The 57,671-nt window shown below is 40.8% G+C and carries 51 protein-coding genes, 4 tRNA genes and 1 pseudogene; 34 read left to right on the top strand and 22 right to left on the bottom strand.

Translation table 11 applies throughout. The annotated features are described in order from the left end of the window. Positions 1–151 precede the first annotated feature (151 nt). The 17 genes and pseudogenes from CWC16_RS20410 to fusA form a co-directional block, all read left to right on the top strand. Positions 152–286 (top strand): annotated as a pseudogene (locus CWC16_RS20410) (single-stranded DNA-binding protein); the annotation flags it as partial. Positions 287–385: 99 nt separating this feature from the next. Then, complete coding sequence (locus tag CWC16_RS10175) at positions 386–2,134, top strand: DUF4433 domain-containing protein (protein ID WP_138541466.1); 1,749 nt, start codon at positions 386–388, stop codon at positions 2,132–2,134. 34 nt (positions 2,135–2,168) lie between these two features. Then, entirely contained in the window at positions 2,169–2,861 is a 693-nt protein-coding gene (locus CWC16_RS10170) for a macro domain-containing protein (protein WP_138541465.1), read from the top strand. Between the two features lie 400 nt (positions 2,862–3,261). Beyond that, a complete protein-coding gene (locus CWC16_RS10165; protein ID WP_138541464.1) occupies positions 3,262–3,774 on the top strand; it encodes a hypothetical protein in 513 nt (170 codons plus the stop codon). A 44-nt stretch (positions 3,775–3,818) separates the two neighbouring features. After that, positions 3,819–4,211, top strand: coding sequence for a hypothetical protein (locus CWC16_RS10160; protein WP_138541463.1), 393 nt, complete (start codon positions 3,819–3,821; stop codon positions 4,209–4,211). Further along, positions 4,204–4,869, top strand: coding sequence for a hypothetical protein (locus CWC16_RS10155; protein WP_171037643.1), 666 nt, complete (start codon positions 4,204–4,206; stop codon positions 4,867–4,869). Before CWC16_RS10160 ends, CWC16_RS10155 begins: the two co-directional genes overlap by 8 nt. Positions 4,870–4,942: 73 nt before the next feature. Next, positions 4,943–5,872: a viperin family antiviral radical SAM protein gene (locus CWC16_RS10150; protein WP_171037642.1), complete on the top strand. Its 930-nt coding sequence runs from the start codon at positions 4,943–4,945 to the stop codon at positions 5,870–5,872. Continuing rightward, entirely contained in the window at positions 5,872–6,072 is a 201-nt protein-coding gene (locus CWC16_RS10145) for a hypothetical protein (protein WP_138541460.1), read from the top strand. Before CWC16_RS10150 ends, CWC16_RS10145 begins: the two co-directional genes overlap by 1 nt. Before the next feature lie 287 nt (positions 6,073–6,359). Then, a complete protein-coding gene (locus CWC16_RS10135; protein ID WP_138541458.1) occupies positions 6,360–6,938 on the top strand; it encodes a hypothetical protein in 579 nt (192 codons plus the stop codon). Between the two features lie 262 nt (positions 6,939–7,200). After that, positions 7,201–8,154 (top strand): ribosome biogenesis GTPase YlqF, encoded by a 954-nt coding sequence (ylqF, locus tag CWC16_RS10130; RefSeq protein ID WP_138541457.1) that lies wholly within the window; start codon positions 7,201–7,203, stop codon positions 8,152–8,154. 562 nt (positions 8,155–8,716) lie between these two features. Then, positions 8,717–9,958 carry an OprO/OprP family phosphate-selective porin gene (locus CWC16_RS10125; protein WP_138541456.1) on the top strand — a complete coding sequence of 414 codons (1,242 nt, stop codon included), beginning with the start codon at positions 8,717–8,719 and terminating at the stop codon, positions 9,956–9,958. Between the two features lie 11 nt (positions 9,959–9,969). Then, the gene (locus CWC16_RS10120) at positions 9,970–10,941 is read left to right on the top strand and encodes a Bug family tripartite tricarboxylate transporter substrate binding protein (RefSeq protein ID WP_138541455.1); all 972 of its coding nucleotides are present in this window, start codon (positions 9,970–9,972) and stop codon (positions 10,939–10,941) included. 11 nt (positions 10,942–10,952) lie between these two features. Beyond that, positions 10,953–11,420 carry a tripartite tricarboxylate transporter TctB family protein gene (locus CWC16_RS10115; RefSeq protein WP_089348972.1) on the top strand — a complete coding sequence of 156 codons (468 nt, stop codon included), beginning with the start codon at positions 10,953–10,955 and terminating at the stop codon, positions 11,418–11,420. 3 nt (positions 11,421–11,423) lie between these two features. Next, on the top strand, positions 11,424–12,968 hold the full coding sequence (locus tag CWC16_RS10110) for a tripartite tricarboxylate transporter permease (RefSeq protein ID WP_138541454.1): 1,545 nt from the start codon (positions 11,424–11,426) through the stop codon (positions 12,966–12,968). Between the two features lie 8 nt (positions 12,969–12,976). Beyond that, on the top strand, positions 12,977–14,599 hold the full coding sequence (locus CWC16_RS10105; RefSeq protein ID WP_138541453.1) for an ATP-binding protein: 1,623 nt from the start codon (positions 12,977–12,979) through the stop codon (positions 14,597–14,599). A 15-nt stretch (positions 14,600–14,614) separates the two neighbouring features. After that, a complete protein-coding gene (locus tag CWC16_RS10100; protein WP_138541452.1) occupies positions 14,615–15,340 on the top strand; it encodes a response regulator in 726 nt (241 codons plus the stop codon). Between the two features lie 205 nt (positions 15,341–15,545). Beyond that, positions 15,546–17,630, top strand: a complete 2,085-nt coding sequence (gene fusA, locus CWC16_RS10095; protein ID WP_138541451.1) for an elongation factor G — start codon at positions 15,546–15,548, stop codon at positions 17,628–17,630. Between the two features lie 662 nt (positions 17,631–18,292). Here fusA and mdoH read toward each other — a convergent pair. The 14 genes from mdoH to CWC16_RS10020 form a co-directional block, all read right to left on the bottom strand. After that, complete coding sequence (mdoH, locus tag CWC16_RS10085) at positions 18,293–20,254, bottom strand: glucans biosynthesis glucosyltransferase MdoH (protein ID WP_138541449.1); 1,962 nt, start codon at positions 20,252–20,254, stop codon at positions 18,293–18,295. Then, entirely contained in the window at positions 20,226–21,845 is a 1,620-nt protein-coding gene (locus CWC16_RS10080; protein ID WP_138541448.1) for a glucan biosynthesis protein G, read from the bottom strand. The genes mdoH and CWC16_RS10080 overlap by 29 nt, the downstream gene beginning before the upstream one ends. 326 nt (positions 21,846–22,171) lie before the next feature. Further along, on the bottom strand, positions 22,172–24,901 hold the full coding sequence (locus tag CWC16_RS10075) for an ExeM/NucH family extracellular endonuclease (protein WP_138541447.1): 2,730 nt from the start codon (positions 24,899–24,901) through the stop codon (positions 22,172–22,174). Positions 24,902–25,031: 130 nt separating this feature from the next. Then, on the bottom strand, positions 25,032–26,042 hold the full coding sequence (hemB, locus tag CWC16_RS10070; RefSeq protein WP_138541446.1) for a porphobilinogen synthase: 1,011 nt from the start codon (positions 26,040–26,042) through the stop codon (positions 25,032–25,034). A 12-nt stretch (positions 26,043–26,054) separates the two neighbouring features. After that, positions 26,055–27,902 carry a sensor domain-containing diguanylate cyclase gene (locus tag CWC16_RS10065; protein WP_138541445.1) on the bottom strand — a complete coding sequence of 616 codons (1,848 nt, stop codon included), beginning with the start codon at positions 27,900–27,902 and terminating at the stop codon, positions 26,055–26,057. After that, on the bottom strand, positions 27,902–28,687 hold the full coding sequence (locus CWC16_RS10060) for a TatD family hydrolase (RefSeq protein ID WP_138541444.1): 786 nt from the start codon (positions 28,685–28,687) through the stop codon (positions 27,902–27,904). The genes CWC16_RS10065 and CWC16_RS10060 overlap by 1 nt, the downstream gene beginning before the upstream one ends. Further along, complete coding sequence (locus CWC16_RS10055; RefSeq protein WP_138541443.1) at positions 28,687–29,217, bottom strand: hypothetical protein; 531 nt, start codon at positions 29,215–29,217, stop codon at positions 28,687–28,689. Before CWC16_RS10055 ends, CWC16_RS10060 begins: the two co-directional genes overlap by 1 nt. Position 29,218: 1 nt before the next feature. Continuing rightward, positions 29,219–29,959 carry a twin-arginine translocase subunit TatC gene (gene tatC, locus CWC16_RS10050; RefSeq protein WP_138541442.1) on the bottom strand — a complete coding sequence of 247 codons (741 nt, stop codon included), beginning with the start codon at positions 29,957–29,959 and terminating at the stop codon, positions 29,219–29,221. Between the two features lie 48 nt (positions 29,960–30,007). Then, on the bottom strand, positions 30,008–30,337 hold the full coding sequence (gene tatB / locus CWC16_RS10045; RefSeq protein ID WP_138541441.1) for a Sec-independent protein translocase protein TatB: 330 nt from the start codon (positions 30,335–30,337) through the stop codon (positions 30,008–30,010). Between the two features lie 5 nt (positions 30,338–30,342). Beyond that, positions 30,343–30,597 (bottom strand): Sec-independent protein translocase subunit TatA, encoded by a 255-nt coding sequence (tatA, locus tag CWC16_RS10040; RefSeq protein ID WP_055015555.1) that lies wholly within the window; start codon positions 30,595–30,597, stop codon positions 30,343–30,345. 79 nt (positions 30,598–30,676) lie between these two features. Further along, a complete protein-coding gene (gene ubiB / locus CWC16_RS10035) occupies positions 30,677–32,281 on the bottom strand; it encodes a ubiquinone biosynthesis regulatory protein kinase UbiB (RefSeq protein WP_138541440.1) in 1,605 nt (534 codons plus the stop codon). Between the two features lie 9 nt (positions 32,282–32,290). Continuing rightward, positions 32,291–32,974: a ubiquinone biosynthesis accessory factor UbiJ gene (locus CWC16_RS10030; protein ID WP_138541439.1), complete on the bottom strand. Its 684-nt coding sequence runs from the start codon at positions 32,972–32,974 to the stop codon at positions 32,291–32,293. Positions 32,975–32,985: 11 nt separating this feature from the next. Next, the gene (ubiE, locus tag CWC16_RS10025) at positions 32,986–33,741 is read right to left on the bottom strand and encodes a bifunctional demethylmenaquinone methyltransferase/2-methoxy-6-polyprenyl-1,4-benzoquinol methylase UbiE (protein ID WP_138541438.1); all 756 of its coding nucleotides are present in this window, start codon (positions 33,739–33,741) and stop codon (positions 32,986–32,988) included. A 95-nt stretch (positions 33,742–33,836) separates the two neighbouring features. Beyond that, positions 33,837–34,823: a GGDEF domain-containing protein gene (locus tag CWC16_RS10020; protein WP_055015558.1), complete on the bottom strand. Its 987-nt coding sequence runs from the start codon at positions 34,821–34,823 to the stop codon at positions 33,837–33,839. A 356-nt stretch (positions 34,824–35,179) separates the two neighbouring features. On the opposite strand from CWC16_RS10020, the gene CWC16_RS10015 reads away from it, so the two are divergent. Continuing rightward, positions 35,180–36,958 (top strand): DUF885 domain-containing protein, encoded by a 1,779-nt coding sequence (locus tag CWC16_RS10015; RefSeq protein ID WP_138541437.1) that lies wholly within the window; start codon positions 35,180–35,182, stop codon positions 36,956–36,958. 95 nt (positions 36,959–37,053) lie between these two features. Next, positions 37,054–38,535, top strand: coding sequence for an FMN-binding glutamate synthase family protein (locus CWC16_RS10010; RefSeq protein WP_055015560.1), 1,482 nt, complete (start codon positions 37,054–37,056; stop codon positions 38,533–38,535). Between the two features lie 33 nt (positions 38,536–38,568). Here the strand turns inward: CWC16_RS10010 and mtnK are convergent, their stop codons facing one another. After that, positions 38,569–39,786: an S-methyl-5-thioribose kinase gene (mtnK, locus tag CWC16_RS10005; RefSeq protein ID WP_138541436.1), complete on the bottom strand. Its 1,218-nt coding sequence runs from the start codon at positions 39,784–39,786 to the stop codon at positions 38,569–38,571. A gap of 128 nt (positions 39,787–39,914) precedes the next feature. Here mtnK and mtnA point away from each other — a divergent pair, with 128 nt between their 5' ends. Beyond that, the gene (gene mtnA, locus CWC16_RS10000; RefSeq protein ID WP_138541435.1) at positions 39,915–40,940 is read left to right on the top strand and encodes an S-methyl-5-thioribose-1-phosphate isomerase; all 1,026 of its coding nucleotides are present in this window, start codon (positions 39,915–39,917) and stop codon (positions 40,938–40,940) included. 54 nt (positions 40,941–40,994) lie between these two features. Here the strand turns inward: mtnA and CWC16_RS09995 are convergent, their stop codons facing one another. From CWC16_RS09995 to CWC16_RS09985, 3 genes are read right to left on the bottom strand one after another with little or no spacing between them, the layout of a single operon-like run. Beyond that, positions 40,995–41,537, bottom strand: coding sequence for a 1,2-dihydroxy-3-keto-5-methylthiopentene dioxygenase (locus CWC16_RS09995; protein WP_138541434.1), 543 nt, complete (start codon positions 41,535–41,537; stop codon positions 40,995–40,997). Further along, positions 41,534–42,217: an acireductone synthase gene (mtnC, locus tag CWC16_RS09990; RefSeq protein WP_138541433.1), complete on the bottom strand. Its 684-nt coding sequence runs from the start codon at positions 42,215–42,217 to the stop codon at positions 41,534–41,536. Before mtnC ends, CWC16_RS09995 begins: the two co-directional genes overlap by 4 nt. Next, on the bottom strand, positions 42,217–42,840 hold the full coding sequence (locus CWC16_RS09985) for a methylthioribulose 1-phosphate dehydratase (protein ID WP_138541432.1): 624 nt from the start codon (positions 42,838–42,840) through the stop codon (positions 42,217–42,219). The genes mtnC and CWC16_RS09985 overlap by 1 nt, the downstream gene beginning before the upstream one ends. Positions 42,841–43,052: 212 nt before the next feature. On the opposite strand from CWC16_RS09985, the gene CWC16_RS09980 reads away from it, so the two are divergent. From CWC16_RS09980 to CWC16_RS09960, 5 genes are all read left to right on the top strand, one after another. After that, entirely contained in the window at positions 43,053–44,195 is a 1,143-nt protein-coding gene (locus tag CWC16_RS09980) for a methionine aminotransferase (protein ID WP_138541431.1), read from the top strand. Continuing rightward, positions 44,183–44,956 (top strand): amidohydrolase, encoded by a 774-nt coding sequence (locus tag CWC16_RS09975; RefSeq protein ID WP_138541430.1) that lies wholly within the window; start codon positions 44,183–44,185, stop codon positions 44,954–44,956. Before CWC16_RS09980 ends, CWC16_RS09975 begins: the two co-directional genes overlap by 13 nt. 68 nt (positions 44,957–45,024) lie before the next feature. Further along, positions 45,025–46,449: a mannose-1-phosphate guanylyltransferase/mannose-6-phosphate isomerase gene (locus CWC16_RS09970; RefSeq protein ID WP_138541429.1), complete on the top strand. Its 1,425-nt coding sequence runs from the start codon at positions 45,025–45,027 to the stop codon at positions 46,447–46,449. 103 nt (positions 46,450–46,552) lie between these two features. After that, positions 46,553–47,218 (top strand): AHH domain-containing protein, encoded by a 666-nt coding sequence (locus tag CWC16_RS09965; protein ID WP_096740310.1) that lies wholly within the window; start codon positions 46,553–46,555, stop codon positions 47,216–47,218. Next, positions 47,218–47,793 carry a hypothetical protein gene (locus CWC16_RS09960; RefSeq protein WP_096740309.1) on the top strand — a complete coding sequence of 192 codons (576 nt, stop codon included), beginning with the start codon at positions 47,218–47,220 and terminating at the stop codon, positions 47,791–47,793. The genes CWC16_RS09965 and CWC16_RS09960 overlap by 1 nt, the downstream gene beginning before the upstream one ends. A 36-nt stretch (positions 47,794–47,829) precedes the next feature. Here the strand turns inward: CWC16_RS09960 and CWC16_RS09955 are convergent, their stop codons facing one another. The 3 genes from CWC16_RS09955 to CWC16_RS09945 form a co-directional block, all read right to left on the bottom strand. Continuing rightward, entirely contained in the window at positions 47,830–49,986 is a 2,157-nt protein-coding gene (locus tag CWC16_RS09955) for an ATP-binding protein (RefSeq protein WP_138541428.1), read from the bottom strand. 116 nt (positions 49,987–50,102) lie between these two features. Further along, on the bottom strand, positions 50,103–50,759 hold the full coding sequence (locus CWC16_RS09950; RefSeq protein ID WP_055015568.1) for a helix-turn-helix transcriptional regulator: 657 nt from the start codon (positions 50,757–50,759) through the stop codon (positions 50,103–50,105). A gap of 225 nt (positions 50,760–50,984) precedes the next feature. After that, complete coding sequence (locus CWC16_RS09945; RefSeq protein WP_055015582.1) at positions 50,985–51,350, bottom strand: histidine triad nucleotide-binding protein; 366 nt, start codon at positions 51,348–51,350, stop codon at positions 50,985–50,987. 88 nt (positions 51,351–51,438) lie between these two features. Between CWC16_RS09945 and CWC16_RS09940 the strand changes: the two genes are divergently transcribed. After that, positions 51,439–52,050 carry a DUF2057 domain-containing protein gene (locus tag CWC16_RS09940; protein ID WP_138541427.1) on the top strand — a complete coding sequence of 204 codons (612 nt, stop codon included), beginning with the start codon at positions 51,439–51,441 and terminating at the stop codon, positions 52,048–52,050. A 144-nt stretch (positions 52,051–52,194) separates the two neighbouring features. Here CWC16_RS09940 and CWC16_RS09935 read toward each other — a convergent pair whose 3' ends face one another. After that, positions 52,195–54,039: a M1 family metallopeptidase gene (locus CWC16_RS09935; protein ID WP_138541426.1), complete on the bottom strand. Its 1,845-nt coding sequence runs from the start codon at positions 54,037–54,039 to the stop codon at positions 52,195–52,197. Positions 54,040–54,172: 133 nt separating this feature from the next. Here CWC16_RS09935 and murB point away from each other — a divergent pair, with 133 nt between their 5' ends. The 8 genes from murB to CWC16_RS09895 all read left to right on the top strand — a co-directional run. After that, positions 54,173–55,183 carry a UDP-N-acetylmuramate dehydrogenase gene (gene murB / locus CWC16_RS09930; protein WP_138541425.1) on the top strand — a complete coding sequence of 337 codons (1,011 nt, stop codon included), beginning with the start codon at positions 54,173–54,175 and terminating at the stop codon, positions 55,181–55,183. After that, positions 55,180–56,172, top strand: coding sequence for a bifunctional biotin--[acetyl-CoA-carboxylase] ligase/biotin operon repressor BirA (gene birA, locus CWC16_RS09925; RefSeq protein WP_138541424.1), 993 nt, complete (start codon positions 55,180–55,182; stop codon positions 56,170–56,172). Before murB ends, birA begins: the two co-directional genes overlap by 4 nt. Then, complete coding sequence (locus CWC16_RS09920) at positions 56,169–56,888, top strand: type III pantothenate kinase (RefSeq protein ID WP_138541423.1); 720 nt, start codon at positions 56,169–56,171, stop codon at positions 56,886–56,888. Before birA ends, CWC16_RS09920 begins: the two co-directional genes overlap by 4 nt. A gap of 117 nt (positions 56,889–57,005) precedes the next feature. Then, positions 57,006–57,081: transfer RNA gene (locus CWC16_RS09915), tRNA-Thr, on the top strand. 40 nt (positions 57,082–57,121) lie between these two features. Further along, positions 57,122–57,206: transfer RNA gene (locus CWC16_RS09910), tRNA-Tyr, on the top strand. 45 nt (positions 57,207–57,251) lie between these two features. After that, positions 57,252–57,326 (top strand) — tRNA-Gly (locus tag CWC16_RS09905). A gap of 11 nt (positions 57,327–57,337) precedes the next feature. Next, positions 57,338–57,413 (top strand) — tRNA-Thr (locus CWC16_RS09900). A gap of 135 nt (positions 57,414–57,548) precedes the next feature. Continuing rightward, positions 57,549–57,671: GTP-binding protein (locus CWC16_RS09895; protein WP_249929207.1), on the top strand; the 123-nt coding region annotated here is incomplete at its 3' end.

Below are 57,671 nucleotides of genomic sequence, written 5' to 3'. Positions count from 1 at the left end.
AACTCATATTTCTGTCATAAAATTTTGCGAAGCCTGCCAAAGAGAAGTATACCGTTGTGATACTCAAGAAGAGCTTGCTGAAAACATTACTTTAAATAGATGTGTTAATTTTTCAAGTGATATAACAAACATCATAGATACTGGATCTTTACAAGGTGAGTCATCTCAACCATATACAGGTTTCGCTCCAAAGCCTTCACAAGATGCTTCTAATAAAAAAAGTGGATTTAGCTCATCTGACTCTATGGAACCCACAATCGATTTTGATGATGATATTCCGTTTTAACCAAAGACAAAATGCAGAGTAAGTAATAGAGACTCAATCCTCAACCTGGAAAGATTGGAATTTTTTATATGGATATATTTAAAGCATGTTGGTAGTCAAGTGAATTGGTTAAGTCATCTGTGGGTTAAGACAAAACAAATTGCCAGCTTATATACTGGTACATTTATTTTTGTAATGTTTCTTAATCAATTACTCTTTTTTGGTTTGTGTTTAAATCCAATCTGCTTGATAGCAGCGATGCCCCATGTTTTATTAATTACAGTTGTTTTAGGCACCCTAATTAATAAGCTCACAAAAAATCCATCAATTGATAAAGAAGCAGCACCCAAAAATAACACGAGGTCTGCTAAAAGCATATCTTCAGAGGATGTAAGCAGTAATAACTCCGCTGAAATACCTATTTCAGATCGTTTAGTAAATTTTGCTGAGTTTGTTAATGAGAAGGCTGTAAAGTTTGAGGAAGGCGCTAAGGCTTGTAATATAAGAACTAAACGAGAGATCAATAGGTTACAGCTAGAAGCATTGAGAGTTAAGCAAGAGGCTTTAATGGCTGAGCTTGAGGCGAATACAGTATACGTACCTAAAAGTAAGGAAGAGCCAAAACCAATACCTGTTAGAGCACAACCTAAGAAAGATGAGATAGTTCATAAAGTAGCCTGTGATAAAAATAGTCAGAGTGAGCATATCGAAAAATATGAAGACCCAAATAACCATAGTCTTTTTACTGCAGGGAAGGAAGTAAGAGAACCACCTCATCATTTTCATAATGAGTTTCATAAATTAAATATCTCAAAAAATTATGAGCTGTCGAAACTTGAAAGTACAGAGAGAGAAAACAGGTTAGCTATTAACCCTCACGACGATGCTGCAGAGCTACTGAAACAAAAAAAACACCAGAGAGTAGGGCTAGCTAAAGCTAAGCATCAAATAAAATCAAAGTATAAGTTAAGAGAATCCATTTTAAGGCGCAAGGATGCCATTGAATGTGCCAATAGAAGCGCTGAAACGAATGCAAGAGCTGAGCTAATTTCAACAACAGCGCTATGTAAGAATAACGGTATTAAAAATAGAAATGGCTTCTTTAAGCACCTAATCGAAATTGGCCTAATTTTCTTTGAAAATAAGAAGTACTACCTAACAAACAAAGGTAAACAGTTTGGTGGTATGTATAGAGAAAATGATAAAAATGAACGTTGGATTGTGTGGTCGAATGATGCACTTAATGATGTGATCTTTAACTTTAAGCTCTCTTCACTTGAAAGGGTAAACATTAGTTATTTAATGCACATTACACACATTGCTAACCTTCAAGGCATACTTTCTAAAGGCTTATTAAACCATAATAATAAAGCACAAAAAGTTGATATAAGTAATGGGTTAGTAAACGCAAGAAGAGCAAAGAAAGAGCCTATATTTAAAAACTCAGTACATGACTACGTACCTTTTTATTTTAATGTTAGAAATGCCATGTTGTTCCAAGTTCAAAAAGAGTTTGGAGCAGAGGTTATTATTTTATCCTTTCGGAAAGAAATTATAGCATCCCCTAAAGTTATTTTTTCGAGGGGGAATGCATCCTCACTAAGTACAACTTTTACGTCTGACATAAATGAGCTAGCTTTCTTTAATTGGTCTAAGATTTTTAGCTCAAGCTGGAGCCTAAATGGGGTTATAGATTTAGAATTAAAATCAATAATGATGAGTGAATGCTTAGTTTATGAAAAGGTAGCTATTAATAATCTTCATTGTATTTATTGTCAGAATGTAATTGTACAGCAAAGGGTTAAAAAACTGTGTGTAGATAACAAAATAGATATTGGTGTTGTTGTTGACTCGAAATTGTTTTTTTAGCATCACATTTAGATTTATTAATTAAGGTACTGTTATGGGCATTAAAGTAATAAGTGGGAACATATTTAACTCTAATTGCGATTTTTTAGTAAATCCTGTTAACTGTGACGGCGTTATGGGAGCGGGTTTAGCCTTAGAATTTAAATTACGCTACCCAGAGATGTTTATAAAATATGAGGCTTTATGTGAGGAACGCAAGCTAGATATAGGACTCTTGTGGATATATAAATCAGAGCTCAGATCGGTTTTAAATTTTCCGACCAAGTTGAACTGGAAATATCCGTCAAAAGAGTCATACCTCCACCAGGGTCTTAAAAAGTTTGTAGATACCTATCAAGATAAAAATATAAAGTCGATAGCTTTTCCTGTGTTAGGCGGGGGGCGAGGTGGGATAGATAGCGAAGTTAGTCTTACTATTATGAAGTCATACCTATCAGATCTTAATATTGATATCGAAATTTATAACTATTCAGCAACGGCTAATGATGATTTATATGTCGAGTTCGCTAAAAAAATAACGCCCTTATCAAGTGAGCAAATATCTGCTGAGAGCGGAGTTAAAATTATTTACATAGAAAGAATTTTAGAAGCAATTATGGAAGGTCGTATATATCAACTGAATCAGCTTTTATCGATACAAGGCGTAGGAATCAAAACAGTTGAAAAGATATTTGCATACAGTAAAAAGCTAGATAGCCATGTGCAACAGAGTGACTTATTTTCATAATAACAAGTTGCCTCATTTTGTTTCGCATGTAAGTGATGGATGCCTATGTCTTTACTGCTTGGAACAAGCTAAAACAAGAAGACTGACTAAATTTAAAAGCACAAACAGCTAAAACTAGTCTAAAGGGAAGCGTATAGCTTCCCTTTTATGCCGTGCTTTTGGCTGGGCTTTGAATATCAGATTAACTTACTTAGGTTACTCTTCGAAACACTTACTGAAAATTGAAATAGGCCCTGAGTGTTTAGACGAGTTTGCATTTAATAATGTTAGTTACCATGCTTGGTCTTACGAGAGGACTGTTTCCTGATTCAGTTGTTACTTATGGCTTAGCCTGATCTGAGTCAATAAGTAGTCATAGTTTTTTAAAATAACTATCTTTAATATAAATTCAAGGATGAAAATGAAGTCTGTTTTTAATACTGTTGATATTTTATTTGGGCATTTTGCTCGTGGTTTGATAATTGTTTTTCTTTATTTGGCTTTAAGTTTAATTGCTGCTTTTAACTTGATATCGATTCCTCTTTATTTTTTTGAGTATGATGCCGGCTTATCTGATTTAGATCTGAGTGAAGTTGGACTTTTCATTATATTTGCAGCCTCAGTATGGCGGTTTTTCGCGCGTTGTTTTGCTTTGAACTGGACTAAATGGAAAGCACTTAAACGCTTTGTATTCGTTATTGCTTTTACTGAGCTATTTTGTTCGTTATTTTTTACACTTTATTTAATAATTGAATTAGTCAACCAAGGTGTACTCGGAGTCGCTATATTAAATAGATATGCTGATATTCAAGCCTTCCTTTCTATTATTATTACAACCATAGCAATTTATGCGAGTACGCCTTTGCCTAATTTTTACGAACATAAAGATAATGCAGCCAGTAACCTACCTGACAATGAATTAAATAATGATTAACCAGAAGCGATGAGCTGAGTTTACAAATGTTTGGAAGTAGAATAATGGAAAAATTAATTTTAAGTTTAGTTACCTTAGGTCTTTTTTTTAGTACGGCTCGCCTTGAGGCAAAAGAGCAAGTATTCCAATCTGATGACCCAGTATTTTTGCAAGCATCTTGCGCAGAAGTGATTGAGATATTTGACCGAAAACAAGAGCCTGGGAAGTATGCTGCTCTTCATACTTCGGTATCAGAGGCTATGCGTGCTGGCTACTGCATAGGCGTATTACAACAATATATTAAGAGCTCACCGTCGTGTAAAAAAAGATATGGGTATTATAAGATGAGTAATTGGTTCGACTTAGCACAAACAATAGCGAACATGTCATTTGGTGCAAAGCAACTAGAAAGGCTTAAAGCGAGTCATTTACTTGAGGCGGCTTACTGTAATGGCTAGTGGTATGACTGTTCCTGATGCTATTCGCTTCTTATTTGGGATCGATGTTGCCAAAGAAAGCACATATTTAAAAGACAAAGCAAATTCTCTTGTCCGTAATAAGCTTATTAAAGTTGAAACTGAGCTAAAGGTTCAAAGATCAACAAAGCGTTTGGCAGATGGGCAGCTAGATGTGCTATTTAATGCTTTACTTCTTAATGCAATTTTTCATGATCCCAAAGACGTAAAAAAAATATTTGAAGATAAGGGCTTTAGATACCATTGTGCAGTGATAGTTAGTCAGTTGTTTGGTGAAAGTAATTCATTATTGGGCATTGCTCTGAGTAAAACAACTGCTGCTGAATTTGCGAATGCGCTTGCTAGTGATTGTGACTTGCGCAAAAAGAGATTACCTAACCCGTTTGCTGTAATGCCTCAACTAGCTTTAGGGAAAAATCTCAGTTTATTGCATGCATTACTTGCGCAATCTGCCCTTACCAGCTCAACAGATAACTTGCTTTTAGCTTATTTAAATAACGATATAGACAAAGCGTTAGCATTATCAAGGCAATTAGATACGAATAATCATAGTGTTAAGCAATTAGTAGAACATATAACATCTCGGCACAAGGAAGCAGAGGAATTTGATGATTTATTAGGGTATTTCCAAAAAATGTAATTATTAAAAATAATGTTTGTTAGTGCATTGCACTAAGTGAATCTATAGCTGTCAGCAATAGATGGAGATTCATATGACAAATATTAAAGAGCTTGTTATTAACTTTCACATGACCGAAGCGTGTAATTACCGTTGTGGTTATTGTTACGCTAAGTGGCAAGATAATACGTCAGCAACAGAGTTACATCATTCTTCAGAGAGCATTCAAGATTTACTGCTAATGCTAGCTGAGTACTTTTTTTCGAATAATCAAATACGACAAGAATTAGGTTATCAATCAGTAAGGATTAACTTTGCTGGTGGAGAACCTGTAATGTTAGGTGCTCGCTTTGTTAGCGCTTTATTATTTGCAAAGAGTATAGGCTTTAATACATCACTTATTACTAACGGACATTTTTTGTCACCAGCAATGTTAAGGCGTATTGCCCCTCATTTAGATATGCTTGGTTTAAGTTTTGATACTGCAGATTATTTAATAGCTCAAAGCATTGGCCGAACAGATCGTAAAGGTGAATGGTTTTCCCCGCAAAAAGCATTAACTGTTACAGCGCTATATCGTCAGTTAAATCCTCAAGGTAAGTTGAAAGTTAATACTGTTGTTAATGCATTTAACTTTCGCGAGAATTTGAATGCAGCAATCGCATTATTGCAACCCGACAAGTGGAAGCTCTTACGTGCATTACCTGTCTATAGTGACCAGTTAACTATCTCGCAAGAAAAATATGATTCTTATGTTCAAAAGCATAAAGAGCACAGTAATGTTATTGCAATTGAAGATAATTGCGATATGTGGCAATCATATTTGATGATAAATCCAGAAGGTAACTTCTACCAAAACTCGTCATCGTGTCAGGGATTAACGCTTAGTCCTTCAATATTGGATATAGGGGTTTCTAAGGCTTTGAATCATGTGAACTTTAACATTAAAGCATTCGCAAGCCGATACCCTTCGAGCTTTCCGCAAGTTATTAAAGAGAATTTGATAACACTAGGAGAGCAGTAATGAAAAAATATAGTAATGATAAAAACATTAACACGTTGGTTTGTAAGTTATTGAAGAAAAAAGGTTGGTCTTTAAAGCGTGGGCGTCATCCAAGGCTGATTGCGCCATCAGGTATCAAAATAACAGTTCCAAGCACGCCAAGTGACTTTAGAGCATATAGAAACTTTAAAATGGATATTCGACGATTGAAGGAGCTTTAGCTAACGCTGAAGCTCCATAAGTCGAATCACAATTAACTTTTTAAGGAGACATATATGTCTAGCAATAAAGATCATAAATCAAACCAAAGAAACAGCAATAAAGGCACTTCTGGAGTCAATGTTCCATACCAGAGAACACAAGATAATCGAAGTAATCAGTTAAACCCGAACAACCCTAACTATAACGGTAAAAAATAGTTAAATAATTTTATTTAAGCTAAGCGCAGCGAAAGCTGCGCTTAGCTTTATATTACGTAGATACTTTATATAAATTGTAGGTAAGAGATTTGAATTATAAAAAAAGAATTGAAGATGCCGTACTTAGAACTAAAAAGTTACATTTAAAATTGTCTTCAAGCCCGTTGCCATTTAGCGAAGCTCTTAGCGACAATAAGAAACAAGAAATCTTAATTCATTGTTTTGAGGTGTTGCAATTTCATGAATTTAAATCATCCCAAGACTTAGCAAGTAAATGTACAGATGTTCATCTAATGCTTCAGTATTTTCTAAAGACAGATTTAAATATAGACAGCCATATTACAATTGGGGATAGGTATTGGCATGATTATATTTATTGTGAAATGTCGGATGAGAGTATTAAAAGTGAGTTAAATTCTCCTAGTTTAGATGAACCTATTAAGGCACATGTTTGGCTAACGTTAGCAGATGGAACAATACTTGATTGCACCGGAGAAGCGCATGCTGATTTAATATTTAATCGAGGTAACTTTCCACTGCATGAGTGTTTACACTTATCTGCTCCTAACGAGAAAGAAGATGCAATTGAGGGGTATTATAGACCTTATTTAATAGGGACTGATTTCCTGGAAAAAACGGGTGTTTGCAAAATACTTATACCATCGTAAATTTTTATTGAAATAGGAATAACTGATTGGCTTAATTAGCTCACAACAAGCACGCGAGAAAGGGAATAACATTCCTATAGAAGGTATATAGAGTGCGGGCTGAATTGATATTTAGCTATTCATATATTTTCATGAGAATCCAAGTACAGTTTTGTAGTAAACTTACTCCCATAAACGGAAAGTACAAAAGCATAGTTTTACTTTTAGTACCCACATTAGTACCCATAGGCTGCAGCCTTTAATTAAAGGTCATATAAATCAAATGAGTAGAACAGGAATACAGTGGTTCCCTGGGCACATGAATAAAGCCCGTAATGAGATTAAAGAAATAATGCCGCAAATGGATGTGATCATTGAAGTGCTTGATGCACGCATTCCTTACAGTAGTGAAAACCCGATGGTAGCCACGCTTCGTGAAGGCAAGCCGGTCATCAAAATTTTAAATAAGGCTGATTTAGCCGACCCTAAAATGACCGAAGCGTGGAAAGACTATTTTGAGCAAGAAAGTGGCGTAAAAGCGATTGCGTTTGGTCATGATAAAGCCGCTGAGGTGCACCGCATTAATGAGCTGTGTAAAAAATTGGTGCCACACAAAGTAGGTGCTGATAAGCAAATTAAAGCCATGATCATGGGTATTCCAAATGTGGGTAAATCGACATTAATTAACGTATTAGCCGGCCGTATAGTGGCAAAAACAGGAAATGAACCTGCGGTTACCAAGGCGCAGCAGCGCATTAAGCTTGAAGACGGCATTATGCTTTACGATACGCCAGGCATGCTTTGGCCAAAAGTAGAAAACGAGAACTCGGGTTATCGTTTAGGTGCCACCGGTGCAATACGTGATACAGCGCTTGAATACGAAGATGTGGCAAGCTATACGGCAGAATATTTATTGAAAGCCTATCCTGAACTTTTAAAAGCACGTTATAAAATAGATGAACTGCCAGAAAGTGATTGGGAATTTGTTGAAATGGCGGGTAAAAAGCGCGGCTGCATTCGTGGTGGTAACCAAATAGACACTTACAAAATGTCTGAAATACTCATAAATGAACTTCGTGATGGCATTATTGGCCGCATCACCATGGAAACCCCTGCCATGCGTGAAGAAGAAGAAATAATGGTTGCCGGTCTTCGCGCCGCGGCAGAAGCTAAAAAAGCCGCTAAAGAAGAAGAGAAAAAACAGCGCCGTGCACGTGCACGCAAAAACCGCCGTTAATGGATTAATTTATGTGAGCATGTTGTTCACTAAATTACAGACATAAAAAAAGCCCGTAAGGGCTTTTTTAGTTTCATATCTACCGTCACCGATATGAGCAATGTAGCAAGTAAAATAGTAGGGCGGTTACTCATCATCAACATCAAGGGGCGTTGCGGTTCATAACAAGTAACCATAGCTGTTTACGTGCGCCACACGTTGTTTCAGGGTCGAGAAACAAATTAGTTCATTCCGTCACAAGAGGGTATGCATTCCCGCCTTGTTGATATTGATTATCAGTTAGATCTAATAAACTGTCAACACCCAAATGCAAATAATTCTTATTTTATTTCGTGCGTTTTTTATTCAGGTTCTGAGCGAGTGGTTAACGCAGGCTAGTTTTTTATTTTTGTTCATTTTGTTCATGGTTTTAATGAGCAAAAAGCATTTAACGATCATCAATGCACCTTTCCCTCAAAATATTTCGTTAATTTCCCGTTAACAATAAGCTGCGCGTTAGATAGCAGTTTGTCGTCGCATATCTACCTGACAATAAATACACAAACACAGCGTGGAGAAAATAATGAAAGCAAGTAACACACAGCTCGCTTTGGCAATTACAGCAGCATTAGTTAGCACATCTGCTTTAGCCGATAACGATACTCAAAAACTACAAGCGCAATTAGATGCATTGCAAAAAGAAGTTAACGCTTTAAAAACATCAAGTAGCTTTAATTTGGAGTTTGGAGGGCGAGTACAGCTTGATTACAACTATTTTGAAGGTGCCTATAACGCAGGTAATGATGGCTCAGGCGGGAGTGATTTTTCCCCTCGCCGTATTCGTACCTACGTAGAGAGTGAGCATGGTAACTGGGATCACAAATTACTTTTAGAATTTGGCGAAGGTGATGCCGAAATTGTACTTGCACGTGTACGTTATGCATTTGAAAACGGCCTTAAAATTAAAGCCGGTAAAATCCGCGAAGACATGTCGCTAAACGCACTTACTAGTTCAAAACATATTAATACTATTGAGCGTAGTGCTGTTGCCAATACTTTCTCGCCCTTTTTTCGTTGGGGCGTATCTGCTTATCAATACTTTAAAGACTCAGGCTTTCGTTATGCCGTTGGGGTTTATAAAAATGATGCCTTTGGTGCAACGGGTAATGATGAAAACGACCGCCTAACACTTGCTATTACAGGGCGTGCTACGTGGTCGAGTACAGCACCTGGCGACGTAATTCATTTAGGTGCGTGGCATTCGTACCGCGATATGGGCGGCAATGAACTGGGAGCGCGTTTTGCCCGTGGTGAAGTACGTGAAACTAATGTACGCCTAGTTAATTATGCTGCAGGCGGGGCAACAGTCGCACTGGATAGCTTATCGCAGTCGGGGCTTGAATTTGCTTTTCAGGCTGACTCTTTAACATTAGAGGCCGAGTACGCAAGCCGCGCATTAGATGCACTTGATAGTAGCGATGATTTAGATGCAGAGCGTTTTGACGGCTTTCATGTCTCAGCAAGTTACTTTTTAGGGGAGGAGCAACGACAGTACAAAGCAGGTTCTGCTCTATTTGTACAACCTAAAAATATAAAAAATGCATGGGAGCTTGTTGCGCGTGTTTCACAAATGGATGCAACGAGTAAAAACCAAGGCAGTGAAGTAACCACTTTCACACTAGGAACAAGTTATTACGTCAGTAGCGACATTAAATTTATGGGCAACCTTATCTACAGCGATGTAGAGGGCCCAGGCACCGCTGCGCTTGTAGGTGATGAAGACTCTGGTATGGGCTTTAGTGCACGTATGCAGTATTTATTTTAAGGAGACACACAATGAAATTATTTAAGTCAGTTAAAACAACATTACTAGCGGCATCATTAGTACTAAGCAGCCCCATGGCAATGGCTGATATCCACTTTTTAGTACCAGCAGGCCCTGGAGGCGGTTGGGATACAACAGCACGTGGAGTAGGTGAAGGTTTAGTAAAGGCAGGCATCGACAACAATGCGTCTTTTCAAAATATGTCTGGTGGCGGCGGTGGGCGAGCAATTGCCTACTTAATAGAGTCAGGGACTAAAAAAGGCGATATTTTAATGGTTAATTCAACGCCTATAGTGTTGCGAGCCTTAACCGGAAAGATTCCTTACAGTTACCGAGATTTAACGCCAGTAGCAAGTATGATTGCTGATTTTGGTGCATTTGTTGTACGTAACGATTCGCCTTATAAAACATGGCAAGATGTCATTAAAGCACTTAAAGAAGACCCAAGCTCTATTAAAGTAGCTGGTGGCTCAGCTCGTGGCAGCATGGATCATTTAGTTGCTGCACAAGCGGCTAAAGCGGGCGGTGTTGACGGTCGTAGAATTCGTTATATTCCATATGATGGCGGTGGCAAAGCAAAAGCAGGCCTACTCTCTGGTGAGGTTAACTTACTTTCGACTGGTTTAAGCGAAGCATTAGAAGTTGCCAATGGCGGACAGGCTCGTGTGTTGGCCGTTACATCGCCAGAGGCTTTAACTGATTACCCACAAATACCGACGTTAAAGTCGATGGGTTACGATATGGAATTTGTTAATTGGCGTGGTTTTTTTGCAGCCCCTAACTTACCTGCCGATAAATTAGCTCAATACACTGAAAAACTTCGTAAATTACAATCAACCCCTGAGTGGGAAACCGTTCGTGCACGAAATGGCTGGTTAAATCTTTTTCAGGCAAAAGATGAGTTTATTAAGTCACTCGAAAAACAAGAAGCGCAGCTTAAAGTGGTTATGCAAGAGCTTGGCTTTATTCGTAAAGCGGATTAATCGAGGTTTTTATGATGAATCGCGAACTACTAGGGCCAAGTTTATTCTTGGCGCTATTTACTCTTTACGCCGTGGTGGCGTGGCAAATTCCACTATTGCCATTTGAAGAATATGAAACGGTTACTTCTGCTACGTTACCAAAAGTGTACGCTGCTTTTGGTATTGTGGTGTGTTTGCTTTCTATTGGTTCCACTTTACTTAAGCCAAATGAAAAAGCAGCAGAAAACCAGCCATTAGAAAAGTCGCATGTTGTACGCACTTTAGGCTTATTAGTTTTAATGGTGATTTATAGTGCGATGTTAGAGCCTGTGGGCTTTTTAATATCTACAAGCGCTTTTTTATTAGCAGGTTTTTTTGTAATGGGTGAAAGGCGCAAGAAAATTTTATTATTTGCCTCTATTCCTGTTGCTGTGGTGTTTTGGTTTTTGATGACTCAAGTATTAGGTATTTACTTGGTTCCGGGCGATTTGTGGAGTTAAGTTATGTTTGATGGAATTATGCTTGGTTTGTCGACCGTGCTCGACTTTAATAATTTAATGTACGTGATAGCTGGCTGTTTGGTGGGTACGTTTATTGGTATGTTACCTGGGCTTGGGCCTATAACTGCAATTGCTTTGATGATCCCTATTACTTATAGCATAGGCGCTGATTCGGGTATGATTTTAATGGCCGGTGTTTATTATGGCGCAATTTTTGGCGGCTCTACATCATCTATTTTAATTAATGCGCCGGGGGTGGCGGGTACGGTGGCTTCATCTTTTGACGGCTATCCACTCGCAAAGCAAGGTCATGCAGGTAAAGCTTTGGCTATTGCTGCTTATTCTTCCTTTATAGGCGGAACAATAGGCGCAATATTACTTATGGTTGCCGCGCCTTTATTAGCAAAGGTGTCGTTGAGTTTTCAGTCTCCTGATTATGTTGTACTTATGTTTTTAGGTTTAACGGCCATTGCTGCATTTTCAAATAAAGGCCAGTTTTTAAAAGCAATGATGATGACAGTATTTGGTTTAATGCTGGCAACGGTAGGTATAGACCCTTCATCGGGCACTGAGCGCTTTACCTTTGGCCAAGCCGACTTACTTGATGGCATTAGCTTTTTATTAATTGCAATGGCAACGTTTGCCCTTGCCGAGGCATTAATTAATGTTGTTAAGCCAGAGAAAAAAGATGCCAAAAGCCTTAATGATTCAGACACTCCACAAATTGGCTCAACTAAATTAACAAAAGACGAAGTTAAAGATATGGCACCGGTTGTAGGCCGTTCATCATTCTTAGGGTTTATTGTTGGTGTTTTACCTGGCGCCGGCGCCACTATTGCTAGCTTTATGGCGTATGCGACTGAGCGAAATTTGGCACCTAAAGGCCTAAAAGAAAAATTTGGTAAGGGCTCTTTGCGTGGCTTAGCCGCTCCTGAATCTGCAAATAATGCTGCGTGTACAGGCTCGTTTGTTCCTTTGCTAACTTTAGGTATTCCAGGCTCTGGAACTACGGCTATTATGCTTGGAGCACTAATCGCTTACGGCATTCAGCCAGGCCCTATGCTTATGCAAGAAAACCCTAGTGTGTTTTGGTCTGTAATTGTAAGCATGTATTTTGGCAATATTGTTTTATTAATTTTAAACCTGCCACTCATTCCTTATTTCGCAAAAGTATTGGCAATGCCAAAGTCGGTATTAACCATTATGATTTTGTTCTTTAGCTTAATTGGTGTGTACTTGGTGTCGTTTAACACATTCGACTTATTTATGATGGTTGGCGTTGCTTTGGTTGCGTTAGTATTGCGCCTACTGGCCTTTCCAATGGCACCGTTGTTACTGGGCTTTATTTTAGGAGACATGATTGAGCGTAACTTTCGTCGCTCAATGATGATTTCTGATGGCTCTTTAAGCTTTTTATGGGACAGACCACTTACGTTTGGTATTTTTATACTGTCTATTTTAGTGCTGTTGTTTCCTTTAAAGGATTACTTAAAGCAGCGCCGTGCAGATAAAACAGCGTCTAAGTTACAGCAAGAGCAAGCTCAATAGAGAGATAAATGATCAACACCAACAAGCTAAACCCTTTGCAAAGCATGGTCAAAAAACCTAAACGATTAGAAACACGTTTAATTATTTGGGTAACAGGGCTATGTGTTTTACAAGCAATATTGTTTGGGGCGTTGGTGTATCAGCTTACAGCGCAAAGCTTACATAACCACATAGGTGATAAAGCACTGGCTGTAGCTAATAGTATTGCAACACGTATAGATGTAATAAATGCGTTAGAGGTAAAAGATGACTTATCAGCGTTTAACTCGCAAATAGAGACTCTTACAGAGCTCACCGGTGCTGACTTTATTGTAGTTGGCGATGTTAATGCGCTGCGCATTATACACCCTGATGAGCACAAAATTGGCAAACCTATGGTTGGGGGGGATAGCAAAAACGCCCTTAATGGCGAGCGCTATATATCGGTTGCGCATGGCAGTATGGGGGAGTCTATTCGTGGAAAAGTGCCCGTATATAATGCTAAGAATGAAATTATAGGCTTAGTGTCTGTTGGCTTTTTAGTGCAATCAATTAATCCGCTTATTTTATCACGCAGTGCTGAAATACTTATTTGGGGACTGCTGCTTGTTGGCTTGAGTATTGTAGCGGCTGTTTATATTGGGCAGCGAGTACGTAACGCAATATTTGGTTTACAACCTGATGAAATAGGAAGGTTATTTTCAGAGCAGGATGCTATTTTAAATACGGTTCGTAGCGGTATTATTGCACTTGAACCCGATGGAAAAGTCCGAAAGTTAAACCAACGTGCCTGCGAAATTCTTGATAAACCAACATCTACAATTAATCAAAGCATCACCCTTGAAGAGTTACTACCAGAACATGCTGAATTTTTACTACGAAATCAAAGCCGTAAAATAGTTGGGTTTGAGCTATTTGCAGCAGATAAACGGATTATTTTGTCGCGTTTTTCTTTACAAGTTCAGGGACAGGCCGATGGTATTTTACTCAGTATGCGTCCATCTGATGAGCTAGAGTATTTAAGTCAGCAGCTTACAAAAGTACAAGCATTTGCTGAGCTACTACGTGTGCAAACCCATGATTACTCAAATAAACTAAACCTGATTGGGGCTTTGGTGCAAATGGGCAAAAGTGAGCAAGCAATTGAACTTATAGGGCAAGAGAGTCAAGGCTCTCAAGCGCAAATTCATAACTTACTTGAACGAATTCAAGACCCTGTACTAGCCGGTTTGCTAGTAGGTAAATACCATAAAGCACGAGAGCTTAATGTTACATTAGAGCTAAACCCAGATAGCCTGCTAGGTGTTATAGCCCGCAAAGATATGCTCGAAAGGGTAGTCTCTATTTTAGGCAACTTAATAGATAACGCCATTGAAGCGGCTATTAGAGCTTCTGGTACTCGGGTCCCGGTGGTAAGAGTGACCGTAGATGAAACCAGTCAAACTTTATTGTTTGATGTGGAAGATACCGGGTTTGGCTTAGGTTCAGATCACGAGTTTATTTTTACGCCACAATTTAGCTCTAAAGCTGGGGCGCAACATGGTATTGGTTTGTATTTGGTTAAAACCAATTTAGATTCGTGCCGTGGTAGTTTAGAAATAGGTGAGTCTGATTTACTAGGGGCGCGCTTAAGTGTTTATATTCCAAAATAATAAGAGTAATTAAGCATGACCTATTCTGTAATTATAATTGAAGATGAAGTTGAAGTAGCACAGCTTATTGCACAGTATTTATTGCTGCCAGGCGGTGCTGCGGGAAGTCAAATTGCAAAGCAGAGCTTGCGCCAAGCACAGTATCAAGTGGTTGGTATTGCAGGTAATTTAAGTACTGCGACAGCTTTGTTACAAGCGATAGAGGCTGATCTTATTTTACTCGACATACACCTGCCTGATGGTAGCGGACTGGATTTACTATCGGATTTACGCCGCCGTGAAATTAAAAGTGAAGTAATGATGCTTACAGCGGCTAAAGAAGTCGAAACGCTTGAAAAAGCAATGCAACTTGGCGCCTGCGACTTTTTAGTTAAACCGTTAATGTTAAACCGCTTAGATCTAGCGTTAGCGCGTTTTGAAACGCGCCAGCAATGTTTTTCTGATGCAAACGAAGTAACACAATCTATGGTTGACTCTTTGTTTGGCTCTAAAGAGCAAACTAAATCAACGGCTAGATTGCCAAAAGGGGTTGATCAGCTTACCTTACAGAAAATTCATGATGCATTTGTACAACATGACACCAGTGCCTTTACTGCTCAACAAATGGGCGATTTAGTTGGAGTGAGTCGTTCAACTGCTAGGCGCTATTTAGAGTTTTTACTAGAGTCTGATAAGCTAAGTGCTGATCAAAGCTACGGCAGTATTGGTCGACCGGAGCGTTGCTACAAAATAATTAAGTAACTTTCTAAAACCAAGATTACAGGAATAAAACATAATAGTTTTAGTGGTTTATTTAATAATCAGTGCTATTTAACCAGTGCTGAATGTAAATCTAGAAAAATTTTATTGAATTGATTGCATTTTAAGCGACTTGTATGGTGATGTTCGCTTTAAGTAATGCTATACTCCCGCCGAATAATTTATCGACTTTATTAAGAGTAAAATAATGGCAGATTTATCGAAGTACAGAAACATTGGTATTTTCGCGCACGTTGATGCGGGTAAAACCACGACTACTGAGCGTATCCTGAAGCTTACAGGTACTATCCATAAAACAGGTGAGGTTCATGATGGTGAATCTACTACCGATTTCATGGATCAAGAAGCTGAGCGCGGTATTACTATCCAGTCTGCGGCAGTAAGCTGTTTCTGGAAAGATCACCGTTTCAACGTTATCGATACTCCTGGACACGTTGACTTCACCGTTGAAGTTTACCGTTCACTTAAAGTATTAGACGGCGGTGTTGGTGTATTCTGTGGTTCTGGTGGTGTTGAGCCACAATCAGAAACTAACTGGCGTTATGCTAACGAATCAGAAGTTGCACGTATTATCTTCGTAAACAAATTAGACCGTATGGGTGCTGATTTTTACCGTGTAACTGAGCAAGTACGTAAAGTACTTGGTGCTGTACCACTAATCATGACTTTACCAATCGGTATTGAAGACGATTTCGTGGGTGTTGTAGACGTGCTTACTAAAAAAGCATACATCTGGGATGAGACTGGTCTTCCTGAAAACTACGAAATCACAGACGTTCCTGCAGACATGGTAGAAAAAACAGATGAATACCATGAAATGCTTATCGAAACTGCTGTAGAGCAAGACGATGATCTAATGGAAGCGTACATGGAAGGTGAAGTACCTTCTTTAGAAGATATCAAACGTTGTATCCGTAAAGGTACTCGTGACCTTGCTTTCTTCCCTACATTCTGTGGTTCTGCATTCAAAAACAAAGGTATGCAACTAGTACTTGACGCTGTTGTTGATTACTTACCGTCTCCTACAGAAGTTGATCCTCAACCTCTTATGGATGAAGAAGGCGTAGAAACAGGTAATCACGCGATCGTATCTGCTGATGAAACGTTTAAAGCGTTAGCATTTAAGATTATGGATGACCGTTTTGGTGCATTAACATTCGTACGTATTTACTCAGGTAAACTTAACAAGGGTGACACTATCCTTAACTCGTTTACTGGTAAAACAGAGCGTGTTGGCCGTATGGTTGAGATGCAAGCAGATGAGCGTAAAGAGTTAACTTCAGCGCAAGCTGGTGACATCATTGCAATCGTAGGCATGAAAAACGTACAAACTGGTCATACGCTATGTGATCCGAAAGACAAAGTAACACTAGAGCCAATGGTATTCCCAACGCCAGTAATCTCGATTGCTGTACAGCCTAAAGATAAAGGCGGTAATGAGAAAATGGGTATTGCTATCGGTAAAATGGTTGCAGAAGATCCGTCTTTCCAAGTTGAGACTGATGAAGATTCAGGCGAAACTATCCTTAAAGGTATGGGTGAGCTTCACTTAGATATCAAAGTAGATATCCTTAAGCGTACTTACGGCGTAGACCTTGTTGTTGGTCAACCACAGGTTGCTTACCGTGAAACTATCACTCGTGAAATCGAAGATAGCTACACGCATAAGAAACAATCTGGTGGTTCTGGTCAGTTCGGTAAAATTGATTACCGCATCAAGCCAGGCGAAGCGAATTCAGGCTTCACGTTCACTTCATCAGTTGTTGGTGGTAACGTACCTAAAGAATTCTGGCCTGCAGTTGAGAAAGGCTTTAAGTCAATGATGGACGAAGGTGTTCTAGCTGGCTTCCCAGTACTTGACGTTGAAGTTGAGCTTTTCGACGGTGGCTTCCACGCGGTGGATTCATCTGCAATCGCATTCGAAATCGCTGCTAAAGGCGCTTTCCGTCAATCGATCCCTAAAGCCGGCGCACAACTTCTTGAGCCAATCATGAAAGTTGACGTGTTCACTCCGGAAGATCACGTTGGTGACGTAATCGGTGACCTTAACCGTCGTCGTGGTATGCTAAGCGACCAAGAAGCTGGTTTAACAGGCGTTCGTATTAAAGCAGACGTTCCGTTATCAGAAATGTTCGGTTACATCGGTTCACTACGTACAATGACATCTGGTCGTGGTCAGTTCTCTATGGAGTTCTCACACTACGCAGCTTGTCCACAAAACGTTGCTGACACTGTAATCGCTGCAGAGAAAGAGAAAAAAGCAGCTAAGTAATTAGTTCTGTAACTCTTTAAAAAAACCCGCACATGTTGCGGGTTTTTTATTGCCTGCGATTTAATTACTCACTGAGTTATACCAATCCGCAATAATATTTAATCATTTAGGGACTAAAAGTGTCGCTACCTGCGTTAGAACATTCTCCTTTAGAACAACTAAATAGCGGGTTTTTTGCCTAGCTATCCACTCATTTATCTATCTTCAAAATAGATCACTTAATTAAGCGGGCTGGTGTTGGCGATTTCTATAGCAGTAATATTTATAATGACAGTTTAAATAAAGGGTTGTTTAAAATAATGCGCTTTAAATGGCCTAATTAAAGCTGCAGTGCTAGCGGCTTAGTTTCGCAAAGAGTGCGCAAGAGCGGCTACTTGATGCAGTAAATTATACGTGGATTAGCTAGACGCAGTTATAATACCAATTCGCAATAATATCTAATCATTTTGCGGGGCTAAACGTGTCGCTATCTGCGTTAAAAAATTCTCATTTAGAACAACTAAATAGCGAATTTTTTGCCTTACTATCAACACGTTTTTCCATCCTCAAAATAGATCACTTACTTATGCGGATTGGTATCAAAGAGAAGTTATATCAGCTTATTTTAGGTATAAAAAAAGGAGCGTTCATGCTCCTTTTATATTTAATACGAGTACATTGCGCTAATTAAACTTCTTAATCGCTTTAGCTCTTAGCGCTTTCATCTTTGGCTGGCGAGGCTTATTAAAGCTTTGTATTGGCATAACCACTAAATGCTCTTTTGGCAGGGCTGGCACCGTTTTAGGGTATTGCCCAGGCTCTGGTACCGAAATCTCTTTTAAATGCACTTTAAGGTTGTTTAGCATAGGGTCGTTATCAACTTCGCTAGGGCAAATAAATATACCCATTTTACGCAGCTGTACCCCTAACTTAATACTACTGGTGTAGCGTATTATTGGTGCCCCAAGTAATAGGCCCAGTAATATCGGTGATAGCCACCAAAAGAATACTGGCGTAAAGTAATAGGCTGTAGCGCCCCATACTATAGCAACTAGAGTAGAGAAGAGGGTGTAATTAAACGCTTCTTTCCACGGTACCATTCGGCCTTCGCGTGGCTGTGCATCCCACTTAACTTTTTTACCTAAAAATACACATACTACAAAGTAAGCATGGAACACCATCATAAGTGGTGCCACTATAATGGCAAACACAGTCTCTATTATTGAGCCTAGTATTAATTTAAATGAGCCACCGAAACGCTTATTTCTGTGTATGAGCGTAACTATTACACCCATTAATTTAGGCACCAGTAATATAATAATGGTTAAGTAAAGCAATGAATCTATTAGATCTGTTTTAGCTATTTGCCACGTAGGGAACAACTGATAGACCCGGTTAAAGTAGACATCGCTATTTAAAGCACGGGTTACTGCATCTATGGTGCTTAAGGCCAGCATTGATAGCCAAATAAGCGATGAAATATAAGCGGTTGCACCCAATAAAAAGTGAAACTTACTCATTAGCTTTAATTTAGACGAACCTAGTAGACCAAGGTGCTGAATATTACCTTGAACCCAACGTCTGTCGCGTATGGCGTAGTCTAAAATGTTACTTGGCACTTCTTCGTAGCTGCCTTCAATATCGCTAAGTAAAAGTACATCCCAGCCTGCACTGTGTAGGAGTGATGCTTCTACAAAGTCATGGCTTAAAATTTCGCCACCAAACGGTGCATTGCCTTCAAGCGTAGGTAAACCACAATAGTTAATAAATGCTTCAACGCGAATAATGGCATTGTGGCCCCAATAGTTAGCTTTGTCGGTTTGCCAAAAAGCAGACCCCGTTGCCAGCATTGGGCTATAAAGCACAGAGGCAAATTGTAAAAAACGACCAAAGTAGGTGTCTTGGCGAACCGGAATAGGGATAGTTTGAATTAAACCCGCTTGCGGGTTTTTGATCATGCTAGTGGTTAGTTCTAGCATACATTTACCCGTCATTACGCTGTCGGCATCAAGTACAATCATGTGGTCGTATTGGCTGCCCCAGCGCTCGCAAAAGTCGGTTAAGTTACCTACTTTACGGTGTTTATTATCTTCGCGACGACGATAGAAAACCTGTTTTGCAGTATCACCTAAACGCTCACAAAGAGCATGCCAAGCGCTTAGCTCGTTTTGTGCTATTTCAGGGTCTTGCGTGTCACTCAATAAATAAAAGTCAAAATTGGCAAGTTGCCCTGTCTCTTTTAGTGATTGTAAGCTCACTTCAAAGCCGGCGATAACACGGTGCGTGTCTTCATTATAAATAGGCATAACTACCGCGGTTTTTTGCTGGGCAAGCGCGGCATTGTCCAGCTCAATAGGCTTGATGCGCCTTAAGGTGAGCGGGTCAATACGAAATAATTGCAGTACAAACCCTATCGTGCCGCTACAAAATGCTGTAACAATCCACGCAAAGGTGATTGAAAATAAAACCAATAGCGCGTATTCAAGCAAGGTCATTCCGTTTGAGCTTAAAATCTCAAACATAATGGAGATGCCGTACCCTGAAACAGTGAGTGCTGCAATGGCAAATAACCATACGCGCAGTGTTTTGAATGGCATTGGTGTGCCTTTTCCTTTATTACTTGATGTCATTTGGGTACCAAACATAGCTCCATACCTCACTAATTTCTTTATCACGAAGTTTTAACGATAAACGCATATCTACCGGTTGATCGTCCTGAGGTGCAATTTTAAACGCTACTCGCCAACCAAGAGATTTAGGAAGTTTTTGCACTGTTACATCCCTTACTTCACCTGTTGTTAGCTGAATGTCGGCGTCAAGTGTTAGCTTTTCAGACAGGTTGTTTAAATCGGGACCTGCAAAGTCAACGGTAAATTGGCGATGACTTTGCGGTGGTGGGTTATCTTCACCTGGCAGCGCTGCGCTACCAATACGTGTGCGTGTTACACGTGCTTTTTGATGCTGAGTTAAATGGGCGTTAAAAGTGCTCATTTTGTAGCTTAACTTTAATGAATCTCCCGCTTTCATTGGCTTTTCTGGCACCCAGTAACTTACTATATTGTCGTTTGTTTCAGTGTCTGTTGGTATTTCTACTAGCTCAACTCGGCCATTCCCCCACTCACCTTGTGGCTCTATCCATAGGCTTGGGCGGTCGTGGTAGTGTGCTTCAGTATCTAAGTAGTTATTAAAGTCACGGTCACGCTGTGCTAAACCAAATCCCTTGGGGTTGGTGTACGAAAACGAGGTGACGCTTAGCTGTGATGGGTTGTTAAGCGGGCGCCATACCCATTTATTATCAGCTGACTGGGTTAATAAGCCGTCTGAGTCGTGTACTTCTGGGCGGTAGTCATCAAAAAACTTAGTGCTGTTTTCACCGTGGTAAAACATACTGGTTAAAGGGGCTACGCCTAGCTTTTTAATATCTTTACGGGCAAATATTTGCATATCAACATCAACTAGCATGCTGGTTGTAGGGTCAATATCAAATTTGTAAGCGCCTGAAACCGATGGGCTATCAAGCAATGCAAAAATAGTGATGTTGGTTTGCTCAGCTTGGGGTTTAACAAGCCAAAACTCTTTAAACATAGGGAATTCTTCACCCGATGTTTCGGCGGTGTCGATTGCTAAACCACGCGCAGATAAACCATAAACTTGATTTGGCCCAACCACTCTAAAATAAGAGGCACCTTGAAACACCATCACCTCATCTTTGTACTCGTTTGTATTAAGTGGGTAATGTAAACGAAAGCCCGCATGGCCGAGCTGCGTGTCGGCTATGCTTTTTGCTATTTCGTCTTTTAATGGGGCAGCCGTACCATCGTATTGATAAAAATCAGTGCTAAACGGGAGGCGGTTACGTTTTGAGTCGCCTTCTACTGTATTAATTGTGACCGGTGTTTTATATAAAAAACCAGGGTGAAAGAGTTGCAGCTCATACAAGCCTTCATCTTTCCACACGGATTTTTCCTGCTTAAAGCGAATCGAGCGGTAATCTTGGTAATTAATGTTGTTTAGCGCATCTAGCTCTATATTTTTAGGAGGTGTGTATTCTTGTTCGGCTAATTTTTTAGCGCGGGCGCTTATTACTTCAAATAGGCTTTCTTGCGGAATTGCTGCATCAACACTTGCTGCTATTGCCTGCGTGCTATAGCCCCAACCAGAAAAAATAAAAAGAAGACCCAATAATGGCGTTGCTTTTTTCTGCCAAGTAGGAGGTGTTTGGGTTAATTGTTTCATTTTCATTCCTTTATAAAAACACGACTTATTTTTACGCTTAGGGTTAGTTACTTAACTACTTCACAATGGTGACGAATTTATAGTGCAACTTTTAATCCGCAAATGAAGTGTTTATATTTTCAACAGTTAGTCATATTGAAAAGGGTTCTAACTACGGCTTATGTGTAAAAATTACTCATTTAATGTATTTGTTGCGCGGCTAAATCGTTCAATAGTTAATAAGCGGTATGGAAGATATTAAGGGATGTTTACTGAAGCTTGTCTGAATTACATTTTTATAAACATAAAAAAAGCCGCAAAAATGCGGCTTTAAAACAAATTACTCGTTATTTTTTCTTAAATCTGCGCACTAGTGAAAGTGGCGCTAATAAAAGCGATAACCAAAGTAGTGATCCTGAGTCATTATCGTCATCACCACGTAGGTTGTTGACTCTAACTACAACTGTTTGCGCTTCAGATACGTTACCTACACTATCTTCTGCTTGTACTGTCAGAGTAATACGGTTTTCAAACTCGTAATCTACTTCGCTTGCAACAATTAACTGACCTTGCTCGTTAATTGATACAGAATCGTTACCTGATACAATAAATTTAACCACAGGTGATACATCAGCGTTAGGGTCACTAAAATCAAGTGTACCAATGACTGTGCCTATTGCGCTGTTTTCATCTACTGTGAATATTTGATCAGGTGCAATTACCGGTGTTTGCTCTTCAGGGGTAAGTACCACCTCAGATTTTATATCAACAATAACTGGGTCGTGATCAGATGCACGGTATGGCCCTTCTGCGTATAGCGTAGACTGATGACCTTCACTCTTATACTCTAGGTTGTAATCAAGCAAGATAGGCTCATCAGCATTGATATGCCAATCATTTGCTGCAACAACTTTGCTTAGTAAAGACTCGGTTGCTAAAGCATGATCAAGGCTACCTGCACGGCCAGAGAAGCTATAAGAGTAGCTTAGTGTATCGCCATCAAGCTCTGCGACTACGTTTTTATAGCCTTTCTCATCAAACTTACGGATTGGATCTTCCATTGCGTAAGCGTTCATATCACCAACAAGAATGATATCTTCATCATCTACGCCAGTAGGTTTGCTATCTAGCCAATCAGTAAACGCATCAGCAGCTTCGGTACGAATTTCATTCCAACAACCTTGGCCATCACCTAGGTCGTCGTTATTATCATCACCACAGCTTCCTTTAGATTTAAGGTGGGCTACAGAAACGGTAAATACTTCATCTGTTGAAAGTGACTTAAAGCTTTGCGCAATAGGTGCACGGTTGCTGTAATCAAATGGGTAATCAGTAGTAATAGCGGCTGTACCTACCTCTTCAACTTTATCTGCGCGGTAAATAAGCGCAGTGGTAATTGCATCAGTACCAATTTGGGCCACGTTAAAATCTACAAACGCGTAGTTGTTAGCGCTGTCAGCATCGTTTAATGCATTCACTAAACTTGCAATAGCGCTAAACTCACCAAAGCCGTCGTTTTCTATTTCCATTAATCCAACAACATCAGCTTGCATTGCACTGATTGCGCTCACAAGTTTTGCTTCTTGGCGAACAAACTCTTCTTCTGAGTCTGCACCACGGCTAGTAGGGAAACCACCGCCTTGGCCATCACCATTAAAGTAGTTAAGTACGTTAAAGCTAGCAACGCGTAAATCGGCCTCTTCACTTTGCTCCGGCGCATCTTCACGTGCATTAGTCGCTATAAACTGCGGTGTAACAGTTGGGTGAATGCGATAGGTACTAAAGCTGTATGCAACTACGCCTGTCACTGCATTTACTGTATCGCCAGTGCGTAGTGTGTTTTCTGCCGATAAACCTGCCGCAGGGTAAGCCGTTGGATCTGAGTTTTGAGCTGTAGAGCCATCATCTAATAAGATTTTTTTAGTTAAGTTAGCTGCTTCAACTGCATTTGCAGCATCGCCAGGTAAGGCAACTTGCGTACCTTGGTATAAACGCTCAGTGGCAAGTTCTACTTCACCATAGCGACCTAAGCCATAGTTGTTTGTAACAACTAACGTTTGATCTAGGCTTACAAGCATACCTTCGTAAGCTTCTAAGTCGGCTTGGCTATTTAGAGGCAAGCTTATAGAAGTTGCAGTAGCTACTTCGTCAGTACCACATACTGCAATTTGCGTTACATCTGCTAACTGGGTTGAATCATAGTATTCATCAACCGTACCTTGTACGCGAACGTGATCGCCTACATTTACATCGGTATCGGTGAAGTATACAAATAGACCTTCAGAGGTCATTGGGTCGTTATCTACATCTGCTGCAAGCGAGGTCACAAAGAAACCATCTAAGCCATCTTCACCTTGAAAATCAGCGGTGACAATACCTTCAATTTCAACAAGGGTATTAACTAATGGGCTTGCATCACCAGCACCTTGTACAGCGCTAATCAGCGTTTTATCTGCGCCACATACAAGCGGTTCTAGTGGTTCTGGCTCAGGGTCTGGCGCAGGAGCCGTACCACCGTCGCCAGCGTGTGAGCCTAAGCCGTCAAAGGTGTCAATATCAAACTGTTCCCACTCATCGCTCGGGCTAAATGCTGAGGTTGAGTCAGTTCGTCCCGTTGTAATGCTATTTTTTCTTCGTAAGGTTTTATTTTGAGTTTGAACGGTATCATCAGACCAAAAAGAGCCAGGATCAACACCCACTTGGCCAAAGCTGTCAACAACTACACCATCTTTAGTTAAAACAAGGGCATCGTCACCGTTGTAGTAAGTTACAGTGCTCGTTGTATCTGCAATATCAAGTATTTCAGCGGCTGCACCGGGGTTTGAAATGATATAGGTGGTATTGGCAGCCAATGTGCCCGTTAAATCAATTGAGTTGCCAACCGAACTACTACCATTTGAATAAAGGCCTAACGTATACCCTTCAAGAGAAAGCTCGGTATCAGCATTGTTATAAAGCTCAATCGCTTTATTGTTGCTGCTGCCTTCAATGTATTCAGAAATGATTAGATCGGCGGAGGCTGGTGCACTGAGACTCGCTAATACAAGCGCCAGTGGCGTTACTTTCGTTTTTAACATTTTTTATTATTCCCGTGTATTTAAATCCCAAAATGGGACACCAGTTTAGGCAATCTAAATGACAAAAAGAATACAAATATGTTAATGATTGTAAAAAAATTAAGGCGGCGTACCGCCTTTGATAACATCTTTACTTATTTTTCAGCCATTGCGCGGCCTGCTTGGCAAAATACGTTAAAATTCCATCCGCTCCAGCGCGTTTAAATGCCAGTAAAGATTCCATAATTGTGGCCTCTTCACTCAACCAGCCGTTATCGATTGCCGCTTTGTGCATTGCATATTCGCCACTAACCTGATATGCGAAAGTAGGTACACCAAATTCATCTTTAACACGGCGGACTATATCAAGGTACGGCATACCGGGTTTCACCATCACCATGTCGGCGCCTTCTTGTAAATCAAGTGCCACTTCACGAATTGCCTCATCGGAGTTGGCAGGATCCATTTGATACGTTTTTTTGTCGGCCCCTTTCAAGTTACCTGCAGAGCCTACAGCGTCTCTGAACGGCCCATAATAGCTAGAGGCATATTTAGCTGAGTAAGCCATTATGCGTGTGTGAATATGTCCATCTGCTTCAAGTGCTTCGCGAATAGCACCAATACGACCATCCATCATGTCAGAGGGTGCAACTACATCTGCGCCTGCCTCGGCGTGCGAAAGCGCCTGCTTAACAAGAATTTCAGTGGTTATGTCATTAATTACATAACCTTCATCATCAATAATGCCGTCTTGGCCATGAGTAGTAAATGGGTCAAGGGCTACATCGGTAATAACCCCAAGCTCAGGAAAAGCTTCTTTTAAAGCGCGCACTGTACGTTGTGCTAAGCCATCTTCATTGTAGGCCTCTTCGGCCATTAAAGATTTTTTGTCAGCAGGGGTTACCGGAAAAATAGCGACGGCAGGTACACCTAAATCAACTAATTCTTTAGCTTCTTCGAGCAGTAAATCAATCGATAAGCGCTCTATTGAGGGCATCGATTCAATTGCTTCACGGCGGTTTTTACCTTCAAGTACAAATACCGGAAAAATTAAATCATTTACCGATAGTTGGTTTTCGGCCATTAAACGGCGAGAAAAATCGCTACGGCGCATTCTACGCATGCGGGTATATGGGAAAAGGTCGAGTCCTGATTGGGCCATATTACTAAGCTCCTACTGTGGGATTGGAAAACTAATTACTTGATTTCGGCCATGTTGTTTAGCGAAATAGAGCGCTTTATCTGCGCCGTCTGTAAATAGCTCAGGGTTACTAATATCGTTCACTACAGCGCTGTTTACGCCAGCACTAATGGTTACTTTTACGGATGTTCCGGCTACGTTTACGGTATGACTCTCTACGGCTTGGCGAATTTTTTGGGCAATATCAACCGCCCCTTCTTTTGAGGTATTAGGTAGCAACACAACAAACTCTTCGCCGCCGTAGCGAGCCACTTCATCCAACGGGCGTTTTAAATGCTGTTTTATAATGTCGGCTACAGCGCGTATAACTTGGTCGCCGGTTAAGTGTCCGTAGTTATCATTTACGCGTTTAAAGCGGTCTATATCGAGCATAATTATACTCAAAGGCGTTTGTTCACGCCGCGAGCGACGCAGCTCCATCACTAATTTTTTATCAAAAAAGCGACGATTTTTAACGCCACTCAGTGAGTCTTCCATATTAAGTAGCTCAAGCTCGCGGTTTTTGTCTTCTAGTTCGCGCAAAGTAACTTGTAACTCAAAGGTGCGCTCATCAACTAGCGACTCTAATTCTTTTTGTGTTTGGGCTTGCAGCGCGAGTCGCTCGTTTAATAGTGTATCTTGGGCTGCATTTTCAGCAATCAAGGTTTGTTGAGCAATAACTTGTTCGTCACGCTCTAAAATAAAGCGCTTCATAACGCCATAACATAGGCAAAATGTACTACCAAAAAAGCATATAAAAACAAAAGCTAAGCTACTTCTGCCTAAAGGGTATAAGCCAAATACAGCAACAATCAGGTACAGCATAACAAGTAAAAATAGTATAAGTGCAATTAGCAGTGCTTGAATCGGTTTTGCGGGCGTGTTTTGTTGGCAGATGTAGGTGCTGATCAAGCAATAAATAATAACAATTGGGGTCGCCAGCAAGCTAAAATAGGTAAACACTATACTAGGTAAAGCCCACATAAACAGCAGGCTAATAGCATAAATATTAGCAATAATGGCTTGCCATTTTAGTAGTTTAGAGGCTTTAGGTTGGCACAGTTGTTTTTGTAGCGGCACAAAAATAAGCGTAGTGAGCATTAGTAAAACAGGTATCATTACTTGCTGTAATGATGGCGAATTAGGATGGAAATAACGAGCGCCAAAACCACACAAATAAGCCAGTAGCACTCCTAAGGTCAGCGTGATAATGCCAGCATAAGCAAAATACAATTTGCGTGAAAACCCATACAAAACCAAGCAACTCATGGCCAACGAAAATAAAAAACCAATAAGTAGGCCGTAAATTAAATTAAGCTTACCTTTATGGGCTAAGTAGGCATCTTGTTGCCATAAAGTAAGCGGGATACGCAGCCCAGCAATGTTGCTTACCTTAACTATTACGGTACTCGTACTATTTGGCGGCAACCTCAATTTTGCTAATAAAGACTCGCTTTTTATTAGCCGTGATGAGAGCTTAAAGTTATCGCCAGTTTGCGTGTGTGAGAGCAGTGCTGAATTATAAAAATGAAAAACATGTGCTTCATTTAACAGCGGGTTGTCGAGTGACAGGATAGGGCTAACATTCTTATTTAAGGCGTTTTTAACCGTAAACTTTACCCATACAGGGCGTTGTTCAAACCCTAAATTTAATGGCTTATTGCTCACTGTTTGCCAGTCGTTAACCTCATGGTAGGCATTGTTTGCTGTGGTGGGCGTAAACGAATAGCTTAGGGTGTCTATTTTTATTGATTTAAAGTTGTCTGAAATAACAGGGCTTGCAACACTGCAAAATGCACAAAGGAGCATAAATAGGCTAAATAGCGCCTTTGGGCTTGTCATTAGCGACCCGCTATATCAAATAAGCTATAAAAGTTAGCCGTACTATGGGCGGCAATAGTACTTGGTTCAACGTTGTAAAGTTTAGCGAGTGTTTCACACACATAACTCAGATAAGCTGGCTCATTTTTACGTGATTTAGGTTTAGGGGTAATCGTGCGTGGAATTAAAAAAGGCGCATCGGTTTCTATTAATAACCGCTCAAGGGGGATACTCGGCACCAATTGTTGCAATGCTTTACCGCGGCGCTCGTCACACACCCAACCAGTAATGCCAATATAAAGGCCTAATGCTAAATAATGTTTAAGCGCTTGGGCATTGCCTGTAAAGCAATGCAGCACGCCACGTACGTTATAGTCAGCCAAAATATTTAGCATATCTTCGCTTGCGTCACGTTCGTGTAAATAAACAGGTAGGTTTAGTTTTTCAGCTAACGCTAACTGGCGTTTTAATACGCTGCGCTGAATATCGCGAGGAGAAAAATCGCGATTATAATCAAGCCCGCACTCGCCAATGGCAACAACGCAATCGTTACTAGCAAGCTGCGTTAAAGTGGTTTCAAGTTCATTGGTGGCGTCTTTGGCGTCATGTGGATGCACGCCAGCAGTAGAAAACTGATTATAGTGTTTAGCTAATGTAAGCGATTGTTCGCTGCTAGGCACATCGCAACCAATCAGTAACATCGCTTGCACGCCCGCGGCATTGGCGCGGGCAATAATGGCCTGATGCTCACCATCAAATTGGTGATTGGTTAAATTAACGCCGGCATCAACTAACGTGTAGGTCATTACTGAGTGCGCTTCACACGAATTGAACGGTTTTGACCATCTTTACGAAGTAAAAAAGAATTAAATACACCGCGGCTAATAACCACTGTATCCGACTCTTTTAATTTAAGGCTGTCAGAGCCGATTTGGCGCCATTGTTGACCGTTATCAAGGGTAATAATGAGTTCGCCATAAGGGGCTTTTCTCACTGATGATACTGATGCAGTGACGTTTTCGTCTTTATCTTTAGTGATCTCTTTATGCTCAAGGCCAAAATCATCTGCTTTGGTAGCAGGCGCAGCCTGTGATACAGCTGCAACTGGTGCGCTTACATTTGGCGATACATTCGTTACCGCTTTAGGTGGAGTTAATGTTTTTTTCTCACTAGGTTTAGTAAGCGGTTTACCTGCCACTGTGTTGTCGTAACATAGTAAACGGTTGAAATCGTTTTCAATAAAGCTACATGCTTGTAAAGCTTGTACGTTAATTTCTTGCGCTGCAAAGGTTGGCGCGCTTAGTAAAACCAGTAGTGAGAGTAGTTGTTTTTTCATTTTATTCCTCAGATTCCTGTTGTTCTTTAGCGCTATAAAATTTCGCTAAAATTAACCCTAGCTCAAATAAAAGCAGCATAGGAAGTGCTAATAATGTTTGTGATAACACATCGGGCGGCGTTAAAAACATTGCTACAACAAATACACCTACCACAATATACGGACGTTTTTGTTTTAAACTCTGTGTGGTTGTCGCACCACTCCAACATAGCAACATTATGGCTACGGGAATTTCAAATGCTACGCCAAATGCAAAAAATAATTTAAGTACAAACCCTAAATAGCTACTAATATCAGGTGCTAGGGTCATCATTTGAGGCCCTACACTGGTAAAAAAGCCTAATATAATTGGGAGCACTATAAAGTAGCAAAAAGCAATACCACCATAAAATAACAAAATGCTAGAAGCTAATATTGGCATCAGCATACGTTTTTCGTGCTGGTATAAACCAGGTGCTATAAATCCCCAAATTTGATGCAATATCCACGGAATAGCGCCAAACAAAGCAACAAATAGCGTGAGTTTAAACGGTGCAAAAAACGGCGCCGTCACATCAGTAGCTATCATAGTGGCTGTGTTTGGTAAATGTGCAACTAAAGGAGCGGCTACAAACTCATAGATGTCATTGGCAAAATACACTAGACCAATAAATATTACTAAAATACTTAAAAGTGATTTAATAAGCCGATCGCGCAGCTCAATTAAGTGAGCGACAAACCCTGATTTAGCTTGTTCAGACATTATTTTTTATACCACGTAATAAGTTGACCACAAATAGGGGAATTAATTTCACTTTTTTTCATCGAGTTGTTCGTTAGATGACGTGCTTGAAGTGCTTTTATAGCTATGAGTAACCGACTGCGCTGCTTTTTGCAGTTCATCGACTGATTGCTGTAGCTCAGGGCTTAAATCTTTCAGCTCTTGTTGCTCTGCTTTTTTTAGGTTTTCGTGAAGCTCGTGTATGCGCAGCTCTTCACTCACTTCTGCTTTAACTGAGTTGGCCATCGATTTAACTGTTTTTATCCAGCGCATTACAGTGCGAATGGCAACGGGTAATCGCTCAGGGCCAAGCACCACTAGGCCAACAATAAAAACAACAACGAGCTCCCACATTCCCATATTGATTAAACCTTAGTATCGTCTTTGGTTTTTTCAGTATTTTGCCCTTGTGTAGGTGCTGCTTTTTGAGACTCTTGGATTTGTTCAGCTTTTTCGTTTTCAGTCTCTTTGGGTTGATCATCAGACATGGCTTTTTTAAAGCCTTTTACTGCACCGCCTAAATCACCACCCATACCACGCAGCTTTTTAGTACCGAAAAGAAGTACGATAATCGCTAAAACAATCAATAATTGCCAAATACTAATGCCGCCTAAACCCATGATTATCTCCAAATGATAAATGCTTAAATGTTTATTTTAAGTACTAATTATACGCCCTGTGGCACAAATAGCACTTAGTTTATGTGTTACGCCACGCCACGATAAAACTCACTACCGACGCTGCTAATGTTACGCCTGCCGCTATAAAGTCGTGCTGTAAATAACATAATGCCGACACAATCAGTGAAGCACTGCCAAACAGGCTAAGTACGAGCGCTTTATGTGACACTTTATTTGGCTGAGAGTGCTGCAATTGCGGACTACGTTTTAAATTTTGATAAATCAAATCAGGTAGTTCCGGCATTTTTTCAGCCCAAAATGGCAAGTTAGCATACATTTGTTTCATTACTGATAATGGACCAACTTGTTGTTTTACCCAATCTTCTAAAAATGGCTTAGCGGTTTTCCACAAATCAAGTTGTGGATAAAGCTGACGCCCTAAGCCCTCAACGTATAATAATGTTTTTTGTAATAATACTAACTGCGGCTGTACTTGCATGTTAAAGCGTCGTGCGGTGTTAAATAAATTAACCAGTACATGCCCAAACGATATCTCAGCCAGTGGCTTATTAAATATAGGTTCGCATACGGTACGAATCGCAAATTCAAACTCTTCTATGCTGGTATCAGGCGGAACCCAGCCCGAGTCAACATGTAGCTGAGCCACTTGGCGGTAGTCACGATTGAAAAAGGCGATAAAGTTTTCAGCGAGATAACGCTTATCTTCTTTGTTTAAGGTGCCAACAATACCGCAGTCGATACCAATATACATGGGGTTTTCAGGGTGCTCGCGAGAGACAAATATATTGCCTGGGTGCATATCAGCATGAAAAAAGCTGTCTCTAAACACTTGCGTAAAAAACACTTCTACACCGCGCTCAGCCAGTAATTTCATATTGGTATTTTGCGCAATTAATGACTCGGTATCCGAGACGGGTATGCCGTAAATACGTTCCATAACCAATACATTACTGCGGCTGTAATCGCTATAAACAGTAGGGATATATAATGAGTCAGAGCCTTCAAAATTACGCTTAAGTTGTATGCCATTTGCGCCTTCGCGCATTAAGTCGAGTTCATCGAGTAAGGTTTTTTTATACTCTTTGACCACTTCAACAGGGCGTAACCTTTTTGCTTCGCTGTGTACTTTGGCAAGGACTTTAGCGAGCTTTTCCATAAGGGCTAAGTCGGCATCAATTTGGGTTTTTATGTTTGGACGAATTACTTTTATAACAACATCTTGGGTATTGTTATGGGCATCAACTAGCGTTGCAGTATGTACTTGTGCAATAGACGCTGAAGCTAATGGAGTTTGCGAAAATTCACTAAATAATTGGCTTATATCGCTAATTTCGAGTGACTTTTCAATTATTTTTTGGGCAAGTTCGCCTTCAAATGGCTCAACTTGATCTTGTAAAAAGGCAAGCTCTAACGCAATGTCGTGCGGGAGTAAGTCTCTACGGGTAGAGAGCATTTGGCCAAACTTAATCCACACAGGGCCAAGCTCTTGTAAAGCTAAGCGCAGTCGCAAGCCCGCTGGCTTGTTCTTGTGCTGGTTACGTAACCAAAATAAACTACCGCGCGCAATTTTAGCGTACCACGGTACTTTTTGTTTTGGTATTAACTCATCTAATCCGTAGCTAAGTAATGTTTTAGTGATGTAATACAATCGAGCAGTCGACACAAAAAATCCTTAGCGGTTGCTAGTGTTAGAAGAGTTGATTAATGCATTTATGCGTTGTTCAATAGCGGCCACCTGCCCTTTTAATGCTCGGTTTTGTTGTTTAAATTGTTCAAGCTCTAAAGGGTGAATAGTTACAGCGAGCTCATCTTGGCATAGGCTGGTTAAAGTGGTGCTAATTTGCTGACGTGTTTTACGCTCTTTACTGCGTAAAGCGTTTAGCTGTATGTAAAGTTGTTGTGCGGGCACATCGCCAATATAGTGCGATAGTTGCTCAGGCCAATCTATATCTAGGCCAGAAAATGCGGCACTGTAAGCCTGAGCGACGTTTAAGTCGCCTTGCAGGTCTAGCTTATCTTGACGAATGAGCTGTGTCAGCATAGCTGGGTCTTTAAGCGCCATGAGTGTATCTATATCGGCGCTGATCATACACTCTGCGCTATCTTCATCGGTGGCGCTGTAAAGGTGTAATTGTTTACCATCAAAGGTTAATGCTATTTGCTGCTGCCAATTGCGGATTTCGACCTTTAATGGTTTGTGCTTAACGGCACTGAGCTTATCTATCAAGGTGGCGTCGAGTTGCAGTACCTTATTGAGTACTCGTTCTACAAGCGAAAGTACAAAATTAGGTAACATAAAAAACTGCGAATCGGGTTTTGCTGCGACCACATGTTCGCTTTTTTGCTCAAACGCCATAACTGCCTACCTTAATATTTAAAACCACGGTGCAGTGCAACAATACCACCGGTTAGGTTTTGATACGTTGTTTGTTCAAAGCCTGCTTCTTCCATCATTGCTTTTAAGGTTTCTTGGTCTGGGTGCATACGAATTGACTCAGCTAAGTATTGGTATGACTCACTATCGTTTGCCACTACTTTACCCATAGTTGGTAATAGATTGAACGAGTAAAAATCGTACGCTTTACTTAAAATTTCATACTCAGGCTTGGAGAACTCTAATACCAATAAACGTCCACCTGGCTTTAAAATACGGTACATAGAGCGCAGAGCTTTGTCTTTATCGGTTACATTACGTAGGCCAAAGGCAATCGTGATCACATCAAAGCTGTTATCTGGAAATGGCAGCATTTCGGCATTCATTTGTACGTAGTCGATATTGCCAACTAAACCCAAGTTGTGCAGCTTTTCACGGCCCACTTTTAACATAGACGAGTTAATATCGCCTAAAACCACTTGGCCGGTATCACCGACGAGTTGGCTAAATTTTGCTGTTAAATCGCCAGTGCCGCCTGCTAAGTCAAGGACGTGGTGGCCTTTGCGCACACCAGAGCTGGCTATAGTTTGACGTTTCCATAAACGATGTACACCAAAAGACATTAAATCGTTCATGACATCGTACTTTGCTGCAACCGAGTGAAATACGTCTGCAACCATTGAGGCTTTATCGTTTTCGGCTACGGTTTTATAGCCAAAATGCGTGGTCTTTTGCTCTGTTTCGTTCATGATTAGTCTCTATCGTGGCAATAAAGACTAGTGTACTTGATTGTATACTGCAGGTGCAATTTGAATATGATTTATCAGGTAATTTAGCGTAAAACCTAGTGACCAGCTGTAAAGCTACTTTGCCCCAGTGAGCGTGCTTTAAATGCCGCTTGCGAGGCTTTTTTAGCTAACTGGTTAAAGTCATCATTTTTGAGTTGCTGCGCTATACCTAAAGATAAGTTAATGCCAGGCAGCTTGGTGCCGCTTTTTGAGCTAACAAAACGAAGTTTTTCTACGCCATTACGCACTTTTTCAGCAATAACATTGGCGGTTTCGGGGTCTATATCTGGCAGCAATACGGTAAATTGATCCTTTGCTGTGCGCCCAGGTAAACCACTTTGGAAGACATATTTTTTTACTTGTTTAGCCACTTTGTTCAATATCACTTCGCCAATGATGTCGCCGTAATTATCTACAAAATGATCTAAATTATCTATTTGAATAGCAATTGCGCAAATTGATTTGTCTTGCCTGCTCCATACTTGGGTTTGCTGTGTTAAATAATGGCGTTTATACAGCCCCGTTTGCGAGTCAATAATGTGTTGCTTACGTAATTGCGCTAGCTGCTTTTGGGTTTTTTCGTGCAATTTTTTTGCTTTGAGTAGCTCGTGTTTAAAGTGCTTATGCTGCTCAAGCAAGGTAGCAGATTGCGTGTTTAACGTATCGAGTGCTTGGCGGCTTTGCTCTATATTGTTCTCATCAAGCGAATGCATGCACTCACTTACTTGGCCGGCAAAGCTAGTAATTTGTTTTTCGGTTGATTGCGCATTGCGTGATAGCGAGTCAATAACTCCGTTTACGTTATTGATCATCGCCACTTGCGTGGTATGCCCTTCGTTTAAAAACTCAAAGTAGAGCTGCTCAATAAAAATACTATCGATATGCGCTTTATTAGTAATGGCTTCGTCTATAGTGTTATTTAGCTCAGTATTTACTTTACTAATGTAGGTATAAGCAACGTGATAATTTAGCGGGGAGGGGGGTAGCGTATGACGTTCTAAAAACAAGCATACATTCGTCATTTTTTCTTGAGCTACAGCCATGGAATCATGGAACATCATTTTAACTACCAACTAAGTACGCATTAAATTACACATTAAAATAACTCTTCAATGAGGCGGTAATGCATCCAAGCTTTATTGTTTTTTACTACAATAATCGTTAAGAAGGCTATTTAAAAGTAAAAACCAGTATTAGTGAACTTAAATTTTTACTTTTGCAGCCTAATAGCTGATTTTATCATCAAAGAGCACGTATTTAGCTTAATTTAGGCTGTTTCAGCTTGTGGTGGCTGGCTCCAACTAAGCGTGTGTGATTGAGATTAATCGCATTTGTCTTGCTATTTACTCAGCCTACGATAGTTTTGTGAAATCTATTGTATGGTTAAGTAAAAACTAAAATGAATTATTCCTTACCCCCGCGAATTTGCCGCACACTAATAGCACTATCACTTTTTGGTACGCTAAGCGCCTGTACATTAACAAGCACCAACGCTAACACACAATTTGAGCAAGTGGCGCAAAGTATTGTTGATTACCGCCAAAGTGTTAATCCCTACACACACCCAGAAGGGGTTGATGGCTATTTATTACCAAATTTATCGGCTGAATTTTTAAAGCAACAATACGAGGAAAAAACAGCTTTATTAAGTCGCTTAGATGCAATTGATAGCGACCAGCTTTCAAGCGAAAACAGTATTAACCTCAGTATTATTCGTGCGCAAGTACAAAACAGTGTTGATGAATACGTATTTAATGCGCACTACATGCCGTTAACCTCTGAGTATGGGTTTCATTCTAGCTTGTCTTACATGATTAATAGTTCGCAGTACAAGCAACCGCAACAGTTAGTAACGTATTTAGCTCGCCTTGAACAAGTACCACGCTTTTTTGAGCAAAATATACACTGGATGAAAAAGGGGCTCGAAACGGGACTTACTCAACCACAAGCGGTACTAGCAGGGTATGAAGACTCAATAAGCGCATACATAGTGGATGATGTAACACAGTCAGACTTTTACTCCCCGTTTAAAACGAACACGGCAGGGCTAAGTGAAAACGACTTTAAAGCGCTGCAACAAAAAGCTAAACGCATCATAAAAAATGATGTAATTGCTTCCTATAAAGCGTATTTAACATTTTTTACTACGCAATATAAGCCCGGTGCGCGCACTACAATTGGTATTTCGCAAACTCCAAATGGCAAGGCGTTTTATAAAAACCGTGCCCAGTATTATACCACCACCAACATGAGCATTGATGAAATACATCAGCTGGGGTTATCTGAGGTGGCGCGTATCCGCAGTGAAATGGAAGAAATAATAAAAGAAGTCGGTTTTAAAGGCACATTTGCCGAATTTATTCACTTTTTACGTACCGATCCGCAATTTTATGCCACCACCCCAGAGCAGCTTTTAAAAGAAGCAGCTTATATAGCTAAAAAAATGGATGCGCAACTACCTAAGTTATTTCATACATTGCCGCGTATGCCTTATGGCGTTGCGCCCGTGCCTGAGAGTATAGCCCCAAAATATACAACTGGGCGCTATGTTGGCTCGAGCCGAAGCGATCAAGCGGGCTATTATTGGGTTAATACCTACGCGCTAGATAAGCGCCCGTTGTATGTATTAGAAGCACTCACTTTACACGAAGCCGTACCTGGTCATCACTTGCAAATATCACTTAATGCAGAGCTTGAAAACTTACCAAGCTACCGCCGCGATGCTTATCTTTCGGCTTTTGGTGAAGGCTGGGGGCTTTATTCTGAATACTTAGGTATAGAAGCCGGTTTTTACCAAGACCCATACAGCCGATTTGGCCGTTTAACTTATGAAATGTGGCGTGCAGCACGTTTAGTGGTTGATACCGGTATGCATATGTACGGCTGGAGCCGCGAACGCGCTATGAACTTTATGAGCGAAAACACGGCGCTTTCATTACACAATGTTAAAACCGAAACTGACCGCTACATTTCATGGCCAGGGCAAGCGTTGTCGTACAAAATTGGCGAGCTGACTATCAAGCGTTTACGTACAGAAGCTGAGCAAGCGCTTGGAGCGCGTTTTGATATACGTGAGTTTCATCATCAAGTTTTACGTCACGGCTCAGTGCCATTATCTGTGCTTGAGGAGCAAGTGCGTTTATACATAAAAACTGAGCTTGAAAACACGCAAAGCTAATTCTCAAAGAGTATAAACCTTGAACAACGATAGGCGTTGTGTCATTTTGACGCAACGCCTTTTTTATTTTTAAAAACAGCCATCAAGGGGGTTGGATGAGCGATTTTATTATTTTTAGTATTGATGTATTTGCGAGCATTTTTATCGTTGCACTGGGGTTAATTGTTCTTACCGTTATTGTTTTTTATTTTCGTGATATTACCCAAACAAAGCATGCAATTAGACGAAATTACCCAGTAATTGGCCGCTTTAGATACTTTTTTGAGCGCCAAGGCGAGTTTTTTAGGCAGTACTTTTTTGCCCTCGATAGAGAAGAAATGCCGTTTAACCGAGCAGAGCGTAGCTGGGTGTATCGTGCTGCAAAAGATGTCGATCGTACCGCTGCATTTGGTTCCACGCAAAGCTTAGAGGTAACAGGTACAGTGATGTTTATGAATTGTGCGTTCCCTACCTTAGATGAGGAGGCGCTTGACCCAAGTAATGTCACCTTGGGCCCTTATTGTAAAACGCCGTATACCACCAACTCATTGTTTAATATATCAGGTATGAGCTTTGGTGCGCTCTCAAAACCGGCTGTTAGAGCGTTATCAAAAGGGGCAAAATTAGCCGGCTGCTGGATGAATACCGGTGAAGGCGGGCTGAGCCCTTATCATTTAGAGGGCGGCGCCGATTTGGTGTTTCAAATTGGTACGGCTAAATATGGTGTGCGTGATGAGCTTGGAAATTTAAGTATCGATAAGCTAAAAGAAATAGCGGCGCATAAAAGCGTAAAAATGTTTGAGCTTAAATTAAGCCAAGGTGCCAAACCAGGTAAAGGCGGCATGTTACCTGGTAAAAAGGTTAATGCTGAAATTGCTAAAATAAGGGGCATTCCTGAGGGCAAAGATTCAATTAGCCCAAATGGGCACCCAGAGATTAAAAAACCCAGCGACATATTAGATATGATTGCCACGGTGCGAAACGCCACAGGTAAACCTACCGGATTTAAAGCGGTTATTGGTGATTACACTTGGCTAGAAACGCTATTTGCAGAAATAAACCATCGCGGGCTTGAATCTGCCCCGGATTTTATCACTATTGATAGTGCCGATGGGGGTACGGGGGCTGCACCTCAACCATTACTCGATTCGGTCGGGTTACCGCTGCGCGAAAGCTTACCGTTGGTTGTTAATATGCTTGAAAAACATGGCTTAACAGGGCGGGTTAAAGTAATTGTATCGGGTAAGTTAATTGTGCCCTCTAAGGTGGCATGGGCGCTTGCTTTGGGTGCTGATTTTGTTGTTTCTGCTCGTGGCCATATGTTTGCGTTAGGCTGTATACAGGCCATGCAATGTAATAAAGACACCTGCCCAACCGGTGTCACTACCCATAACGAGCGGCTACAGCGTGGGTTAAATGTTGCCGATAAAGCCCAGCGAGTTGCCAATTACAATAAATATATTCATTACGGTGCTGGCTTAATTGCCCACTCATGTGGTGTAACGAGTGCGCGGGAATTAAGGCGTAAACACGTGCGTATAGTACAAGAAAGCGGGCTGTCGGAGCCACTTGATAAAATTTACGAAAATTACCACTAATAAGTAGTAATAAAGGCGCTTTAGCGCCTTTTGTTAATTTAGCTGGCTTATTAATAAACTAAAAAATGCCTCTTTATTGTCGCAGCGTTTGGCATTTAAAATGAGCTGCTCACCTAAGTTCAGCGTCTGTTTTTGTACTGCAAGGCGCGTAGTTTCATCTTCAATACTGTCAATATCAACTACATGTGCAAGCCCTATGGTGCGCCTAATTAGTTCTGTACCACAATACCCTATGGCGTCTTGTAATACGGTTTTCATAAAATACTGTGGGTAGCCTTGGGTATTGAGCGTTTGATCTGTGCTGTGGTTGGCTACTAAAGTTAGCCATTGGTGCTCAAATAAATTATAGCTTTCAACAATGCAGCTGAGTAAATACGTTTGATAGTTTCGCCTCGCTACAAACTCTTCAATATGGCCTGCTTGGGCGCAGTAATTTAATAGTAAATTGCCAATAAAAGAGCCTATATCAAAGCCAACAGGACCAAAAAAGCCAAACTCAGGGTCAATTACTTTAGTGGTATTGCTATCTACAAAAATACTGCCGCTGTGCATATCGCCATGCAGCAGTGTTTGTGGGTTAGATAAAAAATTTGCTTTTAGTTTTGCAACTTCTAACTTAAGCGCGGTGTTATCACGAAGAGCTTTCACCTGCGGAACTAGCTGCACAGAAAAATTATTGCGCTCGTGATCTATGTACGGATCGCTAAAAAATAAATCTTCAGTTATTTGGCAAAGCTCAGGGTTAGTAAATTGCTGTACTAGTGCTTTTTTATGCTGAGCGGTTAGGTAAAAATCAGAATTATAAAACCCAGTATGGCTTAAATACGTTGCGACGTGCTTGGCTAATTTAGGAAATTGCTCCGCATTATTTTGTGCGGTTCGCAATATTTGTAAGTGGCCTAAATCTTCTAAAATGGTGAGTGCGTAATCTTGATTATAGTGCAGTATTTTAGCAGTGCTTTGCGGGCAAATAGCACCGTGGTTAAGTAACACTTGTGCCTCAATTCGGGCTCTATCAAGCGTGAGCGGCCATGATTCACCTACACAACGAGCATACGGCAATGCTTGCTTTAAAATAATACTGTTATGGTGCTCATCGCTAATTCTAAATACTAAATTAAGGTTACCGTCACCAAATTCGTATGCAGTTAAGTGTGCGCCAGCTTTAAAAAAATCATACTGCTTAGCGTCAATTAGCGAATTTACATATTCAATAGCGCGTTGTGCATTAAACGCAACATAATTAGCCATAGTGAGATCTCAAACAACCATTTTAGGCATTCTATACTTTTAAATGTTTAGATGTCTACAGGTCTAACTTGAGAGTTATTCAAACTGATGTAAAATAGCCTTACGCATTTTATTTAAGCAGCCCCATCATGCAAAACCTAATCGCAAGCAGTTTAAAATATGAAAACGGCACATTAAATGTGCTTGACCAGTATTTACTTCCTCATCAGCAGGTATGGCACGAATGCCATAGTGTTGAGACGATGAAGGAGCTGATCGTTAGTTTAAAAATTCGTGGTGCCCCATTAATAGGCTTAGGTGCGAGTTTGCTCGTTGCCCACTTAGCTGAGCAAGGCGCTACAAAAGCGGCGCTTGGTGATGCAATTAATGAGCTGGAAGCCACACGCCCAACGGCGGTTAATTTAATGCATTGCATGGCCGCATTACGAAAAGCGCTTAAGCAAAGTGACTTTGTAACTAATATAGTAGCCACTGCCGAGCGCCTATTTATTGAAGACATTGAGTTATGTGAGCGTATGGCAACGCGCGGTGCTGAGCTTATAAACAGCGGCGATAATATCTTAACTCACTGTAATACCGGTGCATTAGCGACTGCTGGTATTGGCACAGCGTTAGGTGTTATTTATAAAGCGCAGCAGCAACATGGCAATATACATGTATGGGTGGATGAAACGCGCCCATTATTGCAAGGTGGGCGCTTAACCGCGTTCGAACTTGAACGCTGGCAAGTGCCTTACACGCTTATTTGCGATAACATGGCTGCCAGTCTAATGGCCGCAGGCCGGGTTGATAAAATAGTGGTAGGGGCTGACCGTATTGCTGCCAATGGCGACTTTGCTAATAAAGTAGGCACGTATAATTTAGCTGTATTGGCCCATTTTCATGGTATTCCTTTTTATGTTGTCGCGCCTTTAACTACGCTTGATACACAAACGACTTGCGGTAGCGATATAGCAATAGAGCAACGCAGTAGCGCAGAGGTACGTGGCGTAAGTGGCAGTTTTGGTACGGCGCTGTGGGCACCGACTCATGCCAATGTGTATAACCCCGCATTTGATGTAACACCTGCAAAATTAGTAACAGCGTGGGTGTTAGATACCGGTGTTTACGATAAAAATGATGTAGAGAGTGGGGCGTTAACAGCGCTTAAGTAGTTTTTAAACACTGCCCCACTTGCCCCTTCGTGGAGCGGTGCTGTGCCACTTTTGCTATGCGAGTAAAGGAAACTGCTTCGCAATTTCAGACTCGGTGCTTTTTGCAACCCAGCCCTCGGTATTATTAAATAATCGAATGGCGGTAAATTCTGGGTCGCTCCCCATATCAAACCAGTGTGGGGTAAGTGCTGGCACCGAAATTAAGTCACCTTGCTGGCATAATACTTGGTAAATTTTGGCATTTATATGTAAGCAAAATAACCCTTGGCCTTTTACAAAAAAGCGAACTTCATCTTCATTATGAGTGTGCTCAAACAAAAACTTTTCTCGCATTTGTGCCGCTGCAGGATTACCTTTGGCAAGCGAAATAACATCCACCGTTTTATAGCCATTTTGCGCTTTTAAGCGCGTTATATCATTTTTATACGCTGCAATAATTTGCTCATTTGTAGTGTGCTCATTAATGGACGCAGTTGCTTGCCATTGCTCAAAGCGTACATTTACCTTTGCTAATTGCTGAGTAATCTCGGTTAAATCGTGGGTGTTTATCAGCGCATTACTTGGATTATTGTTAGCATAAATTGTTAATTGGCTCATGCATATTGCTCCAATGTAACTGCGCTAAATTCATGTACGTAGGGGTGTGTGGTGCGTGCTTGGCCATCTCGTATTAAGTGTAAGGTTTTAAGGCCAGCGGCTTGTGCAGCGTCTAACTCTGCCGCTACATCACTTAAAAAGAGTACTTCATTAGCATCAAACGGCAGTTGGTTAACTATAGTGTTATAGGCCGCTTGCTCTTGCTTTGCGCCGACTTTGGTATCAAAATAATCGTTAAACAGGGGGCGAATATCGCCATAATCACTGTATTTAAAAAGTAACTGCTGCGCCCTTACCGAGCCTGATGAATACACATAGAGTGCGGTGCCTTGATCGTGCTGAGCTTGTAAAAACTCAAACGCATCTGCGTATAAATGGCCTTTAAAATCACCGTGCTCGTAGCCCGTTTGCCAAATTAGCCCTTGTATTTGCTTTAAAGGGGTAATTTTTTTATCTTCTTCAATCCACTTTAATAATACGCTAATGACAGTTTCTATATCGGCATCGGGCTCATTAATAATGGCTTTTACTGCAGCTATTTGTTCAGCGACTTGGGTTTTATTTTCGTTTAAGCGTATAAATGTTGCTAATTGTTTGGCTGCATACGGAAAAAGCACCTCTTTAACAAATGAGATACGTGTGATGGTGCCTTCAATATCAGTTAAAATTGCCTTTATCATTATAGCTGTGCCCCAATACCTTCTATTTTTAACCGTTCTATCTCGCAACTAAATAAAAACTCCAGTCCCTCTAAGTGGCGAAGTGCTTGTTTGTAATTACTCCCTACTACATAAACGCCATGCCCACGAATTAACACGGCGTGCTCAATGGGTGTATGTAAGTGGTGATCGCTAAGGAGTAAGCTTAAACGTTCTATGTCTTGGTCGTTTTCAAAAATAGGAATGCTTAGCGTATCTAAATGCGAAGTTACTCCACTGAGTGACTTTTGCATTTCGTAACCGCTTAAATTTAATGCATGGCTTTTAATTACACGTGACAGGACGGTGGCTGCTACTGAGTGAGTATGCAGCACCACGTTAGCATGCGGAATAAGCTTATACATGCCTAAGTGCAGTTGCGTTTCGGCCGATGGGTTGCCAGCGCCTTTAGTGCGATTACCTTGATGATCAAGTTCAATAAAGGTGTGTGTACCAAGCTGACCTTTATCAAAGCCGCTAGCGGTAACCACGAACCCGGTTGCGGTGCGCGCCGAAAAATTTCCGCCGGTGGCGGGAACCCAGCCTTTTTGGCTGATCCATTTTCCAGCTTCAATAAGTTGCGAAATAGCGGTATTGTTGTGCATACATTCCTCACCAATGAGTGTAATACCAAGGCGCAATAATAATTAATGCTTTTGAGGCGCTAAACCATACGCTAGCTGCGTTTTTACTACCTCAAAATAGCTCAGTTAATTAAGCGAATTGATATAAAGCTATTTAATTTTAGACGGCTATACTTCTGTTTTAAGCAATGATAGCATCGCTTTAAGCGCAAAACCATCATTAAGGGCCTGTCGTGTTTGAAAGTAAATTACCAAATTCAAGTGTTAGTATATTTAGCCAAATGAGTGGCTTAGCAAGTCAGTATTCGGCAATAAATTTATCGCAGGGTTTTCCTGAGTTTGATGCGCCAGAATTACTAAAAAACCAACTGAATTTTTATGTTCAGCAAGGGGTTAATCAATATTCGCCATCCAGTGGAGTACCCCGTTTACAACAACAGATAGCCAATTTGGTGGCGCGTAAATATGCGGCAAAAATTGATGCAGCTGAGCAAGTTACAGTTACATCGGGCGCCACCGAAGCATTGTTTGTCGCTATTCAAACTATAGTACGCCCCGATGATGAAGTCATTGTGTTTGACCCCGCCTATGACTCTTACCAGCCTGCCGTTGAGCTTGCTGGCGGTAAAACTGTTCATATTGCACTGCATGCACCCGATTATGCTATTGATTGGCAAACTGTTCGCAGCGCAGTGAGCAAAAACACGCGCGCTATAATTATTAATACGCCACATAACCCAAGCGGTAAAATACTTAAAAGCCATGATATAAACGCGCTTAAATCGTTAGTAAGCGAGCACAATTTATATGTCATAAGTGATGAGGTTTACGAACACATTACTTTTGACGGCGACATACACTTAAGCATGCTTTGCGGTGAGCAGCTACGTGAAAAAAGTTTTGTTATATCAAGCTTTGGTAAAACGTTTCACAGCACCGGCTGGAAAATGGGTTACTGTATTGCCCCTGCACCGCTTGCTACTGAATTTAGAAAAATACACCAGTATGTTACTTTTTCAAGCTTTACACCTGCACAACACGCATTGGCCGACATGCTTGAGCAACAGGGCGAGCATGTAGATGCGCTAAGCAATTTTTATCAGCAAAAGCGCGACTTATTAGCGCAGCACTTAAGTGACAGTCGTTTTACTATTTTACCAAGCCAAGGTACGTACTTTTTATTGCTTGATTATAGTGAGGTGTCTGATCTTAATGATGTAGATTTTTGCCACTGGCTAGTAGAGCAAGCTGGGGTTGCTGCTATTCCTTTAAGTGTGTTTTACAAGCAACCTTCAAATGATAAAGTGATTCGACTGTGTTTTGCTAAAAACGATGAAACTTTAATAGAGGCCGCGCAAATATTATGTCAACTTTAACGCTTACACTCGTTCAAAGTGCGCTGCATTGGCTTGATAAAGACGCCAATTTAGCCATGTTTGATAAAAAATTAGCAGAGATAACCGATAACCCTGATTTAATTTTACTACCTGAAACTTTTGCTACTGGTTTTGCAATTAACCTTGATTGCGCAGAGCCCGAAAATGGCAAAGTAGTTACTTGGCTAAAAACCCAAGCACATAAGCTTAACGCCGTTATTGCAGGGTCAGTATTAGTTGCACAAGGCGATAAAAAAGCAAACCGTTTTTATTGGGTAAAACCCGATGGTGAGGTGAATTATTACGATAAACGCCATTTGTTTCGTTTAGGGAGTGAGGGCGACTATGTCGTAGCAGGGCAAGCGCGTAAGATATTTGAAATTAATGGCTTTAAGCTATTACCGCAGGTGTGTTACGACCTGCGCTTTCCGGTTTTTCAGCGTAATAATAACGACTACGATGTAATGATAAACGTAGCCAACTGGCCTGCGGTTCGTCGCCATATTTGGGATACATTATTAATGGCGCGCGCTATGGAAAACCTGTGTTATGTAGTAGCCGTTAACCGTGTTGGCGATGATGGCAATGGTGTGGCACATAATGGTGGCACGGCTGTGTACGACTTTAAAGGCGATACACTCGCCAAAGCAAAAGACAATACACAAGAGTTACTTACCGTAACACTTGAAAAAGCACCGCTTGATGATTTTAAAGCCTCGTTTCCTGCTTATTTAGATGCCGACGCGTTTACCTTGGTATAAATCGCTAAGCATTAGCGCCTAGCCAATAAAGTGCTAAAATAGCCGCTGATATGTTTATTGGCGGCTTTATGAATACAACCCTTATAACACCGGTAATTTTAGCAGGCGGCATTGGCACACGGTTATGGCCGCTTTCTCGCCAAGCTATGCCTAAGCAATTTTTACCTCTGCTTGATAACAAACACTCACTATTACAAAGTACGTTAGCGCGTGTATCGGACGAGGGGTTTGCAAAGCCAATACTTGTTTGTAACGAACAGCACCGCTTTATTGCTGCTGAGCAAAGTGCACAGGCCGCTCCTCATGCACTTTTGTTAGAGCCGCAGGGTAAAAATACCGCGCCGGCCATTGCGCTGGCAGCACACTACGCTTTACAGCAAGGCATAACAGGGCCAATACTGGTGATGCCTGCCGATCATCATATATCCAACTTTACTGAGCTCACACTTAAATTAAACGATGCAATTGAATTAGCCCAGCAAGGTATGCTGGTCACGTTTTCAATTACACCAACACAGCCCCACACTGGGTTTGGCTACATTAAGCAAGGTAGTAAAATAGTAGGCTCAAATTGCTATAAAGTGGCTGAGTTTAAAGAGAAGCCAAGCTTGGCTACCGCTGAGCATTATTTAACTCAAGGCGGTTATAGCTGGAATAGCGGGATGTTTTTATTTACACCACAAGCCTATTTAAATGAGCTTGAACGTTTTGCCCCAAAAATTGCACACAGTGTAAGCGCGGCGGCTACTTTCTCTGACGATTTAGGGTTTACAAGGCCGGTAAGTGAGCCACTTAAAACCTGCCCCAGTGACTCTATCGATTACGCCATTTTAGAGCGTAGTAATAATGTAGCAGTGCTGCCTGTTGCTCTTAATTGGAGTGATGTAGGCAGCTTTAGTGCTTTGGCTAGCCTTATTAAAAAAGATGCACATGGCAATAATGAAAACGACAGCCATAGCGCGCAGAATAGTACTAATAATTTTGTTATAAGCGAAAACGATCACAGCGTTGCTACCCTTGGAGTTAGCGACTTAGCTATTATTCATACCCACGATGCCACCCTCGTTGCCAATAAAAACAAGCTCGATGGTCTGCCTTTATTGCTCAAGCAATTAGCGGTTAGCCAAAGTGATAAACTCAATCACCATCAGGTTGTGTATCGGCCATGGGGCAATTACCGCACTTTAGTAACAGGGGCAGGGTTTAAAGTTAAAAAAATAACCGTAAATAGCGGCGCTAAACTTTCAACGCAGCGCCATCAGCATCGTGCAGAGCATTGGGTGGTGGTATCGGGGATTGCTGATGTTCGGATTGATGAGCAATTGCTAACACTTAGCCACGACCAATCTTGCTACATTGCAGCAAAACAAATACACAGCTTAGCGAACAATCAAAAAGAGCCGCTAATTGTCATTGAAGTACAAACTGGCGCCGTACTAGATGAAAGTGACATAGAGCGTTTTGATGATAAATATGGAAGGTTAGGTATTTAAATAAAGTGGTTTTCTAGTGATAAACTTAAGTAGCGAGGTTGTTGATTGAAATAAAAAGTTATTTAAAATACTATGTTGTCAGTTAAAATTATAGGGACGTTACATGGATAAATCTTTGATTACAGCTGTTCAAGTAGAACCTGGTGAACTCCTTCAAGGGTTACGCCAAAGTATAAGAGAATCAGGTGTTATTTATAAGTTTAGAGACTCAGAAACACTTATTTCAAACGAGTTGGAGAAAACTTTAAAAGAGACCGAACGTAAACTTACTGAAGCTGAAATTGCTCAACATGCTGCTCGCCTTTATAATAAGATAGCTACTCGGAGTGTTAAGTTTGGTTTATTAGCATATTCTCGTTATGCAGAGATGGCAAATAGAACAACAACAGAAGCTCTTTTGAAAGAAAAACACCGGCCGCAAAGAATGGCAAGATATATGTCTGCAACAGGAGCTGGTAAAAAGCCACCAAATACGGCTACCCATGCGATTGTATCTGGTACTCATGAGCTGGCGCGAGCTGCTAGAAAGATACTTGCTAAATTTAAAATTCGAATAGATGATCCAAGTAATGGAGTCTTTTTGCCAAAGAACGAAAACTACGTTCCTCACCCAGCTATGCCTGACGCTTCTAATCATGCAAAAATTCATACAGAGTTATATTATCTAAATATTACTAATCAACTATCGTTAGCAAACACACGTAGTGAATGTGCAGCGATTTTACAATCAATTGCTATATCGCTACAAAATGGAGTTTATGGGTACTAATGAGTAAAGTTATTTATAAAATCACGCCAAACGTTAACCATTACAGAGTCATATTTCCTGATAGCGAATCTTTATGTGAGCCTGACCTATGGAAGCCTGATGGTTCATCAAAAGAGTCAACATTAATAAATTTTAGTGCGCATTACAATCAAGAAAAAAAGACACCTATAGGTGATATTACAGCAATAAATTTACAAGGCCTTGCTATAAAAGAGCACGTAGCAAATGAACTGGCAGATATTTTTGAAGATTCGGGAGAGTTACTACCTTTCTATGTAGGTGATGAAAACTGGTACTTTTATAATGTCACTAGAACAATAAGGGGATTTTTGGATGTTGAAATGAGTACTTTTATGCTACCAGGTTTAAATATTGGATTACAAAAAGCGGTATTCAAAAAAGAAAAACTACCAAAGCATAGTTGTATATTTAAAATTCCAGAGGATCGATTTGAAGGTACTTATGTTCTTGACTCTCGTGTAAGTGATAGAGACATTTCTCTAAATCTATTTTGTGCTTTGCAAGCGCACGGCTTTACTGGGCTAAGCTTTGAAGAAGTTGCCAGGTTTGAATAAATAAACTAAAGCATCCAAGGTATATGCTTTTCAATGCTAACCCAACTGCCCGCGCACGTACTTTAAGTATTGTTCTAGGCTGCGCTGCCATAGCTCTAACGCCTCATCTAGCAGGTTATTATGGGGTTTGTTATCAAGCAGGCGGCGCTCTATTTTTTTAAGCTCAATACCGTAACGGTTAAAGCCTAATTGCAGCGCGGTGCTTGCTTGGCGGTGCAATAATTTAATGCACTGCTCTGGTTGCTGGTCAATAAGTTCTTGGCATCGGGTTAGTTTAGTCCGTGCTGAGAGTACAAATTCATTGTAAATCGACGACACTTCATCCTCACTAAATGAGCTGGTTAGCGTTTCTGCTGCGGTTTCGTCGTACAAAGTGTCTACTAGCTCTACAGCTATATTTGCAGTTTGATTTGATTGTGAATCACTCAGTGCTTGGCGAAGCTTTTGCTGCTTAATTGGTTTGCCGACTATGTCTTTTATACCTAAAGCTAAGTATTCTTTTACCTCATCAGGGCTTAAGCTTGCTGTAAAGGCGAGTACGGGGGTGCGCTGGTTTTTATGCTCCAACCGCTGCAGTCGTTTTAACACCTCTTGACCAGTAAAGTCAGGTAGGTTCATATCCAGTAAAATAACGTCAAAATGATGTATTTGCATTAGTTCAATAGCGCTTTTGCCATCTTTGGCGAGTTTTATTTTATGTTCATCTTCAGCCATAAACTCAATGGCAATTTTTTGATTTAAATCTAAATCTTCGACGAGTAGCACTTCAAGGCCAGTTAAGTAGTCTTTGTTTTGATGGCGCTGCTCTACCAAGCTAAGCTCCCCTAGCGTAAACGTAGTAGTAAAGCTAAATACGCTACCGGTGCCTAATTGGCTGGTTATTTCTAAGCGGCTTCCAAGCTTTTCGAGCAGTCGGCTGGTTATTGCAAGCCCAAGACCGGTACCGCCTTTTTCTTTACCGGCGCTACTTTGTACGTAGGGTTCTGTTAAGTAGGCTATTTCGTCTTTTTCGATACCTGGACCTGAGTCTTTAACACTAATTTTTATGGTGTGTTCAAGGTGTTTGTCGCTTATCAAATCAACCTGAATTTTTACTATACCGTGGTCGGTAAATTTAATGGCGTTACCAACAAGGTTAATAATTATTTGCCTTAACTTTTGCTGATCGCAGTAGTAACAAGCTTGCTCAGGGATATTACATACCAGTTCAAACTTAAGCTGTTTTTGCTCCGCTAATGGGCTGAGCAATAAACACAAATTGTTTAACCAGGTTTTAAATTCAATGTCTTCTTCGTAAAGTGCTTCATCGCTTTGGTCAAGGCTTGCGTAGTCGAGTACTTTATCAACCAATAAATTTAATGACTCGGCCGAATTAATAATAGCCTCACAATAGGCTTTATTGCGGGTGTCGGTGCTTTGGTTCATAACTAATTGGGCGCTGCCCAATATGCCATTAAGAGGGGTGCGAATTTCGTGGCTAATAGTTGATAAAAACAGACCTCTAATTTCTAAATCTTTTTGGGCTTTGTCGGCCAGTTTGTTGAGGTTTTTTTCCCTGCGTTCATTGCACATTAGCGCCATGCCGGCAGCATAAAACATCGGAGCAATAACGCCATTTAAAAACAGTAAGCTGCTAAACCATGGGCTTTGTAATAACTGGGGCTGTTCAATATTAGCCATAAATAATGAGCGGCTAATAAAGCTCAGGGCAACTAACGTTAATATTAAAATATAAACAATGGTGCCATTGGGGTAGGGTTTTCGTGCATATTTAATAAATAAAAACAGCAAAAACGCGGCTTCAGCAATGTGCTGTACATCTGAGACGTAAATTCGTTCGCGTAATGAAGGGTCAAAAAACGAATAATACCCTAACATGACGGCACTAAACGCAGTAAATGCACACAGTAGTTTAAACCCAGGCCCCTTATAATCTAAAAATTGGCATATGGCCAAACTATGCACAATCGATGCGCCAAACATCATGCTACTGGCGATACTAATCACAATAAGATTGTGTGTTTTACCAATTAGCGTAAAGCCAATGACTGCGCCCAGTAATAAAACCGGGTAAAAAATATAAAGCAGCGTACCCGGGGTATTTTTGTTTGTGCGCCAAGTTAAAAAGTTAAGAAGAGTCATTACAATGATAACGGCAATGCTGGCAAAAAAGAGGGTAGATGAGTCGAGCATAAAGGTTCCAGCAATGGGTACTTCAAGTAGAGTAATAAAAAGCGAATAATTTAACAAGCATATAGCACAAACAAAAACAGGCACCCTAAGTGCCTGTTTTTAAAATACGAAATTGATTAACGAATTTCGTCTGGAATATTTTGTTGAGCCCAAGATAGTAGCTCAATACGGTTACGACACTTCGTTTTTCTAAAAGCGCTGTATAAATGTGTTTTAACGGTATGTGGGCTGATGCTTAGATCTTCAGCTATTTCTTTGTTTTTAGATCCCTTACTCATTAACGAGATTATTGCTTTTTCTCGTTTAGTAAGTTTAATTGGCTCTATATCGCCTTCGGTCAGCTTGTGCAGTGCATCTTTATTGAACTGCAGCATGCGGTTCAGCGCATTACACATAATGTCACGTCTGTACCAAAGCTGATCTTCTAAAAGTAAGCGAATACCTTTCATTAATACATCAGCGTTATCAGTCGTATAAAACACGCCACGAATACCGCTCAAAAGCGCGCGGTTAGCAAGCTCAGGGTTTTCGTCTAGGTTAAATAATACGATATCGCACTTGGTGCGCAGGTTAACTAACTGTTCTTTTAGTTTACTCCATGCATCGTTACTTGATGTTTCAATAAACAGTAATCGAGTCCCTTCTGGTACATCTAAAATATTTGTACCCGTGGTTACGTCAAGGCCTTGCGTTTTTAACAAAGGTTCTAAAACGTTAATGCCAATGGTGTTAATTGGCTCTTGATCTAATAACAAAAAGGCTGAACTGCTCATGTTTTTATACTCTTTTTATAAAGCTGACTAGTTAAGTTTACCACGACTTCCACACCTTTTGTATTAGAAAGTCCGGTTTCGCCTTGTGAACAAGTACGATTTTACGATTATTTAAACATAAAATGTTGCAAATAAGTAATTATTTTTCACTTTATATACATGGTAAACAATAACATTTGTAACTAGAGTAATACCAATAATTCCAGTGAATTTTTATTATTAATTTTATATTTTTTTAGCATCTTGATATGGAGGCCAGCCCATTTCTTTGCCTGCAAGCATATGTAAATGTATGTGATACACGGTTTGCCCGCCGTGTTTATTGCAGTTCATTACAACTCTGTAGCCGTCTTCACTAAAGTTAAACTGCTTAGCTAACTTTGCAGCCACTTCGTATAAATTTCCAACTAAATGAGAGTTTTCGCTATTTATATCATTAATAGTAGCAATTGCTTTTTTTGGAATAATTAACACATGAAAAGGGGCTTGTGGGTTTATATCTTTAAATGCAAGGGTAGTTTCGTCTTCGTAAATAATGTCTGCAGGGATTTCACGGTTAATAATTTTTGTAAATAGGGTCTCTGTGCTCATAATCGTTTAAATGTAAGGTTTGAATTTAAAGTCACTAATGACAAATTTTGTTTGCAGTGTCAAACTCAAAACAAATAAAGGAGTTTTTATGCGTAAACCAATGTTAATAACCTCAGTTGCGGCATTCTTGATGAGTATGTCGGTGTATGGCGCAAATATTCACTTCCCTGAAGAATTAGTGCCCTTACAAGTCGGCGAAAGAGTGATTGAAAGCTCTCTATTTAGTCGAGTTGATGATATTGAACTTGCCTCAGGCTCTTATCGGTTAAAATTAAAGTACACCGATTTATACGAGACAGGCTTTGACGACCATGAGATAATTGAGTCTGAACCTTTTTGGGTAGATATTACTGTTGATGATAACAAAGATTATGACATGGTGTTTAATCGTGCCGATAACGCAGTATCAGCAAAAATATTTGCTGAGGCACCGCAGGTAAGTTTAAAAGCAAAGGGAGCTGCGGTTGCACAGCCGCTTAGTGTTATTTCAAATACACAGCTGGCAAGTAAAAAGCCGGCTTTACAAAAGGCGGTGCCAGCGGGCCCAGTGCGTTCAAGCCAACCTATTAAGCCTATTGCGCCCATTAATGGCAAAGGCATGCCAAGTGCACCGCAAATGCTAGAATTTTGGTGGCAACAAGCAACGCTTGCTGAACGAAAAGCCTTTTTAGAAAAGGTAACGAACCAAGGCGCTGAATAATAAACTTATCTCAGCTACTAATTTTAAGCACTAACTGCGCTGAGCTTAGTTACAGTATTAAAAAAGGCCGATAAATCGGCCTTTTTTATTGGTTTTACTGTTTTACCCTAAAGGTGTGAACACCTTTAGGGTAAAACAGGTTGCTTATTTATCAAATAAAGCGTCTATGGTGCCTTGAGCAAGTGGGTGGTAGCCTGGGCGTGCTTTGATGTATACATCGTGTGCCCACTCACGCTTACCATTTTTAATAAGTGCTTTGTATAATGGCACAATTAGCTTACGACGACCTATACCTGATAAGTGCTTATCAAGCGCTGGGTAAATAGGTTGGTAACCATTACCTACCGCTAACATAAACCATGCAAACGCGCGCTCTGCATTGGTTGATTGCGTTAGGTTAAATTGTTTATCAAGCTCTGCCATTTTATCTAAGCTTAAGTCGCGTGGTAGGTTGTTTAAAAAGTGTAGCCATTCGTGCACTGTCCACTTTTCCGTAGGTAATTGTGCTGCGCTTGTTTCACCTTTTAGCCATGCCGCGCTTGCTGTATCTACTTTGTCAAACGCATCAGATGTTGGGGTGGGCGCATCGCTTGGTAAACCAGGCTCAAAAATCCACTCATTTACTTTATCCATGCTTACAACGCCAGGGTATTTTTCAATTAAGTTAGCTTTTAAGTAAGTAACAAATTGCGCCGTAGTCAGCGATTTAAAGGCAAACTCATTAAAGTAGGTCTTAACAAAGTCGTCAAACTTATCACGGCCGTATTTTTCTTCTAGGTAGATTAAAAATAGCTGCCCTTTAGTGTATGGCACTGAGCTAAATGCATCATCTGGGTCACGGCCATTAAGTTTTAAATTAAGGCGGGTATCAGGTGCGTCAATCGTTTTAAGCTGGGCACGTAAACCTGCTGCATCTAAAGCTTGCTCCATTACAGCGCGGTCGCGGCCAAACACTTCTTCCATAATGCGGTTTTCAACGTATGAGGTAAACCCTTCGTTTAACCATAAATCTTCCCACGTAGCGTTGGTAACTAAGTTACCAGACCAAGAGTGGGCAAGCTCATGCGCAATAAGGTTAACTAAGCTTTTATCGCCTGCTACTACGGTAGGAGTAATAAACGAAAGTCGCGGGTTTTCCATGCCACCAAACGGAAAGCTCGGCGGTAACATTAATAAATCATAGCGGCCCCATGCGTATTCACCATACATTTCGTTGGTTTTGTCGATCATGGCTTGGGTGTCGTTAAACTCGGCAACCGAAGCGTCTAAAATTTCAGGCTCGGCAAATATACCTGTTTGTTTTGACATGGCTTTAAATTCTAAATTACCTGCACCAATTGCAATTAAGTACGGCGAAATAGCCTGCGGCATCTCAAAGTGGTAGTCGCCATCTTTGTATAGCGCATCTTTGTTATCGGCGCTCATTACGGCACGTATATCTTTTGGTGTATGTATACGAGCAGAGTAAGTAACGCGCATGGCAGGGGTATCTTGTACTGGTAACCAGCTACGAGCGTGGATAGCCTGCGATTGGCTGTACATAAACGGGTGCGTTTTGCTGGCTGTTTGCTCTGGTGTTAACCATTGCAGGCCAGATGCTTCTGGGCGGCTGTTGTAGTAAATACGTACTTTTGGCGCTTGGCTTTTTAATGTAATTGTTAGTTTTGAGCCTTTAACATCATCGCGCTCAGCCAGTGTAAATTTAGCTTTGTGCCAATCGCCATTTGCTGTTTGGTACATGACTTTATCAATGTCTAAGTCGCGGGTATCTAGTACCAGCTTTTTACTCGTGTCATTGTTCCACTTTAGCGTGTGCTCAACAAAACCTTCTAATTGCTTGTCGGCAAAATCGACATCTAAATCAAGGTTTAAGTGTGTTGTTACCACATCATCTAGGTTGGCGTATGAGTTTTGAACAATCGCGTTTGCCATTGCTTGCGAGCACATACCGGCCATAGCGAGGCTTAAAAAAAGAGGTTTAATTTTCATAAAATACCCTGAACACTAATAATAAGTGCAGGTTTTATATCATGATTGATACAGCGGGTTGAGTGATTTTTACATTCTTTGCGACAATAAGGTAAACTACTGCGATTAGTTACCAGTACACTCAGAGACCTTTGTGGCGCACTCATTAAAACCTTTACATACCTTTGCACTAAACAATCAATGCCAGCATTTTGTTGAAATAACCTCGGTTGAGCAACTTAAAGCACACCGTTTTAGTGCTCCGTTTTGTTTATTGGGGGAAGGTAGCAACACAATATTTTTAGAAAACTACACAGGCACCGTCATTAAAATGGCCACTAAGGGCATTACTATTACCGAGCGTGAAAATGACGTACTTGTGAGTGCAGCTGCGGGCGAGAACTGGCATAACCTTGTAAGCTATTTACTTGATAAAAATATTGCAGGGCTTGAAAACCTAGCCCTCATTCCGGGCACTGTTGGGGCGTCGCCGGTACAAAACATTGGTGCTTATGGTGTTGAGCTCGCCCAATTTGTAGAGTCGGTTGAGTACATTGATATAGCCACTAAAAACAAGGTGACTTTAACTAACGCTCAGTGTGAGTTTGCTTATCGTGATTCTATTTTTAAGCACGCCTTAAAAAATAAAGCAGTGATCACTCAAGTCAATTTAGCATTGCCTAAAAAATGGCAGCCAGTTTTAAGTTATGGCCCACTCAACGTATTGCAAAACCCCACCCCTAAAAAGGTATACGAGCAGGTTATTGCAATTCGTAACGCTAAGCTGCCAAACCCATACACTTTAGCCAACGCGGGTAGCTTTTTTAAAAATCCGATTATTAGCAATGCGTGTTTACAAGCGCTACTTTTGCGCTTTGCCGATGTACCGCATTACCCTTATGGAGAAAGCCATCACAAAGTGGCGGCAGGTTGGCTAATTGACCAAGCGGGCTTGAAGGGCTACGCAGTAGCAGGTATTGAGGTGCACCAGCAGCAGGCGCTGGTATTAGTTAATCATGGTAATAGTAAAGGTAGCGATTTAATCACTATGATCACGCACATACAAAATACGGTATTTGCACGTTACGGCATAACGCTAGAGCACGAAGTAAGGCTTATAAACACACATAGTGAATGCCATATCATTACGGAGCATGCGCAATGAAAGCACCTGATGGGAATAAACTCGCTATATTAAATGCGCTTAACCAAGGTGGCTTTGTATCGGGCCAAGCCCTTGGCGAGCAGTTAGGTATAAGCCGTGCGGCTGTGAGTAAGCATATTCAAACATTGCAAGATATGGGACTCGACATATTTAAAGTGACAGGTAAAGGTTACAGTTTAAACAATGCGGTGGGCTTGCTAAACCAAGGCAATATAACTAAGTATTATCACGCGTTAGGCGCAAATAAAGCCCAAGTAGAAGTGCACCCTATTATTGATTCAACCAACAGCGAGCTAATGCGCCGTATTCAAAATAAAGCAGCGCTTGAGTCTGGTACTGTAGTGGTTGCCGAAATGCAGCAAGCTGGGCGAGGAAGGCGAGGGCGTGTATGGCAATCACCGTTTGGGGCTAACTTATATTACAGTTATTTTTGGCGGTTAGATGATGGACTACAAGCAGCTATGGGTGTATCAATTGCCGTAGGGCTTGCTGTATACGATACCATTAAAGCTCTTTACGGTATTAATATAGAGCTTAAATGGCCAAACGACATATACATAAATAAGCAAAAGTTAGCGGGAGTGCTAGTTGAGCTAGATGGGCAACCACAAGGCCCTTGTCAGCTAGTCATTGGTATTGGCATTAATCTACACATGCCGCAAAACACCAGCGAACACATTGACCAAGCATGGACCGACTTAAGCCAACACACCACTGCGCTTGATAAAAACCAGTTAGTTGCTTCGCTTACCTACTACTTAGAGCAGCGTTTGGCAGATTACCAGCAAGATGGACTAAACAGCATGTATGCCCAGTGGAACGCGCTCAATGCCTTTGCTGGAGAATGTATAGAACTCAATACTGGGCATAGAAGTTGGCGGGGGATCTGTGAAGGTATTGATCAGCACGGCGGAATACGTATCCGCCAAGACGGCGAAGTAAAAAGTTACTACGGCGGTGAAATCTCGTTAAGAAAGGCTAAATTATGAAGCTGTTGATAGATGTGGGCAATACATCATTAAAAGCGGCCTTATGGCACGAGCAACAAGCAACGCCCGTGACTATAAACAACGTGCCGTGGCAAGCAATAACGGCTGTTGTGTATGCCTGTGTAGGCAAAAGTGAACTATTAAATGAAGCGCTTACATTAGCTGCTAAAAAAAATATTCCGTGTTTTGAGGCGCATGTTAGCAAAAACCTCAGTGGGCTAAGCTGCGCATATGAACAGGTTGGCAATTTAGGTATTGATCGTTGGCTTGCGTTGGTGGCGGGTTTTACACTTTACCCTAATACTCCCTGCATTATTGTTGATGCCGGCACTGCAACCACAATTGATGTATTGAGCGGTGAAGGCGAGCACTTAGGGGGCTGGATATTGCCTGGTCTTGATTTAATGACTCGCTCATTAACACAAAATACCCAACGCGTGTTTGATGATGCTAATACCCCCTTTTTAAATGAGTTAGGGAAAAACACACCCAATGGATTAAAAAATGGCGCGCTGATGGCAACATTAGGTGCTATTGAGCAGGCCAAATATCAACTTAAACAGGTAACAGCCGAACAAAAACCACAAATTTTGTGCGCCGGTGGTTACGGTTTGCTGTTACAACAGCAAATAAATGGCAGTATTTTTGATTCTTTACTCGTTATGAAAGGATTAAATTACTGGCATGAGCTCAGTGAAAACGACGAAAAACAGTAAAATTAAGCACTTTTGCATGAAATCTGAGCGTTTAAGCTAAAAAATTACATTTTTTTTAATTTTATAGTTGCATCATAATAAACCTTACTCTAATATCTCGCCCCGTACTAAAGCAGTGCCGACTTAGCTCAGCTGGTAGAGCAACTGACTTGTAATCAGTAGGTCAACCGTTCGACTCGGTTAGTCGGCACCACTTTCCTTTTACCGAAAGTGAATTAGTAAAGAATTATCGTGGAGGGGTTCCCGAGCGGCCAAAGGGATCAGACTGTAAATCTGACGGCTCAGCCTTCGCTGGTTCGAATCCAGCTCCCTCCACCACTTTATTCTTGACGGTTAGAGGTAGTTTAAGAACAGGTTCCTAAAGCGGGCATCGTATAATGGCTATTACCTCAGCCTTCCAAGCTGATGATGCGGGTTCGATTCCCGCTGCCCGCTCCAATTATGGTGTTGCTGATATAGCTCAGTTGGTAGAGCGCACCCTTGGTAAGGGTGAGGTCGGCAGTTCAAATCTGCCTATCAGCACCAGTCATAAGAATCTCCTTGAATACTTCCTTTATCTGTCAGAAAAAACTATTTGAAATTTGAAAAAATTAAATTAATCTACCTTTGGTGGATTATTTTCATATGTAATCTAGATACACAAAACTGATAGGTTCCGTCATGGCAAAAGAAAAGTTTGAACGCGTAAAACCGCACGTAAACGTTGGTACAATCGGCCACGTTGACCACGGTAAAACTACACTAACTGCAGCAATCACTAATGTACTTGCAAAAGTATACGGC

The organism is Pseudoalteromonas sp. S3776 (genome assembly GCF_005886915.1).
GTDB lineage: Bacteria > Pseudomonadota > Gammaproteobacteria > Enterobacterales > Alteromonadaceae > Pseudoalteromonas.
This window is presented reverse-complemented; position numbering and strand designations above follow the sequence as displayed.

What these genes read in the sequence shown, in the direction of transcription:
- fusA (WP_138541451.1), top strand. Translation starts at nt 15,546, where the DNA reads ATGGCAGATTTATCGAAGTACAGAAACATTGGTATTTTCGCGCACGTT.
- CWC16_RS10165 (WP_138541464.1), top strand. Translation starts at nt 3,262, where the DNA reads ATGAAGTCTGTTTTTAATACTGTTGATATTTTATTTGGGCATTTTGCT.
- tatA (WP_055015555.1), bottom strand. Translation starts at nt 30,597, where the DNA reads ATGGGTTTAGGCGGCATTAGTATTTGGCAATTATTGATTGTTTTAGCG.
- CWC16_RS10145 (WP_138541460.1), top strand. Translation starts at nt 5,872, where the DNA reads ATGAAAAAATATAGTAATGATAAAAACATTAACACGTTGGTTTGTAAG.
- CWC16_RS10150 (WP_171037642.1), top strand. Translation starts at nt 4,943, where the DNA reads ATGACAAATATTAAAGAGCTTGTTATTAACTTTCACATGACCGAAGCG.
- CWC16_RS10065 (WP_138541445.1), bottom strand. Translation starts at nt 27,902, where the DNA reads ATGACAAGCCCAAAGGCGCTATTTAGCCTATTTATGCTCCTTTGTGCA.
- ubiE (WP_138541438.1), bottom strand. Translation starts at nt 33,741, where the DNA reads ATGAACGAAACAGAGCAAAAGACCACGCATTTTGGCTATAAAACCGTA.
- CWC16_RS09935 (WP_138541426.1), bottom strand. Translation starts at nt 54,039, where the DNA reads ATGAAAATTAAACCTCTTTTTTTAAGCCTCGCTATGGCCGGTATGTGC.
- CWC16_RS09940 (WP_138541427.1), top strand. Translation starts at nt 51,439, where the DNA reads ATGCGTAAACCAATGTTAATAACCTCAGTTGCGGCATTCTTGATGAGT.
- CWC16_RS09995 (WP_138541434.1), bottom strand. Translation starts at nt 41,537, where the DNA reads ATGAGCCAATTAACAATTTATGCTAACAATAATCCAAGTAATGCGCTG.
- CWC16_RS10010 (WP_055015560.1), top strand. Translation starts at nt 37,054, where the DNA reads ATGAGCGATTTTATTATTTTTAGTATTGATGTATTTGCGAGCATTTTT.
- CWC16_RS09945 (WP_055015582.1), bottom strand. Translation starts at nt 51,350, where the DNA reads ATGAGCACAGAGACCCTATTTACAAAAATTATTAACCGTGAAATCCCT.
- tatB (WP_138541441.1), bottom strand. Translation starts at nt 30,337, where the DNA reads ATGGGAATGTGGGAGCTCGTTGTTGTTTTTATTGTTGGCCTAGTGGTG.
- mtnK (WP_138541436.1), bottom strand. Translation starts at nt 39,786, where the DNA reads ATGGCTAATTATGTTGCGTTTAATGCACAACGCGCTATTGAATATGTA.
- CWC16_RS09960 (WP_096740309.1), top strand. Translation starts at nt 47,218, where the DNA reads ATGAGTAAAGTTATTTATAAAATCACGCCAAACGTTAACCATTACAGA.
- CWC16_RS10125 (WP_138541456.1), top strand. Translation starts at nt 8,717, where the DNA reads ATGAAAGCAAGTAACACACAGCTCGCTTTGGCAATTACAGCAGCATTA.
- CWC16_RS10115 (WP_089348972.1), top strand. Translation starts at nt 10,953, where the DNA reads ATGATGAATCGCGAACTACTAGGGCCAAGTTTATTCTTGGCGCTATTT.
- mtnA (WP_138541435.1), top strand. Translation starts at nt 39,915, where the DNA reads ATGCAAAACCTAATCGCAAGCAGTTTAAAATATGAAAACGGCACATTA.
- CWC16_RS10060 (WP_138541444.1), bottom strand. Translation starts at nt 28,687, where the DNA reads ATGACCTACACGTTAGTTGATGCCGGCGTTAATTTAACCAATCACCAA.
- CWC16_RS10020 (WP_055015558.1), bottom strand. Translation starts at nt 34,823, where the DNA reads ATGGCTGTAGCTCAAGAAAAAATGACGAATGTATGCTTGTTTTTAGAA.
- CWC16_RS10030 (WP_138541439.1), bottom strand. Translation starts at nt 32,974, where the DNA reads ATGGCGTTTGAGCAAAAAAGCGAACATGTGGTCGCAGCAAAACCCGAT.
- CWC16_RS09970 (WP_138541429.1), top strand. Translation starts at nt 45,025, where the DNA reads ATGAATACAACCCTTATAACACCGGTAATTTTAGCAGGCGGCATTGGC.
- CWC16_RS09950 (WP_055015568.1), bottom strand. Translation starts at nt 50,759, where the DNA reads ATGAGCAGTTCAGCCTTTTTGTTATTAGATCAAGAGCCAATTAACACC.
- CWC16_RS10055 (WP_138541443.1), bottom strand. Translation starts at nt 29,217, where the DNA reads ATGAAAAAACAACTACTCTCACTACTGGTTTTACTAAGCGCGCCAACC.
- CWC16_RS09965 (WP_096740310.1), top strand. Translation starts at nt 46,553, where the DNA reads ATGGATAAATCTTTGATTACAGCTGTTCAAGTAGAACCTGGTGAACTC.
- CWC16_RS10075 (WP_138541447.1), bottom strand. Translation starts at nt 24,901, where the DNA reads ATGTTAAAAACGAAAGTAACGCCACTGGCGCTTGTATTAGCGAGTCTC.
- CWC16_RS10080 (WP_138541448.1), bottom strand. Translation starts at nt 21,845, where the DNA reads ATGAAACAATTAACCCAAACACCTCCTACTTGGCAGAAAAAAGCAACG.
- CWC16_RS09920 (WP_138541423.1), top strand. Translation starts at nt 56,169, where the DNA reads ATGAAGCTGTTGATAGATGTGGGCAATACATCATTAAAAGCGGCCTTA.
- CWC16_RS10015 (WP_138541437.1), top strand. Translation starts at nt 35,180, where the DNA reads ATGAATTATTCCTTACCCCCGCGAATTTGCCGCACACTAATAGCACTA.
- CWC16_RS09955 (WP_138541428.1), bottom strand. Translation starts at nt 49,986, where the DNA reads ATGCTCGACTCATCTACCCTCTTTTTTGCCAGCATTGCCGTTATCATT.
- CWC16_RS10110 (WP_138541454.1), top strand. Translation starts at nt 11,424, where the DNA reads ATGTTTGATGGAATTATGCTTGGTTTGTCGACCGTGCTCGACTTTAAT.
- CWC16_RS09975 (WP_138541430.1), top strand. Translation starts at nt 44,183, where the DNA reads ATGTCAACTTTAACGCTTACACTCGTTCAAAGTGCGCTGCATTGGCTT.
- mtnC (WP_138541433.1), bottom strand. Translation starts at nt 42,217, where the DNA reads ATGATAAAGGCAATTTTAACTGATATTGAAGGCACCATCACACGTATC.
- mdoH (WP_138541449.1), bottom strand. Translation starts at nt 20,254, where the DNA reads ATGTTTGGTACCCAAATGACATCAAGTAATAAAGGAAAAGGCACACCA.
- hemB (WP_138541446.1), bottom strand. Translation starts at nt 26,042, where the DNA reads ATGGCCCAATCAGGACTCGACCTTTTCCCATATACCCGCATGCGTAGA.
- ylqF (WP_138541457.1), top strand. Translation starts at nt 7,201, where the DNA reads ATGAGTAGAACAGGAATACAGTGGTTCCCTGGGCACATGAATAAAGCC.
- tatC (WP_138541442.1), bottom strand. Translation starts at nt 29,959, where the DNA reads ATGTCTGAACAAGCTAAATCAGGGTTTGTCGCTCACTTAATTGAGCTG.
- CWC16_RS10155 (WP_171037643.1), top strand. Translation starts at nt 4,204, where the DNA reads ATGGCTAGTGGTATGACTGTTCCTGATGCTATTCGCTTCTTATTTGGG.
- CWC16_RS10160 (WP_138541463.1), top strand. Translation starts at nt 3,819, where the DNA reads ATGGAAAAATTAATTTTAAGTTTAGTTACCTTAGGTCTTTTTTTTAGT.
- birA (WP_138541424.1), top strand. Translation starts at nt 55,180, where the DNA reads ATGAAAGCACCTGATGGGAATAAACTCGCTATATTAAATGCGCTTAAC.
- CWC16_RS09985 (WP_138541432.1), bottom strand. Translation starts at nt 42,840, where the DNA reads ATGCACAACAATACCGCTATTTCGCAACTTATTGAAGCTGGAAAATGG.
- CWC16_RS10120 (WP_138541455.1), top strand. Translation starts at nt 9,970, where the DNA reads ATGAAATTATTTAAGTCAGTTAAAACAACATTACTAGCGGCATCATTA.
- CWC16_RS10170 (WP_138541465.1), top strand. Translation starts at nt 2,169, where the DNA reads ATGGGCATTAAAGTAATAAGTGGGAACATATTTAACTCTAATTGCGAT.
- CWC16_RS10105 (WP_138541453.1), top strand. Translation starts at nt 12,977, where the DNA reads ATGATCAACACCAACAAGCTAAACCCTTTGCAAAGCATGGTCAAAAAA.
- CWC16_RS10100 (WP_138541452.1), top strand. Translation starts at nt 14,615, where the DNA reads ATGACCTATTCTGTAATTATAATTGAAGATGAAGTTGAAGTAGCACAG.